The following is a 56,324-nucleotide window of genomic DNA, read 5'->3' on the forward strand; positions in this document are numbered from 1 at the left end:
GGAAGGGGGGAAACAGAATTACGCGTAGGCCGTGACCGGCCCGCGGCGATAGGCGTTGCCGCCTTCGCCGGTCAGCATCTGCAGCCGCCGGCGCGTATTGGCCGCCATCAGGTTGACATAGATGCGGCAGGTTTCGTTGAGCCGGTTGGCCTCGTCGGCCAGCTCGCGCAGCTCGGGGCCGGCGGGGCCGTCGCCCAGATCGCGCAACGTTTCGATCGCGGTGAGCTTCTCGCTCGTCGCGCGTTCCAGCCCGGCGATATCGTTCGCCTTCAGCGCCCCGATTTCGGCGTGGAGCGTGTCGATCACGCGGATCAGCGCGTCACGCCGGGTCACGAGACATCCAATCGTAGCGCAGCGCGATCATCCGGTCGGCGAGCGTCGCGGGCGAGATCGGGAAGGTGCCGTTGGCCAGCGCTTCCTTGATCAGCTCGACGCGGTTGGAATCGACCGGCGGCTTGGATGCAAGCTGCCCCGCCAGCGTCTGCGGCTGTTCGGCCGCCGCCGGCGGCGTATCGACGCGATTGACCGCACTCGTCTGCGACACGCGCGTAACGGGCGCGACCTGACGGTCGCCGCTCGTGACTGGCCCTGTGCCGATCGAATCCACCATGTCCGCACCTTTCCGGTTCCGCTGACATGGCGGTAAACGGCAGGCGGTAGGGAAGTTTTAGCATTTTTTTATTGGTCGCCCCAGCCGGGCAGCGTCGCGCGCCCGGCCTCGACCGCCACCGCCTGTACCGGCATGCGGCCGTCGGCAACCTTGACCATCAGCCGCTCGCCCGCCGCGGCATCGCCCAGCGCCACCCCGTCGCGGGTGATCGAGAAGCCGTCCGCGCCCGCTTCGATCGTCAACGGGTCGCCGCGGCGGATCACCTTCTCGGCGTTGCGCGCGGCGGCGGGGAGGGCGGCGGCGGGCGCGGCAGCGGCGCGTGCCGGCATCACCACGGGCACGAAGACGCGCCAGTCGGGGCCGGTGCAGGTGACGACGACCGCGTCATGCGCCTCGGTGCGCCACGCCATCGAGACCATCGGGCAGGCGGCCAGCCGCAGCCGCGGGTCGACCACCGCGCGTGCGCCGCCCTCCTGGCCGATCGCGCGCCCGGTAAAGGCGGCGACCCCGCGATCGAGCGCGGCGATATCCTGAAAGGCGACGGTGGCGAGCAACGCGAGAGCGATCATCGGGATTTCCCTTCGCCCGCAAAGGCGAGCGTGACGGTGACCTGGCGCGGGCCGGGCCGGTTGGTGGTCGAAACGAGGATGCGGCCGGGCGCGACCGTGCCGAGCGCGGCGGCGACCGCGCGGGCGCGATCGGTGGCGAGCACGATGCCGCTGCCGCTCGCGCGGTCGACGTCGGCGGCGCTGCCGTCGACCGCGCCGGTGACGGTGAGCATCACGCGGGGGTCGCGCACCGCGTCCTTCGCCCAGGCGACCAACGCGTCGGGCGCCGCCGGCAGCGCGGCGGACCCCGGGGCGAAATCGCGCAGGGCATTGGCGGCGAGCGGCATGGCCGCCGGCGCAGGCGCGAACGCAGCGCGCGGCGCGCCGCCGAAGCCCTGCCGCAGCCCGTCGGCCAGCACATGCGGGTCGAGCTTCTGGTTGGCCTGGAGCAGCACGAAAAAGCCGACCAGCAGCAAGGCGAGATCGGCGAGCGTGATCAGCCACAGCGGCCGGGTCGGCGGCGCGGCGGGAAAATCGTCGAGCGCGGCGTCGCTGCTCATGCGACATCCTCGCGCACGGGAGAAAAGCTGACCGGGCGGCACGCGCGCGGCGCCTCGCGCGCGGCGAGCTCGGCGACCGGCGCCTCGATCCGCGCGCGTTCGCTTGCTTCGATCCGCCCCGCGGCGCGCAGCCGCGCGGCGATCGGCAGCGCGACGAGATTGGCGAGCAGCGCGCCGTACAGCGTCGCGAGCAACGCCACCGCCATCGCCTGCCCGATCGCGCGCGGGTCGCTCATCTGGGTGAACATCGCGACCAGCCCGACCAGCGTGCCGACCATCCCCATCGCGGGAGCGGCCTCGGCCATCGCGCTCCACGCATCGGCGGCGGCGGCGTGACGCTCGGCGCGCGCGCGGCGGCGGCGGCGCAGCTCCTCGGCGACCGCCTCGGCGCCCTCGCCGTCGACGATCATCGTGATCGCGGTGGCGAGATCGGCGTCGGCGATCACCGAGCGATCGAGCGCGACCGCGCCGTGGCGCTGCGCGATGCGCGAGAGACTGGCGATCTGCTCCAGCAAGGGATCGGCCGAAAAGCGGCGGCGCGGCAACGTTGCCAGCGCGCGCAACGCCCGCCCGAGATCGTCGGCCCGCGTGCGCAGCATCGCGGCGACCGCGGTGCCGCCGATGACGATCACCGCCGCATAGGGATCGAAGAACATGCCGGGAGTCATGCTGCGCGTCTACGCAAGGCGTGTGCCAATTGCCGTCATCCCGCCGTCATGCCGTAGTTGATTCGGTATGACGGTGGGCGGGAAAAGTGGGATCTCCCCACCTCCGTTCGCCCTGAGCTTGTCGAAGGGCGGCCCCAACTCTCGGGCGGCAGGACGCCCTTCGACAAGCTCAGGGCGAACAGATCATATTTTCCGCGTTGCCCCAGATGCTACCGGCAAACTTGCCGGCCGACCGGCAACATCTTGCCGCCTCGGGCTGCCGCCGGAGGTCGAATCCCTTCCAGCCGGCAATTGGCACGGCCTTTGCTGATCTCTTCCGCGCACATTCCCGTGCAGGAGACCCGGCCCGATGGCCAACGATACGTTGTTCGGCGTTCACGGCACAGCACTCGAGGTGCGCTCGCAGCGGATGGGGTTGCTCGCGTCGAACATCGCCAACGCGTCGACGCCCGGCTTCAAGGCGCGCGACGTCGATTTCCATCAGGCGCTGTCCGCGGTCGAGCAGGGCGGTGCGAGCGGGTTCGACAATAGCGTCAAATATCGCACCCCGCTGCAGCCCTCGATGGACGGCAACACCGTCGATCTGAGCCAGGAGCAGACCGCCTTCGCCGAAAACGCCGTCCAATATCAGACGACCCTGGCGTTCCTGAACGGGCGCATCGCGACGCTCACGCGCGCGCTGAAGGGAGAATGAGCATGGCGACCAACGCGCCGATGACGATTTTCCAGGTCGCGGGCCGCGCGATGTCCGCGCAGCTCGTGCGGATGAACACCACCGCGTCGAACCTCGCCAACGCCGGCGGCACCGCCGGATCGGAGGATGCCGCCTATCGCTCGATCAAGCCGGTGTTCCGCACCAGCTACGATCAGGCGACCGGGTTGTCGACGGTCGATGCGGTGCAGGTCGTCACCGCGGGCGGCACCCCGACCAAGCGCTACGATCCGAGCAATCCGATCGCCGACAAGGACGGCAATATCTACGAAGCCTCGGTCGACGAGACCCGCGAGCTGGTCGACATGATGGAGACCGCGCGCAGCTACCAGAACAATGTCGAGGTGATGAACACCGCCAAGACGCTGATCCTCGATACGCTCAAGATGGGGCGCTGATCCATGACCACCACCAACAGCAGCTATGATTCGACGCTCGCCTCGCTCGGCATCCCGCGGTACGGCGCGACGTCGAACACGACGAGCAATGCGCAGTCGAACACCGGCAAGACCTCGCTCAACCAGGGCGATTTCCTGCGGCTGATGACCGCGCAGATGCAGAACCAGGACCCGTTCTCGCCGGTCGACAATACGCAGATGGTCGCGCAGATGGCGCAATTCTCGTCGCTCGCCGGGATCACCGACATGTCGACGACGCTCAAGGCAATCGCCGACAAGCTCGGCGCGACCAGCACCGCCGACGCGGTGAGCTATATCGGCAAGACCGTCCTCGTCCCCGGCACCACCGCCTATGGCCGCACCTCGGGCGGGATCGCCGGCGCGGTCGAACTCGGCGGCGATGCCACCAACGTCAACGTCACCATCTCGGATTCGAACGGGCAGGTGCTCAAGACGATGAAGCTCGGCGCGCATGCCAAGGGCAGCATGACCTATGATTGGGATGGAAAGACCGATCAGGGCCAGGATGCCGGCAGCGGGCCGTTCACCGTTTCGGTGACCGCGCAGAACAATGGCGCGACCGTTTCGTCCACCGGCCTCGTCTGGGCGCCGGTCCAGTCGGTGTCGACCGCCAGCGGCAGCGCCGTCCTCAACCTTCCCGGCATCGGCGACGTCGCCGCCGCCAATGTTCGCCAGATCGGCTGAGTCCAACAGGAGCACTATCCATGGCCTTCTACACTTCGCTTAGCGGCCTCCAGGCCTCGCAGACCGACATGGCGACGATCAGCCACAATCTGGCCAACGTCGCCACCAACGGCTTCAAGAAGTCGCGCACCGAATTCGCCGACGTCATCGCCAGCAACCTCACCTCCTCGCCGACCTCGGCGGTCGGGTCGGGCGTCTTGGTCAAGGGCAACATCCAGCAGTTCAGCCAGGGCAATCTCGTCCAGTCGGCGAACGGGCTCGACCTCGCGATCTCGGGCGACGGCTTCTTCGCGGTGAAGCCCAATCCCGATGCGGCGCAGGTCGATTACACCCGCAACGGCGCGTTCAGCGTCAACGCCGACAACGAAGTGGTCGATTCGAACGGCGGCCGGCTGCAGGTCTATCCGGTCGACGGATCGGGCGCGGTGGTCGCGACCGGGATCGAATCGACCGTGTCGCTCCGCCTCCCCGCGACCAGCGGCACCGCGGTGCCGACCACCGCGGTCAATTATTCGCTCAACCTGTCGTCGAGCGCGGGGCTGCCGAGCGGCGGCGCGTTCAGCCGCTTCGATCCGTCGACCTATAACAATTCGACCTCGACCACCGTTTACGACACCAGCGGCAACCCGCTGACCATGACGACCTATTTCCGGCGCGAGACGACCCCGGACGCGGCCGGCAACACCAATTGGTCGGCCTATAGCTTCATCGGCGATCAGGCGGTGACGGTGGGCGGCGCGGATCACACCACGCTGACCTTCAACAGCAGCGGCCAGCTCACCGCGGGCGGCAGCTCGACCTCCGATCCGGTCACCCCGTCGGGTTCGACCGGTGCGCAGACGATCACGCTCAGCTACGGCAGCGCGACGACCCAGCTCGCCTCGCCGTTCAACGTCGCCACGCGCAGCCAGAACGGCGCCGCGATCGGGCAGCTTCAGGGGGTCACCGTCGACGCCAAGGGGCTGGTCAAGGCGAGCTATTCGAACGGCGACGTGCAGAATCTCGGGATGGTCGCGATCGCCAATTTCAGCAATCCGGCGGGGTTGCGCCAGCTCGGGTCGGGCTATTGGGCGCAGACCGGGCTGTCGGGGGCGCCGGTCGCGGGGCAGGCCGGCAGCAACGGCGCCGGCTCGCTGATGAGCGGCACGCTCGAACAGTCGAACGTCGACATCACCGAGGAACTGGTCAACCTGATCGCCGCGCAGCGCAACTTCCAGGCCAATTCCAAGGCGCTCGATACCGACAATCAGATCTCGCAGACGATCATCAACCTGCGTTCGTGATCCAGCGAAACGCGGCGGAGGCGTAAATGGACAAACTGGTCTATACGGCGGCGACGGGGCTGCGCGCGCACATGCAGGCGCAGGCGGCGATCGCCAACAATATAGCCAACGCCTCCACCACCGGCTTTCGCGCCGATCGCGTGGTGTTCGATCAGATCCAGCTCACCGGGGGCGGCGCGACGCTGATGGCGCGCGCGCCGACCACCTCGGAGATCACCGACGCCGATCGGCAGCAGGGCACGATGATGGCCACCGGGCGCCCGCTCGACGTCGCGGTCGATGGCCGCAACGACTGGATCGCGGTGCAGGCGCCCGACGGCGGCGAGGCCTATACGCGGCGCGGCGACTTTTCGGTCTCGCCGTCGGGCACCTTGCAGACCGGCGACGGCTTTCTCGTGATGGGCCAGTCCGGCCCGATCACGATCCCGCCCTATAGCGGGCTGTCGATCGGCTCGGACGGGTCGATCTCGATCATCCCGCAAGGCGATACCACGGGCAAGCCGCAGGTGATCGACAAGATCAAGCTCGTCTCGGACAATGGCGCCGACACCGTGAAGGGGCTGGACAATCTGCTCCACGTCCGCGGCGGCGGGTCCCTGCCCGAGAACCTCGACGGCAAGGTGATCGCCGGGACGCTCGAGGGTTCGAACGTCAACATGACGCAGGCGCTGGTCGACATGATCGAGAACCAGCGCAGCTACGAAGTGCAGGCCAGCCTGCTCAAGAATGCCAAGGATATGGACGAAGGCGCATCCTCGGTGATGCGGCTTCCTGCCTGAGGGGGATTGAACGATGACCACCGCCGCCATGCATATCGCGCGCACCGGGCTCGACGCCCAGGACATGCGCATGCGCGTGATCTCGAACAACCTGGCCAACGTCAACACCACCGCGTTCAAGCGCGATCGCGCCGCCTTCGCGACGTTGAGCTATCAGGTGGTGACCGCGCCGGGCGCGCAATCGACCCAGTCGACGCAATATGCCACGGGCTTGAACCTCGGCACCGGCGTGCGCGTCCAGGGCACCGCGCGGATCGATACCGCGGGGTCGCTCAACACCACCGGCAACGCGCTCGATCTCGCGATCGATGGCGACGGTTATTTCCAGGTGCAGATGCCGTCGGGCGAGCTGGGCTATACCCGCGCGGGCAATTTCTCGCGCTCGCCCGAAGGCATGCTGATCACCAGCGACGGCTATCAGGTGATGCCGGGGATCACGATCCCGCAGGGTGCCACCTCGATCACGATCGGCACCGACGGCACCGTCTCCGCGACGCTGCCCGGCAAGACCGAGGCGCAGACCTTGGGCCAGTTGCAGGTCGCGAGCTTCCCCAATGCCGCCGGGCTGCAGAGCGCGGGCGACAATTATGTCATGGAAACCGCCGCTTCCGGCCCGGTCAACCTCGGCGTGCCGGGGCAGGACGGGCGCGGCTCGGTGCGGCAGGGGATGCTCGAAGCGTCCAACGTCAATGTCGTCGAGGAACTGGTCGACATGATCGAGACGCAGCGCGCCTATGAGGTCAATTCGAAGATGATCTCGGCGACCGACGACATGCTCAAATACGTCAACCAGAACATCTGATGCCGGGATCGATGATGGCCATGCGTATCTCCCTCTCCGTCGCGCTCGGCGCCGCGCTGATCGCCTCGCCGGCGGCCGCGGGGCTGTTCGGCAAGAAGAAGCCGGCGGAGGATTTCTCCGCGGTGCGGCTCGCCCCGGTGGCGCAGACCCCGGCCGCCGCGCCCGAGGCGAATGGCGCGATCTTCCAGGCGGCGACCGGCTATGCCGCGCTCCACGAAGGCTGGCGCGCGCGCCGCGTGGGCGATCCGCTGACGATCGTGCTGGTCGAGCGCACCGCCGCCTCCAAATCGGCCTCGTCGAAGCTCGATTCGGGCGGCGGCTTCGGCATCACCCCGCCGAGCACCGGGCCGCTGTCGCTGTTCAGCCCGACCGACGCCTCGGCCAGCGGGACGCGCAACTTCAAGGGCACCGGCACCACCGATCAGGCCAATTCGCTGTCGGGCGAAATGTCGGTGACGGTGGCGCAGGTGTTCCCCAACGGCACGATGCTGGTGCAGGGGCAGAAGCGCGTCACGCTCAATCGCGGCGACGAATTCGTCCAGATCAAGGGGATCGTGCGCACCGCCGATGTCGATCTCGACAATCGCGTGCTGTCGACCCGCGTGGCCGACGCGCAGATCGCTTATACCGGCAAGGGCGATGTCGCCCGCGCCAGCCGCCAGGGCTGGCTGAGCCGCTTCTTCCAGGTGGTGAGCCCGTTCTGATGACCAGCATCGCGCTTCCTTTTCCGTCCGCCGGGCGGCCGCGCCGGGTGAACCGCGCGCGCTGGTGGCTGGCGCTGATCGCGATCCTCGTCGCGATCCTCGCGGGCCATCCGGCCGGCGCCGATCGGATCAAGGATCTCGGCACCTTCCAGGGCATCCGATCGAACCAGCTGACCGGTTACGGCATCGTCGTCGGGCTGCCCGGCACGGGCGACGACAATCTCGAATATACCATGCAGTCGGTGAAGGCGGTCGCCTCGCGTTTCGGGCTGCAGCTGCCGCCGAACGTCAGCCAGGGGCTCAAGAACGCCGCGGTGGTGATGGTGACCGCGGAATTGCCCGCCTTCGCCAAGCCCGGCCAGCGGATCGACATCACCGTCGCCTCGCTCGGCAAGGCCAAGTCGCTGCGCGGCGGCGCTTTGGTGCTCACCCCGTTGCTCGGTGCCGACGGCCAGATCTATGCGATGGCGCAGGGCAATCTTGCGGTCGGCGGGCTCGGCGCCGAGGGCCGGGACGGGTCGCAGATCGTCGTCAACGTCCCCTCCACCGGGCGCATCCCGGAGGGCGCGACGGTCGAACGCGCGGTCGCCACCGGGTTCGATCAGACGCCGTATCTCACCTTCAACCTCGCGCGTGCCGATTTCACCACCGCGCAGAATGTCGCGGCGGCGATCAACAGCCGGCTGGGCGGGGGCAGCGCCGAGGCGAAGGATGCGGTGTCGATCGCGGTCAAGGCGCCGGTCGGCGCCGACGTGCGCGCGACGCTCATGTCGACGATCGAGAATCTCAGCGTGGTCACCGCCGAGCCGCCGGCAAAAGTAATTGTTAATGCCCGGACGGGAACGGTCGTTATTAATTCTGCGGTCCGGGTGGGTCCGGCCGCGGTGACGCACGGCAAGCTGACCGTGCGCATCGACGAGAACCAGCGGGTCAGGCAGCCTGGTCCGTTCAGCCAGGGCCAGACCGCGCTCGAGCAGAAATCGAACGTGTCGGTCGATGAGGAGCGCCGCCCGATGTTCCTGCTCGCGCCGGGACCCAAGCTCGCCGACGTGGTGAAGGCGGTCAATGCGATCGGCGCCTCGCCGGCCGATCTGGTCGCGATCCTCGAGGCGCTCAAGGAAGCGGGCGCGCTCAAGGCGGAGCTGATCGTGCTATGACCGCGGATGTCGCCGGCAGCGTCGCCAAGATGCAGATCACGGGCGCGACCGGGCTCGATACCGGGTTGTCGCGCGCCGCGTCGAAGGAGAATCTGGCCAAGGCGGGCAAGCAGTTCGAAACGGTGTTCACCGGCATGATGCTCAAGTCGATGCGCCAGGCGAAGCTCGCCGACCCGCTGTTCGACAGTAAGGCGCTCGACACCTTCCGCGACATGCAGGACCAGAAATTCGTTCAGGCGATGGCCGATCACGCGCCGCTCGGGATCGGCAGGGCGATGACCGATTTCCTCGCTAGGTCGCAACCAGCCCTTAACACCGAGCCGGCTAAGTCGGACTGATGGCGGACCTGCTTTCCATCGGCGCTTCGGGCGTCAAGACCTATCAGACGGCGCTGGCGACGGTTTCGGAGAATATCGCCAACGTCGGCAACGGCGCTTATGCGCGCCGCTCGACCAATGTGACCGAGCTGGCGCCGGTGCAGGGGGTGCTCAGCGCCGCGGCGGCGATGACCGGCTATGGCTCGATCGCCACCGGGATCAACCGCGCGTCGGACATGTTCAAATCCGCCGCGGTGCGCGATTCGGGCGCCGATCTCGCGCGGACCCAGGCGGGGACGGTGTGGCTCAACAGCATCCAGTCCGCGCTGACCGGCAGCGATCTTTCGACCAGCCTGACCAATTTCTTCAATGCGGCGCAAAGCGTCGCCGCCGATCCCGCCTCGCCGACGCCGCGCGCGGCGATGCTCGAAAGCGCCACCACCGTCGCCAACGCCTTTACCGCGACCGGCAATGCGCTGGCGCAGGTGACCGCCGACATGGACGCGAGCGCCGATCAGGCGACCGCCAGCCTGACCTCGCTTTCGGCGGCGCTGGCCAAGGTCAATGACGGGCTGAGCCGCTCGGCGCCGAATACCGCGCAGGCGGCGAGCCTCGCCGACCAGCGCGATTCGCTGCTCGATCAGATGAGCGCGATCGTCGACGTCCATGTCACGCTCGACGCCGCCGGCCGCGCGACGGTCACCGCGGGGGGCAGCAACGGGCCGACGCTGGTTTCGGGCAATGACGCCGCGTCGGTCACCTATGTCCGCAACGGATCGGGCGCGGTGTCGTTCGCGGTGCAGATGGGCGGCAATTATTCGGTGCTGACGCCGAACGGCGGCGCGCTCGGCGGGATCGCCGACGGCGCGCAGCGCATCGCCGACACGCGTGACCAGCTCAACACGCTGGCGACCAATTTCGTCAACGGCGTCAACAGCGTCCAGGCGCAGGGCCGCGATCTCAACAACAATGCCGGCCAGCCGCTGTTCAGCGTCGGCGCCGCGCCGACCGACGTGTCGCTGACGCTCGCCGATCCCAGCGGGATCGCCGCCGCAGCGGTCGGCGGGGGGACGCGCGACAACAGCAATATCCTCGCGCTCGGCACGCTGCGCACCAGCGGCGGGTTCGAAACCAAGGTGACGACGCTCGTCGCCGCCAATGCCGCCGCGCTGCAGAACCGCAATGCCGTCGCCGCGGCGCAGAGCGCAATCCACGACGGCGCGGTCAGCGCGCGCGATGCCGTATCGGGGGTCGATCTCGATACCGAAGCGGTCGATCTGATGCGCTTCCAGCAGGCCTATTCCGCCTCGAGCCGCGTCATTCAGGCGGCGCGGGACACCTTTCAGTCGATCCTGGAAATCCGCTGATGACGATCGCTCCTTCCACCAGCCTGTTCTATGATCGCGCGTCGTCGACGATGCGCTCGCTCAGCGCGCAGGCCGACCGGCTCAACCAGCAGATCACCGCGCAGTCGAACATCCTCGCGCCGTCCGACGATAGCGTGGCATGGCAGCGGCTGCAGGGCCTGTCGCAGGCGGACGCCAATGGCGCGGCCTATGCCGCCAATGTCACGGTCGCCAAAACCGTGCTGCAACAGGCGGACGGCGCGCTCGGCACGATCGGCGACCAGCTCCAGCAGGTGAAGACCCTCGTCGTCCAGGCGCGCAACGGCACCTTGCCCGCCAGCGGCAAGGTGGCGATCGCCAACCAGCTCGGCGACATATTGTCGCAGATCGTCTCCACCGCCAATGTGGCCGACACGCGCGGCGGCCCGCTGTTCGGCGGCAATAGCGGCGGGCAGGCGGTAACGCAGAATGCCGACGGCTCGCTCAGCTTCACCACCGGCGAGGGCGCGTCGATCCCGATCGGCGACGGCCAGTCGGTCCAGCCAAGCAGCAATGCCGCGGGCTTCCTCAAGACCGGCACCAGCGATCTGGGCAGCGCGATCACCGCGATCATGGCCGCGCTCAACGCGGGGACGGATATTCCCGCCGCGGCGGCGGATACGGTGCAGCAGGTATCGGATCAGGTGGCGACGGCGCAGGCGTCGATCGGCGCGCGCGCCGCACGGGTCGATATCGTCTCCAACCAGCTGACCGACGCCAAGGCCGATCGCTCGGCGACGCGCGACCAGGTCGACGGCTTCGATTATGCGACCGCGATCACCCAGCTGCAGAAAACCATGACCTCGCTGCAGGCGACCCAGGCGAGCTTCTCCAAGCTCTCCAGCCTGTCGCTGTTCGATTATCTGCGATGAGCCGCGGGTGAAGGGGCGTGGTTAACCAGATGGCGACGAACGCGCGCTAACCACGAATGTCATGAGGATCAGTTTCGTTTCCCGGGGGGTATGCTGAATGTTTCCGGCCATCGGCCTCGTCGTCCTCGTCGTCATGGTGTTCGGCGGCTTCGCCTTCACCGGCGGCGCGCTTGGGCCGGTATTCGAGGCGATTCCGCACGAGCTCATCATCATCGGCGGCGCCGCCGCTGGTGCGTTGGTCATCGGCAATTCCAGCAAGGAATTGAAGGCGATGGGCACCGGGCTCGGCAAGGTGTTCAAGGGCCCGAAATATAAGAAGCAGGATTATCTCGACGTCATCTTCCTCGTCTCGAAGCTGATGAAGATGCTCAGGATGGAAGGGCCGATCGCGCTCGAGCCGCATGTCGAGGATCCCAAATCCTCCGCGATCTTCGCCGAATATCCGCGGCTGCTCGCCGATGCCACGCTCGTCAACCTGATCGCCGATACGCTGCGGCTGGTCGTCGTCTCCTCGGGCACGCTCGACGTGCATGCGGTGGAAGACGTGATGGACAATGCGATCAAGACCCACCACCACGAGGTCGAAGGGCCGCAGCACACGCTGACCAGCCTCGCCGACGCCTTGCCCGCGCTCGGCATCGTCGCGGCGGTGCTCGGCATCGTCAAGACGATGGGGTCGATCGACAAGCCGCCGTCGATCCTCGGCGCGATGATCGGCTCGGCGCTGGTCGGCACCTTCATGGGTGTGCTGCTCGCTTATGGCATCGTCAGCCCGCTCGCCAACCGGCTGAAGCAGGTGATCGAGGCCGATGCGGCGATCTATCATGTGGTGAAGCAGATCATCATCGCCTCGCTCCACGGCCATCCGCAGCCTCTGGTGATCGAGGCGGCGCGCTCGGGCATCGCGCACAAGAACCAGCCCGGCTTCGCCGAGGTGTTCGACGGTCTGAGGGGCCGGTAAATGGCCGCGCGCGCGCCGCACGGCACCAACCAGCCGCCGAAGATCATCTACAAGAAGGTCTATATCGAAGGGCATGGCGGGCATCACGGCGGCGCGTGGAAGGTCGCCTATGCCGATTTCGTCACCGCGATGATGGCCTTCTTCCTGCTCCTGTGGCTGCTCGGCGCGACGACCGAGAAGCAGCGCAAGGGCATCGCCGATTATTTCGCGCCGACCCTGCTCGATACCAAGTCGCTCGGCGTCGGCGGATCGGGGATCCTCGGCGGCAAATCGATCCTCAGCAAGGAGCAGACCGGCCCCGATGTCGGCAATTCGCGGCTGCCGACGGTCGCCGCGAAGATCCAGAGCGAATCGGGCGGGCGGCAGGAGGGCGCGGGCAAGAAGGGATCGCTGCGCAGCCCCGACGCGATCGCGGCGGAGGATCGGCGCAACTTCGCCGAATTGAAGCGCAAGGTGATGGAACGGATCGCCTCGCGCGCCGATCTCGCAAAATTGTCGCGGCATATCCGCTTCGTGATGACCCCGGACGGGATGCGGATCGATCTCATCGACGACGCCAATTATTCGATGTTTGCGCTCGGCACGACGGTGCTCGAACCCGCGGCGTCCGAGCTGATCGGGATGGTCGGTGACAGCATCGCCAAGACGAGCAACCCGATCATGATCCGCGGGCACACCGATTCGGTGCCCTATGGCGATCCGCGCGCGATGAACAATTGGACGCTCGCCACCGGCCGCGCCGAGGCGACCCGCCGCCGGCTGGCGCAGGCGAACATCCCCGAGGCACGCTTCAACCGCATCGAGGGCGTGGCGGACCGCGAACCGATGATCGCCGACAACCCTGCCGATCCGCGTAACCGCCGCGTCGCGATCACGTTGCTCTATCGCGAGGGCACGTTCGGACGCTGACAGCGGACCGGGTGATCTGTTTCCGTTCGCTCTGAGCTTGTCGAAGGGCTGCACTTCTTTCCTCGGAAGAAAAGTGCAGGGCTTCGACAGGCTCAGCCCGAACGGGGATGGGTGATCGCGCCTTAACCCAGCACCCGCCGATCCTTCCGCCCCCCATCTGGCAATCGCCGCGAAACCCGTTATCCGGCTCCGCAACAGCGAAGGAGTCACGTGATGCAAGCGGTTGGTGTGATCGGTGCGGGGCAGATGGGGGCGGGGATCGCCCAGGTTTCCGCGCAGGCAGGCTATCGCGTGCTGCTCGCCGATGTCGACAAGGCGCGGGCCGAGGCAGGCAAGGCGGGGATCGCCAGGCGGCTCGCGCGCGATGTCGAAAAGGGCAAGATCGACGCCGCCACGCGCGATCAGTTGCTCGATCGGATCGAGCCGGTCGACAGCGTCGCCGCAATGGCGCCGGCGGGGCTGGTGGTCGAAGCCGCGACCGAGCGCGAGGAAATCAAGCGCGCGATCTTCGCCGAGGTCGGCAAGGTGCTCGCCGCCGATGCGGTGCTCGCGTCGAACACCTCGTCGATCCCGATCACCCGGCTGGCGCAGGCCGCGCCCGATGCGTCGCGCTTCATCGGGGTGCATTTCTTCAACCCGGTGCCGGTGATGGGGCTGATCGAGGTGATCCGCGGGCTCGCCACCACCGATGCGACGGTCAAGCGGGTCGAGGATTATGCCGTCGCGCTCGGCAAGCAGGTGGTCCACGCCAATGACGCGCCGGGGTTCATCGTCAACCGCGTGCTGATGCCGATGCTCAACGAGGCGTGCTTCGCGTTGGGCGAGGGGGTCGCGACGATCCGCGACATCGATCTCGCCTGTCAGCTCGGGCTCAACCACCCGATGGGGCCGCTGACCCTCGCCGATTTCATCGGGCTCGATACCTGCCTGGAGATCACCCGCGTGCTCCACGAGGGCACCGGCGACCCGAAATTCCGCCCCGCGCCGTTGCTGGTGAAATATGTCGAGGCCGGCTGGTACGGCCGCAAGACCGGGCGCGGCTTCTACGATTATTCGGGCGAGGTCCCCGTCCCGACGCGGTGAGCCTCTTAAGCCCCTCCCCTGAAAGGGAGGGGCTTTAAGGTCAGAAAACCGCGCGCACCAATTGCCGGAACGCGTCCGCCCGGTGGCTGATCGCGTGTTTGCGGGCCTGATCCATCTCGCCGAACGTCTCGGTTTCGCCGTTGGGGAGGAACATCGGGTCGTAGCCGAAGCCCTTGTCGCCGCGCGGCGGCCAGACGAGCGTGCCGTCGACCCGGCCTTCGAACCATTCGACATGCCCGTCGGGCCACGCCAGCGCCAGCGCGCAGACGAAATGCGCGTCGCGCGGCGGCGCGTCGAGCCGCGCGAGATTGTCCTCAATGCGGCGCATCGCCTCGTTGAAATCCTTGCTTTCCCCCGCCCAGCGCGCGGAGAAGATCCCCGGATCGCCGCCCAGCGCATCGACGCACAGCCCCGAATCGTCGGCCAGCGCCGGGAGCCCCGAAAGGTCCGCCGCGGCGCGCGCCTTCAACTCGGCATTGGCGACGAAGGTCGTGCCGGTCTCGTCGGGCTCGGGCAGGTCGAGCGCCTTGGCCGAGACGACCTCCAGCCCGTGGCCGTCGAGCAGTTCGGCGATTTCGCGCACCTTGCCGGGGTTGTGGCTGGCGATCACCAGCTTGCCCGGCGCGAGCTTGCGGATCGCCTGCGGCTCGTCGCCCTCGCCGCTCACGCCACCGCCCTCGCCTGCGCCGCGAAGATCTCGGTGCAGCCGATCCGCGCGAGGCGGAGCAGGCGCAGCAGCGCTTCCTCGTCATAGGTGGCGTGCTCGGCGGTGGCCTGTGCCTCGGCGATATGGCCGTTTTCGAGCAGCACGAAATTGGCGTCGGCGTCGGCGTTCGAATCCTCGTCATAATCGAGATCGAGCACCGGATTGCCCTGGAAGATCCCGCAGCTCACCGCCGCGACCTTCTGGCCGATCGGATCGCGCTCCAGCTTGCCCGCGGCGATGAGGCCGTTGACCGCGAGCCGCAGCGCGACCCACGCGCCCGAGATCGAGGCGGTGCGGGTGCCGCCGTCGGCCTGGATCACGTCGCAATCGAGCGTGATCTGCCGCTCGCCGAGCGCGGAAAGATCGGTGACGGCGCGCAGGCTGCGGCCGATCAGCCGCTGGATTTCCTGGGTGCGGCCCGATTGCTTGCCCTTCGCCGCCTCGCGGCTGCCGCGGGTGTGGGTGGCGCGGGGCAGCATGCCATATTCGGCGGTGACCCAGCCCTGGCCCTTGCCGCGCAGGAACGGGGGCACGCGCTCTTCGACGCTGGCGGTGACGATCACCTTGGTATCGCCGAACCCGATCAGCACCGATCCTTCGGCATGACGGGTGAAGCGGGGTTCGATGACGATCGCGCGCATCTGATCGGGGGTGCGGCCGCTGGGGCGCATCGGGGAAATCTCCTTTGGGTTTGGCCCGGCCCTAGGGGGTGCGCTCCCCACTGGCAAGGAACGAGCGGCGTAAGGCGCGCGTCAGCAAAATGCGCGACACCATTCGGCAACGCTGGCGTTGAGAATGTCGGCGCGGGAGGCAGGAGTGATTGTCATGACACGGATTTCGAAAACCCTTCCGCTCACCGTGCTGGTCGCGGTGGGAATGCTCGCGGGCTGCACCACCACCGGCACGGGCGTTGGCGATTCGCGCGTCCCGGGCCTGTCGGCGACGTTCAACTGGCGCGCGCAGAGTGCGCGCAGCGGGCAGATGACCGCACAGCTTTCGAACGGCGCGACCTATACCGGCACCTTCTTCCAGATCACCAGCGAGACGCGGGTCGACGAGCTTGGCCCGTTATGGGCCGGCTGGGGCCCGGTCGGCCCGTATCGCGGCTGGCGCGGCGGCTGGGGTGGCCGGTGGGGCGGCGGCTGGGGCGGCTGGGGCTATTGGGGGCCGACGCAGGATTTCGTGACGCATTATTCGGGCAAGGTGCTCGCCAATCTGACCGGCCCCAGCGGGCGGATGCGTTGCCGCTTCACGCTGATCCGCCCGTCGAGCGGGATGAGCGGCGGCGGCGAGGGCCAGTGCCAGGTGCCCGGCGGCGGGACGATCGACGCGACCTTCGCGCCGAATTGATCGGGGTTTGGCGGCGGCAGGGGATAGGCCGGACCACCTATCCCCGTTCGCCCTGAGCCGGTCGAAGGGCGGCCCTGACTCACGGCGGGCGGGACGCCCTTCGACAAGCTCAGGCCGTCAATGATGGCGAGCGGTGAGAGGGCGGAGCAGGGAGCGCGCCGATGCGTCTGCTGATCGTGGAGGACAATGAGGAACTGGCCGAGGCGATGGCCGCGGCGTTCCAGCGGCGCGAGATACGGTGCGACCTCGCCGGCAATGCGCGCGACGCCGAGCAATTGATCGCCACGACCGATTATGCCGCGGTGATCCTCGATCTCGGCCTGCCCGACGAGGACGGGCTGAGCCTGTTGCGCCGGCTGCGCGGGCAGCGCCGCAACGTGCCGGTGATCGTGCTCAGTGCGCGCGGCGAGGGCGAGATGCGCGTGCTCGGGCTGGAAAGCGGCGCCGACGATTATCTGGTCAAGCCGTTCCTGTTCGCCGAGCTTCACGCGCGGCTCGCGGCGGTGCTGCGGCGGCAGGGGGGCTATGTCGAGGATGTGCTGCGCGCGGGGCAGGTGACGCTCGATATCTCGACCCGCGAGGTGCGGGTGGCGGGCGCGCCGCTCAGCCTGTCGGTGCGCGAGATCGAGCTGCTCGAGCTGCTGATGCGGCGCGCCGGGCATGTCGTGCCCAAGCGCGTGCTGGCCGATCAATTGTTCGGCGCGGGGGAGGCGCTTGGGTCGAACGCGGTCGACGTCTATGTGCATCGCGTGCGCCGCAAGCTGGAGGATCATGCCGAGGTGAGTGTCCAGACGGTGCGCGGAATCGGTTATATGCTCTCCGCCACATGACGTTCCGCCTTCCCCGTTCGCTGTTCGGCAAGCTGCTCGCGGGCCAGATCGTCATCGTCGTGGTGGTGGCGGTCGCGCTGCCGCTGCTCCTGTCGCACATGCTCCACGATACCGCCGACGCGTTCATCGCGGCGCGGCTCGAGCGCGAGGCGACCGGCTTCGCGCATGGCAGCGGGGCGACCGACCAGCCGCTGCCGCGCGAGCACGGCAACCGCTTCTTCGCGCTGTTCGACGCGCAGGGAAAGGCGCTCCAGGCGCGCCCGGCGGTGTTGCCGTTCGACCTTTCCGATCTGCCGCACGGCGCGGACCGGAGATTCACCACCTGGGGGCGCTATGACGTCCTCACCCGCCCGGTCGCGCTCCCCGCGGGGGGCAATGGCTGGGTGGTGGTGGCGCAGGATCGCACCCATCCCGAGGAGATCGTCGACGATGTGGTGCGCTCGTTCCTGCGCCGCTTCGCCTGGGTGATCGCGGCGGCGCTGCTCGGTTCGCTGCTGCTGTCGTTCATCGTGCTGCGGCATGTGACGGGGATGTTCCGCGATGCGGCGGCGGATGCCGATGCGATCGGGCTCCCGCGGCTCGATGGGCGGATCGACGAGGCGCGGATGCCGAGCGAGGCGATGCCGCTGGTCCACGCCACCAACCGCGCGCTCGACCGGCTGGAGGCGGGATATCGCGCGCAGGGCGATTTCATCGGCAATGTCGCGCACGAGCTGCGCACCCCGCTCGCGCTGATCTCGCTCCGGCTCGAACAATTGCCCGAATCGCCGCAGCGCGATCAGATCGGCGGTGCGGTGGCGCAGGCCAATCACGTCATCCGCCAGCTGATCGATCTCGCCGCGATCGATCGGCTGCACCCGCAATTGGGGATGGTCGATCCCGTCGCGCTGGCGCGCGATGCGGTCGAGGCGATGGTGCCGATCGTCTACCGCTCTGGGCACAGCATCGCCTTCGAGGAGCCCGATCAGGCGCCGCCGCGGGTGCGCGGCGTAGCCGAATTGCTGCTGATCGCGGTCACCAATTTGATCGACAATGCGGTGCGCCACACCCCGGCGGGATCGGCGATCACCGTCTCCGCGGCGGCCGACGGCAGCCTGACGGTGGAGGATGACGGCCCGGGGCTCGCGGTCGACGCGCGCGATCCCGCCGCGCGCCGCTTCCGCCGCGGCGATACCGCGCGCAGCGACAGCGCCGGGCTGGGGCTGTCGATCGTCGAGCGTATCCTCGGGGTATGCGGCGGGGCGCTGGAGACCGGACGCAGCACGAGCGGCGGCGCACTGCTGCGGCTGCGGCTGGATGCGACGCCTTTGACCTGAAAAGCCCCTGCCCTTCAGGGGAGGGGTTGGGGTGGGGGAGTCACGAGCGACGGTCTCGGTGAGACACTCCCCACCCCCAAACCCCTCCCCTGAAGGGGAGCGGCGAAAAGGGGACTTCAATCACGACACGTAATGCATTGCGTCGTTGTTGCTTCTGCCCCGGCGTCCCCGTTGCCGTTTGACCGCCCCGCTCCTAGACCCGCCGGATGATTTCCGACCCCTCCGCCGTCAGCGTCACCGAATTGTTCACGATCGGGATCGGCCCGTCGAGCTCGCACACCGTCGGGCCGATGCGCGCCGCCAAGGCGTTCGCGCGCGAGATGGTCGACGCGGGGCTGGTGCCGGTCCGCGTGCAATGCGAATTGTTCGGGTCGCTCTCGCTCACCGGGCGCGGGCACCATAGCGACCGCGCGGTGCTGCTCGGGCTTTCGGGGGAGACGCCCGAGGCGGTCGATCCGGCGGCGGTCGAGGGGCTGATCGCGGCGATCGGCGCGAACGGGCGGCTGGCGCTCGACGGGCGGGTCGCAATCGACTTCGATATCGAGCGCGACCTGCTGTTCCGCCCGGGCTTCTTGCCCGGCCACCCCAATGCGATGGCCTTCACCGCGACGCTCGCCGACGGCAGCGAGGTGATCCGGCGCTATTATTCGATCGGCGGCGGGGTGATCCGGCAGGAGGGCGCCGAGCCCGAACGCGCCAACCGCCAGCCGCGCTATCCGTTCGGCTCGGCGGCGGAATTGCTCGCGACCGGCGCGACGGAGGATCTGTCGATCGCCGCGATCGTCCGCGCCAACGAGCGCGCGTGGCGCGAGGATGCCGAGACCGACGGTTTCCTCGATCGCGTGCGCGACGCGATGACCGCCTCGATCGAGCGCGGCTGTGCGGCGACCGGCGAATTGCCCGGCGGGCTCAAGGTCAAGCGCCGCGCGCGCGCGATCCGCGAGAAACTGCTCGAACGCGGCCCGCGCAGCGACCCTAGCCTGGTGTTCGAATGGGTCAGCCTGTGGGCGCTCGCGGTCAACGAGGAGAATGCGGCGGGCGGGCGCGTCGTCACCGCGCCGACCAATGGCGCGGCGGGGGTGATCCCGGCGGTGCTGCGCTATTACGAAACCTTCGTCCACGGCGCGACGCGCGACGGGGTGCGCACCCTGCTGCTCACCGCGGCGGCGATCGGGATGCTGTACAAGAAACGCGCGTCGATCTCGGCGGCGGAAATGGGGTGCCAGGGCGAGGTCGGGGTGGCCTGTTCGATGGCGGCCGGCGGGCTGGTCGCGGCGCTCGGCGGGAGCAATGCGCAGATCGAGAATGCCGCCGAGATCGGGATGGAGCATAACCTCGGGCTCACCTGCGATCCGATCGGCGGGCTGGTGCAGATCCCGTGCATCGAGCGCAACACGATGGGCGCGATCAAGGCGATCAACGCCGCCTATCTCGCGCTCCACGGCGACGGGCGGCATATCGTCAGCCTCGATCAGGTGATCGAAACGATGCGCCAGACGGGGAAGGACATGCGCTCGAAATATAAGGAGACGAGTCTGGGGGGACTCGCGGTCAACGTGGTGGAATGCTGAGCCTGCGCTGAACGGCAAGCGGCGCGGCAAAGCCGCGCCGTCGGACGGCGGGTGCGAACACCCGCCGCCGGCCGGGCTTGTCCGTCTCGTGGATAGCGCGGCTATCCGCGTGCGGCCTACGCCGCGAACTGATTCATCGTATTGTGCGCCCCGCCGGCCTTCAGCGCGGCCTCGCCGGCGAAATATTCCTTGTGATCGTCGCCGATGTCGCTGCCCGACATATTCTGGTGCTTCACGCAGGCGATCCCCTGGCGGATCTCCTGCCGCTGGACGCCCTTGACGTAGCCCAGCATCGCCGCCTCGCCGAAATATTCCTTGGCGAGATTGTCGGTGCTCAGCGCCGCGGTGTGATAGGTCGGCAGCGTGATGAGGTGGTGGAAGATCCCCGCCCGCGCGCTGGCGTCCTTCTGGAAGGTACGGATACGCTCGTCGGCCTCGCGCGCCAGCTCGGTCTCGTCGTAATCGGCGCTCATCAGCCGCGCACGGTCATAGCCCGAGATATCCTTCCCTTCCGCCGCCCAGCGGTCATAGACCTGCTGGCGGAAGTTGAGCGTCCAGTTGAAGCTCGGCGAATTGTTGTAGACCAGCTTGGCATTGGGCACCGCCTCGCGGATGCGATCGACCATCGACGCGATCTGCTCGATGTGCGGCTTCTCGGTCTCGATCCACAACAGGTCGGCGCCGTTCTGCAGCGAGGTGATGCAATCGAGCACGCAGCGGTCGGCCCCGGTCCCTTCGCGGAACTGATAGAGGTTCGACGCCAGCCGCTTCGGGCGCATCAGCTTCCCGTCGCGTTCGATCACGACATCGCCGCGTAGCGACGCGAGATCGGTCACCTCCTCGCAATCGAGGAAGGCGTTATATTGATCGCCGAGATCGCCCGGCTCGCGGCTGTAGGCGATCTGCTTGGTGAGCCCGGCGCCGAGCGAATCGGTGCGGGTGACGATGATGCCGTCCTCGACGCCCAGTTCGAGGAAGGCATAGCGGCAGGCGCGGACCTTCTGGAGGAAATCCTCGTGCGGCACGGTGACCTTGCCGTCCTGATGCCCGCATTGCTTTTCGTCGGAAACCTGATTCTCGATCTGCAGCGCGCAGGCGCCCGCCTCGATCATCTTCTTGGCGAGGAGATAGGTCGCCTCGGCATTGCCGAACCCGGCATCGATATCGGCGATGATCGGCACGACATGCGTCTCGAAATTGTCGATCGCATTGGCGAGCCGCTGCACCTCCACCTCGTTGCCGGCCTCGCGCGCCTTGTCGAGATCGCGGAACATCAGGCTCAGCTCGCGCGCATCGGCTTGCTTGAGGAAGGTGTAGAGCTCCTCGATCAGCGCGGGGACGCTGGTCTTTTCGTGCATCGACTGATCGGGCAGCGGGCCGAATTCGCTGCGCAGCGCGGCGACCATCCACCCCGAAAGGTAGAGATACTTGCCCTTGGTCGAGCCGAAATGCTTCTTGATCGAGATCAGCTTCTGCTGCCCGATGAAGCCGTGCCAGCAGCCGAGCGACTGGGTATAGGCGGCCGGATCGGCGTCATAAGCCGCCATGTCGCGGCGCATGATCGCGGCGGTGTAACGCGCGATGTCGAGCCCGGTGCGGAACCGGTTCTGAAGCTGCATCCGCGCAACCGCTTCGGCGTCGATCCCGTCCCATGTGCCGTTGAAGCTTTTGATCAGCTTGTCGGCGCCGGCGATTTGCTCCTGATAGGTCACGGATATTGCTCCTTCGATAATCGGGCCGCGGGATGGAAATGTCCGCCGACGCGTGAAGCGCCGGCGGACACCTTCCTCCCCAGGAAGTCGTGCGTCAGCCGAGCCGGCCGAGGCGGTGGTAGAGATTGGAGAATTTCGCCGAGCGGGGATCGTCCGCGATCGTCCGCACATAATGCGCGACCGCTTCCTTCATCAGCCCGAAGTCCTCGGTGGAGAACACGGCGCGGCTGCGCTGCGGTTCCTTGGTCATTACGTGGCTCCTGATTGCGTTCCGGCGTCGCCGCCTGATGGAAGTGTGATAATCGACGAAAACGCGCAGTGAGAGCCGGAAACACACTGAATTCGTGTCGCCACGTCGCGGAAAGCGCGTTAATAGCGGTCATATTGTAAAGTAATTTACAGGATCGACGGCAATGGCGCGGGACAAACTGCTTGCTGGCCATGCGGTGCGCCGGCTTCGGCGCCGCACCGGGCTGACCCAGGCGGCAATGGCGGAAATGCTGGAGATTTCGCCGAGCTATCTCAATCTGATCGAGCGCAACCAGCGCGCGCTGCCGGCGGCATTGCTGGTGCGGATGGCCGAGCAATTCGATTTCGACCCGCGCGCGCTCGCGGCGGGCGAGCCGGGCGGCGGGGCGGCGGCGATCCGGCGGCGACTCGCCGATCCGTTGTTCGCCGATCTGGAGATCGACCGGCATGAGGTGGAGGAATGGCTCGCCGCTGCGCCCGGCGGGGCGGAGGCGTTCGCGCGCGCCTTCGATCGCGCCGGCGGGGGCGGGGAGGCGCCGGCGGACGCGAGGCGCGACGATGCGATGGCCGCGGCACGGCGCGAGATCGACCGCTGGCGCAACCATTTCCCCGATCTCGACGCGGCGGCCGAGGCGCTGGCCGACGACCTTCGGCTGGTCGGCGCCGATCTCTACGCCGGGCTGGTCGAGCGGTTGCGCGTCAAGCACGGGCTGTCGATCCGCATCCTGCCGATCGAGGTGATGCCCGATCTGTTGCGCCGGCTCGATCTCCACGCGCGGCAATTGCAGTTGAGCGAGACGCTCGACGCGCCGGCGCGCTGCTTCGCGCTCGCCGCGCAGCTCGCGCAACTCGAGGCGCGGACCGAGATCGACGCGCTCGCGCGCGGCGCCGCGTTCGCCGATCGCAGCGCGGAACGGCTGTTCCGCCGCCACCTCGCGGGCTATTTCGCCGCCGCGGTGATGATGCCCTATGCGCGCTTCCTGCGCGCGTGCGAGGCGAGCGGCTATGACGTGAGCGTGCTCGAACGCCGTTTCGGCGCGAGCTTCGAACAGGTCGCGCACCGGCTCACCACGCTCCAGCGCGTCGGCGCGCGCGGGCTCGCCTTCTTCATGATCCGCATCGACCGCGCCGGGCAGGTCTCGAAGCGTTACGCCGGGGCGAGCGGCGGCGTGCTGGTCGAGGCGCGCGGGCGCTGCCCGTTATGGCGCCTCCACCACGCCTTCGACCGGCCGGGGGCGCTGGCGGTGCAACTGGTCGAGCTGGAGGACGGCGCGCGCTGGTTCACCCAGGCGCGCACCACCGGCGCGCCGGGCGGACGCCCCGATGCCGCGCCGCATGAGGTGGTGGCGGAATTCGCGGTCGGCCTGGGTGTCGCGGCGGAGCAGGCGGGGGGGCTGGCGGCGGCGCGCGGGCTGGATCTGGCCGGCGCCGCGACCCCGATCGGGCTCGGCTGCCGCGCCTGTCTGCGCGCGGCCTGCGCGCAACGCTCGGCGGCGCCCGACGGGCGCGCGCTGCTGGTCAACGATCGCGAACGCGGGCTGTCGGCGCTGAGCTTTGCGGGGGAGGAATGAATTCCCTCCCGTTCGGGCTGAGCTTGTCGAAGCCCTGCCCTTCTCTTCCAACGAAGAAAGTGCAGCCCTTCGACAAGCTCAGGGCGAAGGGAGGGGCTAGGGCGCCGCCCACCCCAATCCGAGCGCCTTCTGGATCGCGACATAATCGGCGGTCATCGCGGCGGTGCTCTGGCTCAGCGTCTGTTGCGCCGAGGTGCGCTGGCGTTCGGCGTCGAGCACGTCGATCATCGTCGCGGTGCCGGCGTCGAAGCGCTGGCGCATCAGCTTCGCGCTGCGCTCCGCGGTGGCGAGCGAGCGCGCCGCATTGGCCACCGTCTGCCGCCGCGCGGCATAGCGCGACAGCGAATCCTCGGCATCCTTGAGCGCATTGAGCACCGCGCCGCGATATTGCGCCGCCGCCTCGTCGCGCGCGCCCTCGGCCTGCCCGACACGCGCGGCGTTGCGCCCGAAGTCGAGGAAATTCCACGATAGCTGCGGCGCGGCCAAAGCCGAGATCTTGTCGAGATCGAAGATATCGCCCGGCTTGCTCCCGCCGATCCCGATCAGCCCCATGAAGCTGATGCGCGGGAATTTGGCCGCCTCGGCGGCGCCGATCTTGGCGGTCGCGGCCGCGAGCTGGCGTTCGGCGGCGCGGATATCGGGGCGGCGCTGGAGCAAGGCGGCGGGATCGCCCACCGCGACCTCGGCCGGCGGCAGCGGCACCGCGCGCGCCGGCGAGAGCAACGTGTCGAGCGCCCCCGGTGCCTCGCCCGCCAGCGTCGCGAGCGCGTTGAGATAGGCGTCGCGCTCGGCGTTGAGCGGCAGGATCGCGGCGTCGCTCTGCTCGACCAGCCCGCGCAGCCGCTCGACATCGAGCGCGGAGGCGGTGCCCGCGCCGTAGCGCTGCTCGGTCAGCCGCAGCAACTCGCGCTGCTGCGCCGCGGCCTCCTGCGCCAGCACGATGCGCTGCTGGCGATCGCGCAGATTGACGTAATTCTGCGCCACCTCGGCGGTCAGGCTGACCTGCGCGTCGGCGACATTGGCCTCCGCGGCGCCGATCGAGGCGCGCGCCGCCTCGATCTTGCGGCGCTGCCCGCCGAACAGGTCGATCTCCCAGCTCGCGTCGAACCCGAGATTGTAGAAATCGAGGCTGGTCGATCCGCCGCCCCCGCCGCCGCTGCTCTGCCCGAGGTTGATCCCCGGGAGCTGGGCGTGGAGATAGGTCGCCTGCGCATTGCCGCTCGGCAATTCGTTGGCGCGTTCGAGCCGGAGCGAGGCGCGCGCCTGTTTGAGCCGCGCTTCGGCGATCTGGACGTTGGGATTGGCGGCGAGCGCGCGGCGTTCGAGCTCGTCGAGCGTCGCGTCGCCGAGCCCGGTCCACCACAAGGCGACGGTCGGCGCGGCGGGCGCGGTGGCGTCGGCGACGCGGACGAAATTGGCGGGCGGCTTGGCCGCGCCGGCCGACGCCGGCCCGGCATAATTCGGCCCGACGGTGCAGGCGGCGAGCGCCGCGAGCGGCAGGAGCGCGAGGGCGTTACGCATGACCAAAAGCCTCAATGCATCGCGAGCGGCTGCCCCTTGGGCAGCGGCCGCAGGAACATGACGAGCGGGATGACGCAGATGATGCCGATCCCGAGCAGCCAGAAGATATCGTTGAAGGTCATCACCAAAGCGTCGCGCTGGATCGTCCCGGTGAGCGAGCGCAGCGCCGCGTCGGGGCCGCCGAGCATCTGGCCGAGCCCGCCGAGATAATCCTGTACCAGCCCCGAATTGGCGGGCAGCGCCTCTTCGGCGCGGCGGCTGTGCAGCCAAAGACGCTGGTCCTGGATCGTCGCGATCGCGGCGAGCGCGAACGACCCGCCGAGGTTGCGGGTCGCGCTGAACAGCCCGGCGGCGTCGCCCGCTTCGCGCGGCGGGACCGAGGTGATCGCCGCCTGGTTGAGAAACAGGAAGCCGAGGATCGAGCCGATCCCGCGCAGCAATTGCGAATCGACGAATTGCGCGCCGGTCGCCTGCGCGGTCAGCGTCGTATCGAGCAGGCAGCTCCCCGCCATGATCGCCAGCCCCGCCGCGACCGCGAAACGGATGTCGAAATAACGGATCATCAACGGGGTGAAGGGCATCATGATCAGCGAGGGGATGCCCGACAGCAGCACCACCTTGCCCGATTGCAGCGCATTATAATCGGCGATCGCAGCGAGGAATTGCGGGATCACATAAGCGGTGCCGTAGAGCACCATCCCGACGACGAACCCCATCAGCGCGACCGCGCCGAACTGGCGATCGAGCAGCAATTTCAATTTGATCACCGGCCGTCTGGCGAAAACCTGCCCGGCGAACAGCAGCAGGAAACCGACGGCGGACAGCACCGTCAGCCACACGATCTCGCTGCTCTGGAACCATTGTTCGCGCTGCCCCTCTTCGAGCACGACGGTGATCCCGCCGAGCCCGAGCGCGAGCCCGGCGATCCCCAGCCAGTCGGCGTTGCGCAGCTCGGCGAACTGCGGCTTCTGATGCGGCATCGTCAGCAGCAGCAACGTGACGAGCAGGATGCCGACCGGCAGGTTGAGGAAGAAGGCATAATGCCAGCTGACATTCTCGGTCAGCCAGCCGCCGATCAGCGGCCCCTGCACCGGCCCGAGGATCGCGGTGACCCCGAACAAGGCGTTGCCGATCGGCTGCTGCGCGCGCGGCAGCCGGGTGGCGATGATCGTCATCGCGGTGGGAATCAGCGCGCCGCCGGTGAAGCCCTGCCCGACGCGGCCGATGATCATCATCGTCAGGTTGGTCGAAACCCCGCACAGCATCGAGAAAGCGGTGAACAGGCTCGCCGCGATGAGCAGGAATGTGCGCAGCCCGAGCAAGCGTTCGAGCCACGCCGACAGCGGGATGATGACGATTTCGGCGACGAGATAGGCGGTGGCGATCCACGTCCCCTCGGTGCCGCTCGCGCCGATCTCGCCCTGGATCGTCGGCAGCGCCGAATTGACGATCGATACGTCGAGCGTCGCCATCATCGCGCCGAGGCTGCCCGCGATCACCGCGAGCCACGCCGACGCATCGGCGCGCGGCACGGTGCCGGCGGGGGCCGCGGCCCCGGCGGCGGCGGCGGCGCTCACTGGCCGATCCGCTCGTTATGCTGTTGCTGCTCGCGCCGGATGCGGTCCGCCGCGCCCTTCGCGCCGCGCGTATCGACGCTGACCTCGACCGACATGCCGGGGACGAGCAACGCGCGGGTCTCCGGCCCGGGGCTGATCGCGATCCGCACCGGCACGCGCTGGACGATCTTGGTGAAATTGCCGGTGGCGTTCTGCGGCGGCAGCACCGAGAATTGCGCGCCGGTGCCCGGCGAGACGCTGGCGACGCGGCCGGGGATCTCGACCCCGGGCAGCGCGTCGACCGATACCGACACCGGCTGGCCGGGGCGCATCAGCCCGAGCTGGGTCTCCTTGAAATTGGCGGTGATATAGAGGTCCTTGACCGGCACCAGCGTCATCAGCCGGGTCGCCGCCTGGACATATTGGCCTTGCCGCACCGTCTTGCTGCCGACGCGCCCGTCGATCGCCGCGCGGATCAAGGTCGCGCCAAGATTGGTCTCGGCCGCAGCCAGTTGCGCCCGCGCCCCCTCACCCTGCGCGCGCGCCTGCTTGACCTGTGCGTTGAGCGTGCCGATGCGGCGTTCGGCGCTGACCAGCGCGGCCTGCGCTGCGGCGACCTTGGCATCGGCCTGGGTCGCCTGGTTGCGCAATTGCGAGAGCCGCTCGCGGGTCTCCGCGCCGCTCGCAGCGAGCGGCTGATAGCGCGCCACCTCGCTATGCGCATAAGCCGCGTCGGTGCGCGCGGCGGCGAGATCGGCGCGCGCGCGGGTGATCGCGGCCTGCTGCTCGCCGATCTGCGCCTGTACCCCGGTCGCGTTGGCTTCGGCGACGTCGATCTGCGCCTGGCTCTGCGCCGCCTGCGCGTGATAATCGCGCGCGTCGATCTGGACCAGCGGATCGCCCGCCTTCACCGGCTGGTTCTCCGCGACGAACACCTTGTCGACATAGCCCGCGACCTTGGGCGAGACGGTGACGCCATCGGCCTGGACATAAGCGTCGTTGGTCGATTGCTGGTATTTTCCGTAGCTTTCGTAACGCACGAACCCCGCGATGCCGGCGACCACCGCGATCACCGCGACGATCAGCAGCACGCGGCGGACGCGCGGGTTCTTCAGCGGCGAGGGGCGCGGTTCGGGCGATTCGCTAGCGGCAGGAGGGGGCGTCTGGTCGGCCATAGGTCATTCCCGAAACGGAGATTGCGCGCCTAGATGCTCGCAGTTGCAGCATAATGCAAGACCATGTATTGAGGTTCCTCATGAACTGCGACGATCAACTCATCCAGGGCCTTGCGCGCGTCTATCTCCACCTCCAGCGGCGGGTGAATCGCGAGCTGGCGCAGGAGGGCGGGTCGCTCGCGCGGCTCAAATTGCTGCTTTTCGTCCAGAAGCGCGAGGGCGCCGCGCGCGCGGCGGATATCGCCGATATGTTCGACCTCGCGCCGCGCACCGTGACCGAGGGGCTCGACGCGCTCGAACGCGACGGGCTGATCGTGCGTACCGCCGATTCCGACGACCGCCGGGTCAAGCGGATTGCGGTGACCCCGGCGGGGGAGGGGGTGATCGCCGCCAGCCAGCCGCTGCGCGCGCAATTGCTCGCCGAGACCTTCGCGGTCCTCACCGCGGAGGAGCGGGCCCAGCTCAGCGCGCTGCTCGGCAAGCTCGCAGCGTCGCTTGACGAGGGATAGTTCAGCCCGTCACTCGTCCCCCCGGCCTTGAGCCGGGGTGACGGCGTGCGGGGGCCTCTTGCAAGGCGGGCTTGCACCCTCGCTTACCTGTGATATTCTCCTGAACGGCTGCAGCGTGCCCCAGAGCATGCGCGGCCGGCAGGAGATGGATGATGGAAAGACTCCAGCCCGAGGTATGTGCCTGCAATGTGGGCCTGCTGGCCTGCGCGAGCGGCCTCGCTCTGGCGATTTTCGGCGTCGCTTTCGCGCTGCTGGGCTGATCGCCCGGCGCATTATCGGCCACTATTTGCCGCGGCCAACGCCCGGACGGGCGTTGCTGCAGTCTTCATCGCGCTGTCATTTATCGTGTCTTTTTCGAGGGATCGGTCCAATCGCGCGGCGATGTTCCTGATCCGTACGCGAAAGATGAAGTGAAAATGAATTCAATGCGTCATCGCGTGTCACCGAAGTGTCACCGGACTGCCCATAACCGATCATAGAGGGCTTCCCCGCGGGCCGATGCAGCCCGGATAGGGGATTTGTCACAATGTCGATTGTTTCGCAGGCGCGTCTGCGTCTTCTCGCTGGTGCTGCGCTGATCGCGCTGCCCGCCGTCGCTCATGCCGCGCCGGCGCCCGCCGCCGACGCCGCCGCCGCGCCGGCCGAGGCGCCCGCCGATACCGCTGCCGATGCGAACGGCGGGCTGCAGGATGTCGTCGTCACCGCCACCAAGCGCGAGACCAATTTGCAGAAGACGCCGATCGCGATCTCGGTGGTCGATCCGCAGGTGATGAAGGACCGCCACGTCCAGAGCCTGCTCGATCTCGCCGACGGCGGGGTTCCGTCGCTGCGCATCGCGACCTTCGAGGCGCGCCAGTCCGCGCTCACCGTCGGCATCCGCGGCATCGTGCCGTTCGACGCCAACCAGACCGCGCGCGACCAGGGCGTCGGCGTCTATATCGACGGCGTCTATCTCGGCCGCCAGCAGGGGCTCAACGCCGCGCTGTTCGACGTCGAGCGGATCGAGGTGCTGCGCGGGCCGCAGGGCACCCTGTTCGGCCGCAATACCGAGGGCGGCGCGGTGAGCATCGTCACCCGCGCGCCGACCGGCGAATTCGGCGGCCGCGTTTCGGCCGGGGTCGGCAATTACGGCGGCTATAACGGCGAATTGCACCTCAACCTGCCAGCGATCGCCAATATCTCGTTCAAGATCGACGGGCTCGTCCAGCATCAGGACGCGCTGGTGAAGAACCCGCTGCCGGGCAATTACGGCTGGGGCTATTACAACCGCTACGGCGGCCGCATCACCGCGTTGTGGAAGCCGGTCGACGGGCTGTCGGTCGAGCTGTCCTACGATCGCGCGCGTGACGAGAACACGCCCTTCTACAGCCAGCTGGTCAATTACAACCCGAAGAACCTGCCGGTCGCGACGCTGGCGCAGATCAACGCCAACAACGGCAAGCTGCCCGCCGGGATGATCGCGCCGCTCTCGCCGCTGGTGAAGGTGAGCGGCGACAAGCGGATGGACGTCGCCGATATCGGCGTGCCGCAGCAGCTCAGCGTCGACAAGACCGACGGTTTCGCGGCGACGATCCGCTACAAGGCCTCGCCCGATATCGAGCTGCGCTCGATCACCGCATGGCGCGGCGTGACGACCGACCAGTGGGACAATTCGGGCGGCGCGCACCGCACCGTGTTCCTGCCCAATGCCAAGTTCAGCCGCTACAGCCTGTCGTGGCTCCACCAGCGCCAGTTCAGCCAGGAGCTGCAGGCGGTCGGCAGCCTGCCCAACCTCGATTACGCGGCCGGGCTCTATTATTTCACCGAGCGCGCGCAGGAAGAGGCGGCGACCCCGTCGACCAACCAGTGGAACGCCGACGGCACCGGCTATACCGTGCTCAGCCCGGTCGTCACCGGCCCGATCGCCTCGGGCAATCAGGGCTGGGCGCCCGACAATTGGTTCCGCCAGCGCGGCAGCTGGGCGCGCGCGCGCAGCTACGCCGCCTTCGCGCAGGCCACCTACACCCCCGAAGGGCTGGACATGTTCCACCTGACGGTCGGCGGCCGCTACACCAAGGACAAGCGCTACGGCCGGCTCTATCTCGTCTCGGGTGCGGCGACGCCGTGGGAATTCCGCTTCGACAAGAGCCGGTTCGATCCGATGGTCACGCTGGCGGTGGACGCGGCGCAGGGGGTCAACCTCTACGCCAAATATTCGACCGGCTATCGTGCCGGCGGCGCCAACGACCGGTCGAGCAACTTCGGCGCGTTCGGGCCGGAATCGGTCAAGGCCTATGAAGTCGGCGCCAAGATGGATCTGCTCGACCATCGCGTCCGCCTCAACCTCGCCGGCTATATCATGGACCGTTCGGGCACCCAGATCGACTTCGACCACGTCGATACCAACCCGTTCCTGCCGGGCACCAGCACCCCGAACCCGACCTTCAACCTCCATACCGAGGATACCGCCAACGCGCCGGGCAATTCCAAGATCCGCGGCGTCGAGGCCGAGCTGACGGTCAAGCCGGTCGACGGGCTGACGATGGGCGCGTCCTACGCCTATACCTACACCCATATCCCGCCGACGCCGAACCCGCAGGATGCGGGCAAGCTGACCCAGGTGTTCGTGGTGTTCACCCCGCGCAACGCGGCGTCGGGCTTCGTCGATTATGAAATGCCGGTCGGCGGCGGCGACACCAAGATCCGGCTGCACCTCGACGCCAATTATGCGAGCAGCATGTACAGCTTCCAGAACGAGGCGACCAAGACCCAGCCGAGCTTCGTCGTCAACGGCCGGATCGCGCTGACCGATATCCAGCTCAACGATCACGGGCAGAAGTTCACGCTCGCGGTGTGGAGCCGCAACCTGTTCAACGAGACGCACATCTATCGTCGCTCGTCGGCCAATGCCGCGGTGCTCGGCGATTACGCCAATTTCAACCCGCCGCGGACCTTCGGCGTGGAGGGCAGCGTCAACTTCTGACCGTTTCGGTCAAAAGCGGGATCGGGCGGGGAGGCGATGCTTCCCCGCCCTTTTTTGTTCGACTCGGTTGCGGGTCCAACTCTCTCTCCTCCGTTCGGGCTGAGCTTGTCGAAGCCCTGCGCTTTTCTTCGCAAGGAAGAAGGACAGCCCTTCGACAAGCTCAGGGCGAACGGATCTTCTTCGAACTTCTAGCCGCCTGCGATCGGCAGCCGGATCGTCACCCGCAGCCCGGGGGCGGCGTCTTCGAGCGACAGGGTGCCGCGATGCAGCCGCGCCACCGCATCGACCAGCGGCAGCCCCAGGCCGTGCCCGGCGTTGTGGCGGCTCGGTTCGAGCCGGCCGAAGCGGCGCAGCGCGAGCGCACGGTCGCCCGGCGCGATGCCGGGGCCGTTGTCGCGCACCATGATCTCCGCGGCGGCCCCCGCCCCGGTCTCCGCGCGCGTCACCGCCAGCGTGATCGTCACGCCGGGCGGGGTGTAGCGCAGCGCATTCTCGATCAGGTTGATCAGCGCCTGGCTGAGCAATTGGCGATCGCCCTCGATCCGCACCGGGGCGCAGCGGCCGAGCACCAGCTCGTGCCCCGATTCGGCGGCGACCGCGGTCATCATCTCGCCGATCTCGCCGACCAGCGCGCCGAGATCGAGCGACGCGAAGCCGGCGCGGCGATCGCCGCCCTCCACCTCGGCGATGCGCAGCGTCGCGGCGAACATCGCGAGCAGCGCGTCGCACTGGTCCATCGCCTCGCCGATCTCGTCGGCGAGGCCCGCCGCATCGGGGCGCGCGGCGATCAGCGCGAGCCGGCCGCGCAGCCGCGCGAGCGGGGTGCGCATGTCGTGCGCGATATCGTTGCTGACGTTGCTGATCTGTCGCATCAGCTCGGCGATGCGATCGAGCATATGGTTGAAGGTCGCGGCCTGTTCGGCGAAGGCGCCGCCGGCGGGATCGACCGTGATGCGGCGCTGCATGTCGCCGTCGATGATCGCGCGCGCGGTTTCGCGCACCTCGCCGATCCGCCGGCTGACCAGCGCGCCGAACAGCGCCGTCCCCGCCAGCACGATCAGCACGATCGACCCGAACCCGAGCATATAGAGCCGGCGGCGCGCCTTGTTCTCGCGGTCGATCGGTTCGGTCTCGGCGATCGTCGTCAGCGTCAGCCCGCCGCCGGCGTCGCGGACCAGCGCGCGCCCCGCGGAAAGCCCGGTGATGCGGTCGCGTCGCCCGAGCGTCGAATAACCCAGTGCGAGCGGGCGGGCGAGGCGGACGTTGCCGCCCAGCCAATGCCCGCCCGCATCGGTCAGCATGAAGCCGACATTGCCGGTGTCGCGCTCGTCGGTGATCACGTTGATCCGCCCGATAATCGCTGCGACGTCGCCGGGGCGGGTCTGCGACAGCACCGCGTCGCTCAGCGCGTCGATCCGCTCGTCCACCAGTTCGACGATCGCGCGCTGCGTCGCGCGATAGGTGGCGAACCCGGTCAGCGCGACCGCGAGGAAGAAGACCAGCAGGAAGGCGAGCGTCAACGATCGCAGCGACCGCGGTGCCGGCATTTTCTAAAGTCCGTTTTGCGGGCCGGTGCCGCGCGAAATGACCCGACGGGGCATTTCCAAAAAAGCTCTCAATCTCGGAGCATGTAACCGACGCCGCGCACCGTGACGATCGGATCGTCCTCGCCGTCGGCCATCAGCTTGCGCCGCAGCGCGCGGATCTGGACGTCGACGATGTTGGTGGTCGGTTCGAAATCATAGCCCCAGACGCGCTCGATCAGCATCGCGCGGGTCAGCACCGTGCCGGCGTTGCGCGCCAGCTCGGCGAGCAATTGCAGCTCCAGCTTGACCAGGTCGAGCGGGCGTTCGCCGCGCCACGCGCGGAACCGCGTCGGGCTGACGGTGATGTCGCCGACGCAGATCGTGTCGCCGGTGCCGCCGCCGGTGCTGGTCCACTGCCGCCCGCGCACCAGCGCCTTGAGCCGCGCTTCCAGCTCCGCCGCGGGGGTCGGCTTGACGACATAATCGTCGGCGCCGGCCTCCAGCCCCTCGACCTTTTCGGCCGAGCGGCCGAGCGCGCTCAGCATCACCACGGGGAGCGTCTTGCCGCTCTCGCGCAGCCGCCGCAGGATCGCGGTGCCGTCCATATGCGGGAGCATCCGATCGAGGATCGCGGCGTCGAACGGTTCGCGATCGATCGCCTGCAATGCCGTCATGCCGTCGGGCGCCACCGTCACCGCATGATCCAGCGCGCGCAATTCCTCGGCCAGCGTCGCGGCATAGCCATCGTCGTCTTCCACCAGCAGCAGGTTCATGGCCACACCTCATCCAACAATCATTTACCGACATATGGCGGTAGCGGCCGCGGACCAAGTGAACGTTCTGTCATTGACAGCCGCGCCGCTTTCGCGTGGTGGGGCGGGAAGGATAGAGCGAGGATGCGATGAGCGAGCATTACGACGTGCTGATCGTTGGGGGGGGCCACGGCGGCGCGCAGGCGGCGGTGGCGCTCCGGCAGCGCAAGTTCGCCGGCACGATCGCGATCGTCGGTGATGAGCCCGAGCTTCCCTATGAGCGCCCGCCGCTGTCGAAGGACTATCTGTCGCGCGAGAAGGAGTTCGAGCGCATCCTGATCCGCCCCGCGGCCTTCTGGGCGGACAAGGAGGTGGCGATGCTGCTCGGCCGGCGCGTCGTCTCGGTTGACGCGGCGGCGCATCGGGTGACCACCGACGACGGCGCGACGATCGATTACGGCAAACTGATCTGGGCGACCGGCGGCAGCCCGCGGCGGCTGACCTGCGACGGCCACGACCTCACCGGGGTCCATGCGGTGCGCACCCGCGCCGATGTCGACCGGCTGATGGGCGAGCTCGAGGCGACGCGCCGCGTGGTGGTGATCGGCGGCGGCTATATCGGGCTTGAGGCGGCGGCGGTGCTCGCCAAGCTCGGCAAGCAGGTGACGGTGCTCGAGGCGCTGCCGCGCGTGCTGGCGCGCGTCGCGGGCGAGCCCTTGTCGCGCTTCTACGAGGCGGAGCATCGCGCGCATGGCGTCGAGGTGCGGCTCGGCGCGATGGTCGCCGGGCTGGAGGAGCGCGACGGCGCGGTGTCGGGGGTCAGGCTCGCCGACGGGGAAATCCTGCCGTGCGAAATGGTTATCGTCGGGATCGGCATCGTCCCCGCGGTCGAGCCGCTGATCGCGGCGGGCGCGGCCGGGGGCAACGGGGTCGATGTCGATGCGCATTGCCGCACCAGCCTCGCCGACATCTATGCGATCGGCGATTGCGCCGCGCATGAGAGCGGCTTCGCGGGGGGCGCGCGGATCCGGCTCGAATCGGTCCAGAACGCCAATGATCAGGCGATGACGGTGGCCAAATCGATCACCGGCGAGCCGCAGGCTTATGACGCGGTGCCGTGGTTCTGGTCGAACCAATATGACCTCCGCCTCCAGACGGTCGGGCTGTCGACCGGGCATGACGAGGTGGTGGTGCGCGGCGATATCGCGGCGCGGTCGTTCAGCGTGATCTATCTCAAGGCGGGGCGGGTGATCGCGCTCGATTGCGTCAACGCGACCAAGGATTATGTCCAGGGGCGCGCATTGGTGGTGGGCGGCGCGGCGATCGCGCCGGAACGACTTGCCGACGCGAGCGTCCCGCTCAAGGAGATTAGCGCGGCTTAGAGCCGATCGATATTCGGCTTAACAGCGCGCACGCGGTCTTGCCTTTTGCCGTCACGCCGGCCTTTGATCCGGCATCCCGATGCTACAATCCAACAGGAGCCTGCCAGCATGAAAACCCGCGCCGCCGTCGCGTTCGAGGCGAAGAAGCCGCTGGAGATCGTCGAACTCGATCTCGAAGGCCCCAAGGCGGGCGAGGTGCTGGTCGAGATCATGGCGACCGGCATCTGCCACACCGACGCCTATACGCTCGACGGGTTCGATTCGGAGGGGCTGTTCCCCTCGATCCTCGGGCATGAAGGCTGCGGCATCGTCCGCGAGGTGGGGCCGGGGGTGACCAGCGTCGCGCCCGACGATCACGTCATTCCGCTCTACACGCCGGAGTGCCGCCAGTGTAAATCGTGCCTCAGCCAGAAGACCAATTTGTGCACCGCGATCCGCGCGACGCAGGGCAAGGGGCTGATGCCCGACGGCACCAGCCGGTTCAGCTACAAGGGCCAGACCATCTATCACTACATGGGCTGCTCGACCTTCTCGAACTTCACCGTGCTGCCCGAGATCGCGGTGGCGAAGATCCGCACCGACGCGCCGTTCGACACCAGCTGCTATATCGGTTGCGGGGTCACCACCGGGGTCGGCGCGGTGGTCAACACCGCCAAGGTTGAGCCGGGCGCGACCGTCATCGTCTTCGGGCTCGGCGGGATCGGCTTGAACGTGATCCAGGGCGCCAAGTTCGCCGGCGCGGCGCGGATCATCGGCGTCGATATCAACCCCGATCGCGAGGCATGGGGCCGCAAGTTCGGGATGACCGATTTCGTCAATCCGAAGGATGTCGGCGATATCGTCCAGCATCTCATCGCGATGACCGACGGCGGCGGCGATTATACCTTCGATTGCACCGGCAACACCGTGGTGATGCGCCAGGCGCTCGAATCGGCGCACCGCGGCTGGGGCGAATCGATCGTCATCGGGGTCGCCGAATCGGGCAAGGAAATCGCGACGCGGCCGTTCCAGCTCGTCACCGGGCGGGTGTGGAAGGGCACCGCATTCGGCGGCGCGCGCGGCCGCACCGACGTGCCCAAGATCGTCGACTGGTATATGAACGGGCTGATCCAGATCGATCCGATGATCACCCACCGGCTGTCGCTGGAGGAGATCAACAAGGGCTTCGACCTGATGCACGCGGGCGAGAGCATCCGTTCGGTCGTGGTCTATTGATGGAAACGGTCTCGACCAATCACGCGTTCGGCGGGGTGCAGGGCGTCTACCGCCACGCCTCCGCCGCGACCGGCACCGAGATGACCTTCGCGGTCTATGTCCCGCCGCATGCGCCGGGGGCGAAGCTGCCGGTGGTATGGTATCTCTCGGGGCTGACCTGCACCCACGCCAATGCCACCGAAAAGGGCGAATATCGCCGCGCGGCGGCGGAGCTGGGGCTGATCGTCGTGACGCCCGATACCAGCCCGCGGGGCGAAGGCGTGCCTGATGATCCCGACGGTGCCTATGATTTCGGGCTCGGCGCGGGCTTCTATGTCGACGCGACCGAGGCGCCCTGGGCGACGCATTATCGCATGTGGTCCTATATCACCGACGAATTGCCCGCGCTGGTCGCGGCGCATTTCCCGGTCGATATCGCGCGCCAGTCGATCACCGGGCATTCGATGGGTGGCCACGGCGCGCTGACGATCGGGCTCAGCTTCCCCGATCGCTATCGTGCGGTTTCGGCCTTTGCGCCGATCGTCGCGCCGTCGCAGGTGCCGTGGGGCGAGAAGGCGCTCGGCGGCTATCTCGGCGCGGACCGTGCGGCGTGGCGCAGGCACGATGCGGTGGCGCTGATCGAGGATGGCGCGCGGGTGCCGGCGCTGCTGGTCGATCAGGGCGAGGCGGATCAGTTCCTTGCGGGACAGCTCCGGCCCGAGCTGCTTGCGGCGGCGTGCGAGAAGGCGGGGATTCCGCTGACGCTGCGGATGCAATCGGGATATGATCACAGCTATTATTTCATCTCCACCTTCATGGCCGATCATCTCGCCTGGCATGCTAAGCGCTTGAAATAACAGGGCCCCGTCATCCCGGCCTTGAGCCGGAATCCATCGTGCCGCACGCTCCTTGGCTAGAGCCTCTCGCCCTGCGCCTGCCCATCGATGGACCCCGGCTCAAGGCCGGGGTGACGGAGAGGATTCCGCCTGTCACTCGTGTGAACTTTGTGAACTTAGCTGGTCGTCTCGCCTGCGTCCTCGGGCGCGGCGCCCTCAGGCGGCGCGACGTTGCGATGCACCCGTACCCCGGCGACGAGCGACGAATGCGCCGCGCCCGGCGTGGTCACCGCCGCCGCGGGCGTGAGCTTCGCCGCGATCGCCGATTGGTCGCGGTGGATCGTCACCGACCCGACGGTCTCGCTGGCGCTGTCGCCGGCGTCGCCGCTGCGGTGCACCGTCACGCCGTTGCTAGCCCCTGCGAGCGTCATGCCGACTTCGGGCTCGAACCCGTCGTAGCGCTGGCGGAAGGCGAGCGCATTTTCCATCGCGTCGCGCCAGCGGTAGAAGATATGCGAGCCGACCATGCCGATTCGCGTCAGGCTCGGTGCCCACCATGGCGACACGTAATTGGCGTGATAATGCGTCGCCGACCCGACCGGGGCATAGACCTCGCCCGCCAGCGCCGCGAGCGCCACCGCGCGCGCCCGCGCCCAGGCGACTGGCTCGCGCGGGCGCATCAGCGATCCGTCGCAGGTGAAGGTGAACTGGCAACCGGTGCTGCGATCCGATCCCTGATAGACCACGCCGCACACGCTCTTGGGAAAGGCGCGGTCGCGGACGCGGTTGAGCACCACCTGCGCCACCGCGCGCTCGCCGTCGACCGGCTCGGAGCGCGCTTCGTAATAGACCGCCTGGGTCAGGCAATCGAGCGCGCGCGCGGCATCGTCGGGGGCCTGGATCCCGGTGTCGAACGCGGGCGCGGCGTTATAGACCGCGGGTCGCGCGATCCGCGCCAGCGCGGTTTCCTCGATCAGGTCGGTCGGCACGTCGAGCTCGAGCCGCTCGAGCAATTCGCGCGGATCCTTCACCGGGCGCTGCGGCGCGCTGGCCGCGGCCAATGCGGCATAGCTCGGCGCCCGCTGCTGCGGCACGCACGAGGTTGCCAGCGCGAGGGCCGGCACGGCAAGAAGAATCGCTTTCAGCATCGCCCCCGACCGAAACAGCGGTCGATCACGGGGTAAATCAGAGCGGCTAAGAGGCGGTTAACGGCGGCGGCGCTTGTCGCGCGACCGTTATTGCCGCACACCGTGAAACCAGGCGGAAGAAGGGGTGGGGATGCAGGAAAAGCGCGCGCTGGGGGTGTGGGCGGCGCTGGCGCTGGTCGTCGGCAATATGATCGGATCGGGCATCTATCTGCTCCCCGCGACGCTCGCCCCGCTGGGCACCAATGCGATGATCGGCTGGGTGGTGACGATCGCCGGGGCGATGTGTCTCGCCTTCGTCTTCGCCCGGCTCGCAGCGCTGATCCCGGCGGCGGGCGGGCCTTATGCCTTTGCCAATGCCGCATTCGGCCCGGCGACCGGCTTTGCGGTGGCGTGGAGCTATTGGGTGTTGGTGTGGGCCGGCAACGGCGCGATCGCGGTTGCCGTCGTCAGCGCGCTGAGCCTGCCCTTTCCGGTGCTCGGCAGCGGTGTCCCCGCGGTGGTCGCGACGCTGGCGCTGGTGTGGGGGCTGGTCGCGGTCAATATCCACGGCGTCGGGCTCGCCGGGCGGGTGCAGGTGGTCACCGCGGCGCTCAAGCTCGTGCCCCTCGCCGGGGTGATCGCGCTCGCCGTCTGGCTGCTGCTGCGCGACGGCGGGCATGCGCTTGCCGCCAACCCCCCGGTCCCGCTCGGCGCTAGCGCGGTCGCCGGGGCGGCGGCGCTGACCTTCTGGGGGTTTCTCGGGGTCGAATCCGCGACCGTCCCCGCCGACAAGGTCGAGGATGCCGCGCGCGTCGTGCCTCTGGTGACGATCGTCGGCACCGCGTTGACTGGCGTCGTTTATGTCGCGGTCGCCGCGGCGATCGCGCTGATGATGCCGCGCGCCGAAATCGCCGCCTCGCCCGCGCCGGTCGCCGCTTTCCTCGGGCGCACCTTCGGCGAGGGGATCGGCGATGTCGTGGCACTGTTCGCCGCGATCAGCGCGTTCGGCGCGCTCAACGGCTTCATCCTGTTGCAGGGCGAGATGCCCTGGGCGATGGCGCGCGGCGGGGTGTTCCCGGCGTGGTTCGGTAAGGAAAGCGCGGCGGGCACGCCGGCGCGCGCGCACCTCGTGTCGGGGGTGCTGGTGACGGTGGTGACCTTGCTCAACTATACCGGCAAGACCGGCGATCTGTTCGCCGAGGTCGCCTCGATCAGCCTGGCGGCGGGGATGCTCGCCTATCTCGCCAGCGCGCTCGCCGCGCTCAAATTGCTGCGCGGCGATATTGCGGTGACGGTCGCGGCGGTGATCGCGGCGGGGTTCGTGGTGTGGATGACCTATGGCCTCGGGCTCAAGGCCGATCTGTGGGGGCTGGCGCTGCTCGCGCTCGGGCTGCCGGTCTATTGGTGGGTGCGGCGCGGATAGGGATCGGACGGCCCCAGCCGCCGCGCCGCCAGTGCGAGAACGCCGGCGACGACCGAGGCCAGCGCGATGCTGAACGCGCCGGTGCGCGGATAGAGCAACGCGCCGGCCACCGCCCCGGCGAGCAGCCCGACCCACAAGCGCAGATACGCCGCCCAGCCGTTGGCATCATCGCCCAGCAACGCGGCGGCGATGCGCTGGCCGAGCTTGACCAACGTACCGGTCATATAGGTCACGCCGACCGAAACCTCGCCGTCGCGCAGGAAGACATTGTTGGCCGCGCCCATCGCCGCGGCCATCGCCAACGCCGCCCAGCCGCCGGCGACGATGCGATCGAGCATCGCCGCCACTGCGAGCAGGATGGCCATCAGCGACAGCACCGCGGCCTTGCGCGCCGGCCCGGCCTTCGCCGCGGCCAAGGCGCCGCCGATCACCCCGGCGAGGAAAGCCGCGATCAGCCCGGCGGCGACCAGCGCGACGGTCGAGCCGCCGGCCAGCCCGACCGCGAGCCGGGTGGTGTTGCCGCTCATGAACGAGACGAACAGCCCGCCGAGCTTCACGAACCCGATCGCGTCGACATAGCCCGCCAGCGCCGCGAGCGCGGTGGCGAGCGATTGTCGGCCGCGATCGTAGCGCAGCATGTCAGATCGGCAGGAACCGCCCGACCAGCGAGCGATCGCGCAATATCTCGTGCGCGGCATTGTGCCCCGGCGCGCCGGTGACACCGCCGCCCGGGTGGGTGCCCGATCCGCACATGTAGAGCCCCTTCACCGGCGAGCGATAATCGCCGTGGCCGAGCACGGGGCGCGCCGCCCACAATTGATCGAGGCTCATATGGCCGTGGAAGATGTCGCCGCCGATCAGCCCGAACTTGCGCTCCAGATCGAGCGGCGAATGGATCTGCCGCGCGATCACGCTCGCCTTGAAATTGGGGGCATGATCGTTGACCGTGTCGATGATCAGGTCGGCGACCTCCTCGCGCACGTCGTCCCACGTCCGCCCGCCCGAGAGCACCGGCGAGAATTGCTGGCAGAACAGGCTGGCGACATGCTGGCCCGGCGGGGCGAGCGTGTCGTCGACCGTGGTCGGGATCTTCATCTCGACGATCGGCTTCTTCGACCAGCCGAACTTCTTCGCATCGTCGAACGCCTCGTCCATATAATCCATCCCGGGAGCGATGATGATCCCGGCGGTGTGATGCTCGGCCTTCTCCTTGCCGCGCAGCACGGAGAAATCGGGCAGTTCGGACAAAGCGACGTTCATCCGAAACGTCCCCGAGCCGACCTTGTAATTGTCCATCCGGCGCTGGAAATCGGCCGGCAGGTCGCTGCCGTCGACCATCCGGCGATAGAGCAGCGCCGGGCCGACATTGGCGGCGACGATCGGCGCGGCGATCTCCTCGCCGCTCTCCAGCCGCACCCCGACCGCCTTGCCGCCGCTGATCAGCACGCGATCGACCGGGGCTTCGAGCGTGATCTCGACCCCGGCGTCCTCGCACGCGCGCGCCATCGCCTGGGTGATCGCGCCCATCCCGCCGACCGAATGGCCCCAGGCGCCGAGCTTGCCGTTGACCTCGCCGAACACGTGGTGGAGCAGCACATAGGCCGAGCCGGGGGTCGAGACGCCCGCGAAATTGCCGACCACCGCGTCGAACGCAAAGGCCGATTTGACGTGATCGTCCTCATACCAGCCGTCGAGGAAATCGCGCGCCGATTTGGTGAATACGTCGAGCAGGTCGCGCTGCGCTTCGATCCCCATCTTGGCGAGCGGCCAACCCTGCGACGCGCCCGACATCAAGGCGCGCAGGCCGCCCCCGACGTTGGGCGGCACCTTGAGCGCGAGATCGCGCAGCACCTGCGCGACCTTTTCGAGCGCGGCGTCATAATGCGGATAGGCCTCGGCATCGCGCGTGTTGAAGCGCGCGAATTCGGCCTGGGTGCGCGCGGCGCCGCCGCCGAGCTTGAGGTAATTGTCCGCGAACGGGAAGAAGTTGCTGATCGTCCGCTCGATGATGCGGAAGCCGCGCTCGTGCAGCTTCATGTCCGCGATCACCTTGGGGCGGAGCAGGCTGACGGTGTAGCTCGCGGTCGAATTGCGGAAGCCGGGGTGGAATTCCTCGGTCACCGCCGCGCCGCCGACCACGTCGCGCCGTTCGAGCACGCGGACCTTGAGCCCGGCGCGCGCGAGATAGAAAGCGCAGACGAGGCCGTTATGCCCGCCGCCGATGATGATCGCGTCGTATTTCTTCGTCATACCCCGTCCCCAGACCTTTACCTTGTATCCGTTCGCCCCGAACCTTCCACCCCGTCATTCCCGCGAAGGCGGGAATCCATTCACGCTGAGCGATGCGATAGAGCCGCGGCGACGGCGGCAATGGATTCCCGCCTGCGCGGGAATGACGGGGGTGTCTTCAAACCCCGCGCGGCCGGCGCGACCAGCCGGGGGGCGGCGCGCGATGCTGCCGCGCCTCCGGGATGCGATCGCGGATCTTCGCCGCGAAGCTGCGCAGGCAGACCTCGCTCGCGCCGATCGGCCCGACGGTATAGCTTTGCGAGGCCATGCCCTGCTGCACCCGCTCGATCAGCCAGGTGTCTTCGGCATTGACCACGCGGTTGATCCGCCAATTGGCGTAGCGCACCAATTTCATCTCGCGGCGATCGTCGGGCAGCGCGAAGGCCATCTCGCGCAGCACGCAGGTCGTCGGCGAGGTCGGCAGCCATTGCATGAAATCGATCTGATCGGCGTAGATGTCGAACGCCATATTGGGCCAGAGCTTGTAATAGACCCATTGCCGCTGCTTCGCCTCGGGCAGGTGATCGACCCGCGGCAGATGCTTCTGGTAGAAGCGCTCCCACATATTGTCCGACGGGCGATCGACCAGCCCGCCCGACATCTTGTCGACCCAGCCCGCCGCCTCGATCGCATAGCTCTTGCCGAACAGCCGCGAGAGCCCGTCGTGCGCGACCGGGATGTGGAGATTGTCCGAATAATTGTCGCCGACATTCTTCCAGTTGACCGCGCGGTCGCGCAGCCGCACGTCGCTGATCGTGCGCATCTCCTCGAAGCGATAGGGCGCGATCTCGGCGTCATAGGGCGCCATCATCTCGGCGACGGAGGGGCCGCCGTCATCCTCCAGCCGGACGAAGACGAACCCGCGCCACATCGACACCTCGACCGGGACCAGCCCGTTGTCCTCCAGCCGCAGCGCGGGATAGTCGCGCTTCATCGGCACCCCCGAAAGCCGCCCGTCGAGCTCATAAGCCCAGGCGTGATACGGGCAGACGAGCTTCTTGGCGCATCCCGCATCGCCCTCAAGGATGCGCATCGCGCGGTGGCGGCAGACATTGTGGAAACCGCGGATCGCGCCATCCTCGCCGCGCAGCACGACGAGCTGCTCGCCGAGGTAGCCGATCGTCCGCCAGTCCCCCGCGCGGGCGAGATCGCTTTCGTGGCACACGATCTGCCACGACGGGCGGATCACCCGCGCCATCTCCACCTCGTAGAATTCGGGGTCGGTGTAGATCCAGCCCGGTAGCGAGAAATCGGCATCGGCGTCGATGATGGGCTGGGCGAGGGTGGCCATGTCGCACGACTCCGATCGGTTGCTTGTTGCACGATCGTATAGCAAGCAACCTGCGCGCACAATCCCCGTTCGTGACGCCGCATTTCGTGGTAGCGACCCGTCCTGTGAACAAACCCGCTTTCACCCGTACCGACGCCGAGGAGCGTCGCCGGCTGCTGATCGCCGCGGCGACGCGGGTGCTCGCGCGCGACGGGGCGAGCGGCGCCTCGGTGCGCGCGATCGCGCAGGAGGCGAAGGTGTCGCCGGGGCTCGTCACGCATCATTTCGGCGGGATCGATGCGCTGATCGCGGCGACCTATGCCGATGTCAGCGCGGCGGTGACCGCGGCGCTCGACGCGGCGGTGGCCGGGGCGGGGGACGACCCGCGCGCGCGGCTGTCGGCCTATGTCGCGGCGAGCTTCGCCCCGCCGATCGCCGACCGCGCCTTGCTCGCGACCTGGGTGGCATTCTGGGGGCTGGTGATCGCGCGCGACGACGTGGCGCGGCTCCACGACGAGCAATATGCGCATTTCCGCGGCGGGATCGAAGGATTGCTCGCCGATTGCGGCGTCCCGCCCGCCGCCTGCCGGCGCAGCGCGATCGCGATCACCGCGCTGGTCGACGGGCTGTGGCTCGAACTGTGCCTCTCGCCCGAAGTGTTCGACGCGGCCGAGGCGCGCGCGATCGCCGAGGCCCAGATCGCGGCGTTATTGGATCATCAGGCTCAGGGCGAACGGGGAGAGGTCCAGCGCGACTAGCGACGCTCCCGACGCCACCATAGCGAGACGCCGGCGGTCGCCGCGCCGACGATCGCCATCGCCATATCCTTCTGGCTGTCCCACGGATCGCCCTGCTGCCCGTTGTAATCGGCGGCGAGATCGGGCGAGACGGTCATCGTCAGCAGCCATTCGAAGATCTCGTAGAGCGCGCTGATCGCGCCCACGAACAGAAACGCCATCCAGATCGCCGCTTTCGGGCTCATGCCGGCATGACGTCGCACGAGTTCCGCGAACGGCCCGACCCACAGCAGCCCGAACGAGAAATGGACCAGGCGATCGAATTCGTTGCGCGCCACGCCGAAGGTCCGCGAAATGTCATGCCCGGTCAGCGCGCGCGCCCAATCGTCATAGGGGACGTTGGAGTAGGTATAGCGCCCCGCCAGCGTGTGGAGCAGGAAGAAGGCGGTCAGCGCGAGCACCGACCGGTCCGTCAGAGGAAAGCGATCGAGCAGCACCGGCGCCGCCAGCAGCAGGATCACCGTCGGGATATGCTGCAGCGGCGCGATCTCGGGGAACGGCTGGCGGATATTGGCGGCGACCACCGCGAGCGCGAGCGCGCCGAGCATCGCCAGCTGCCGCGCGGGGAGCCGGCGGAGCCTGGCGAGATACGATGTGCCGCGCGTCTCAGGCAGCGGCACGCACCGCCTCGCACACGCGGTCGACGATCGCCTCGACCTGCGCGCGATCGTCGCCCTCGGCCATCACGCGGATCACCGGCTCGGTCCCCGACGCGCGGATGACGAGCCGCCCGCGGCCTTCCAGCTCGGCTTCGGCCTCGGCGATCGCCGCCTTGACCGATGCGGTATCGAGCGGCTTGGCGCCGCGCTCGAAGCGGACGTTCTTGAGCAATTGCGGCAAGGGATCGAAGCGGTGGAGCACCTCGCTCGCCGGCGCGCCCGCGCGCTGCACCTCGGCGAGGATCTGCAGCGCCGCGACCAGCCCGTCGCCGGTCGTCCCGTAATCGGCGAGGATGATATGCCCCGATTGTTCGCCGCCGACATTATAGCCGCGCGCGCGCATCGCCTCGAGCACGTAACGGTCGCCGACCCCGGTGCGCACCAGCCCGAGCCCCTGCGCGGCGAGATGGCGTTCGAGCCCGAGGTTGGACATGATCGTCGCGACCAGCCCGCCCCCGGCGAGCTCCCCGCGCCGCGCATAGCCGGTGGCGATCGTCGCCATCAGCTGGTCGCCGTCGACCACCGCGCCGGTCTCGTCGACCACGATCAGCCGATCGGCATCGCCGTCGAGCGCAATGCCGATCGCGGCGCCGCTCGCCACCACGGTTTCGGAAAGGGTCTGCGGCGCGGTCGAGCCGACCCCGTCGTTGATGTTGCGGCCATTGGGGGTGACGCCGATCGCCACCACCTCGGCGCCCAGCTCCCACAAGGCCGCGGGGGCGACCTGATAGGCGGCGCCATTGGCGCAATCGACCACCACTTTCAGCCCGTCGAGCCTAAGGTCGGAGGGGAAGGTCGATTTGGCGAAATGGATATAGCGCCCCTGCGCGTCGTCGATCCGCCGCGCGCGGCCGATCTGGTGCGACGGCGCGAGCGCCACCGCGCCGCTTTCGGCGCCGTCGATCAGCGATTCGATCTCGAGTTCGGCCTCGTCGGACAATTTATAGCCGTCGGGGCCGAACAATTTGATCCCGTTGTCGGCGAACGGATTGTGGCTGGCGGAGATCATCACGCCGAGGTCGGCGCGCATCGACTGGGTGAGCATCGCCACCGCCGGGGTGGGCATCGGACCGGTCATCACCACGTCCATCCCGACGCTGGTGAAGCCGGCGACCAGCGCCGATTCGAGCATATAGCCCGAGAGCCGCGTATCCTTGCCGATCAGCACGCGATGGCGGTGGTCGCCGCGCTGGAAATAGGTGCCCGCGGCCATCCCGACCTTCATCGCCATCGCCGCGGTCATCGGGGTGATGTTGGTGAGGCCGCGGATCCCGTCGGTGCCGAAATATTTTCTTGCCATCGCCTGTTCCAGGCTCCCCTATCGGTTCCCTAAGCGCGGCTTAGGAGCCAAAGTCGGTCACGACAATGTCGTGAGGGCGTTTGGGCCTGGCGCCGTAGATAAGAAAGCGCGATCCAAAGGAGCAGCATGTCGCCGTCAACCCGTATCCTGCTGGCGCTGGTTGCCGGCCTCGTCATCGGCATCATGCTCGCGGGGTTCGCGCCGCAAACGGTTGATCCGGCGGTGTCGATCGCGCGGCCGCTGGGCCAGGCGTGGCTCAACGGGCTGCAGATGACGATCGTGCCGCTGGTGTTCGCGCTGCTCGTCACCGGGGTCGCGGCGACCGCCGAGGCGGCGCAGGCCGGGCGCCTCGCGGCGCGCGCGGTCGGGCTGTATCTCGTCGTCATGGCCTGTTCGGCGATCGCGGCTGCCTTCCTGACGCCGCTGTTCCTCGATATCGCGCCGCTTCCGGCCGAATCCGCCGCCGCGCTGCGCGCCGCGCTCGCCGGGACGGAGACGATGCCGGCGGCGCCCGCGATCGGCGATTTCCTCGCCGGGATCGTCCCCGCCAATGTCCTCAAGGCCTCGGCGGACAGCAATTTCCTGTCGATGATCGTCTTCGCGCTGATCTTCGCCTTTGCGATCATGCGGATCGATGAGGATCTGCGCGTGCTGCTGACGCGCTTCTTCTCGGCGGTGCGCGATGCGATGCTGGTGGTGATCGGCTGGGTGTTGTGGATCGGCCCGGTCGGGGTGTTCGCGCTGGCGTTCGTCGTCGGGGCGAAGGCGGGCGGCGGCGCGTTCCACGCGCTGATCCATTATATCCTGATCGTCTCGGCGGTGGGGCTGGTCGTCTCGCTCGTCGCCTATCCGCTGGCGGTGATCGGCGGGCGCCTGCGGCTCGGCCATTATGTCCGCGCGGGATTGCCGACCCAGGCGGTGGCGATCTCGACCCAATCCTCGCTCGCCTCGCTCCCCGCGATGCTGGCGGGCGCGCGCGCGATGGGGGTCCCGGTGGCGACCGCCGGGGTGACCTTGCCGCTCGCGGTCGCGATCCTGCGCGCGACCGGCCCGGCGATGAACTTCGCGGTGGCGATCTATGTCGCCAAATGGTTCGGCGTCCCGCTCAACGCCGCGACGCTGGCGGCGGGCGCGCTGGTCGCGATGCTCACCTCGCTCGGGTCGGTCAGCTTGCCGGGGACGGTGAGCTTCGTCGGCGCGATCTCCCCGGTGTGCGCGACGATCGGCGCGCCGGTCGCGCCGCTCGGGCTGCTCGTTGCGGTCGAGACGATGCCCGATATCGTCCGCACCCTCGGCAATGTCATGTGGGATCTCGCCACCACCGTCACGCTCGCGCGCGGGCAGCGGGTGAGCGAGGACGAGGCCGATACGATCGTGGAACAAATATAGCGCCGAGGCGCTTATTGACAGCGGTGTGAGCAATCCTTATTGACATATCTGTCAGTAAGGAGCGATTCGATGGCCGCTACCCTTCCTCCCTTTCCCGGCACGACCGGTCGGCGCGATTGGCGCACCGCGTTCGAGGCGATCCGCAAATTGCTCGCCAACGGCGACGATACGGTGCAGGTGTTCCGCATCATGCGCGCGCTCAACGTCGGATCGACCGAGCGCGGTTATGCGCGGTTCCTCGCGACGCCCGAGGGCGGGCGGATGGCCTATGAGCGCGTCGAACTGGCGACGATCTTCGCCCAGCCCGGCTTCGCCGATCAATTCGCCCCCGGCACCGTCGGCGCCGCCTATCGCGATTTCCTCGTTTCGACCGGCTATTCCGCCGACGGCCTCGCCGCGGTCAGCCGCGAGGGCAGCGAGATCGAGGACATCGTCCATCCTTATGCCTGGTTCGGCCGCCGCGTCCGCGACACCCACGACATCTGGCACATCATGACCGGCTATAAGGCCGACGAAAGCCTCGGCGAGGCCGCGCTGGTCGCGTTCAGCTATGCGCAGGTCGGCGGGCTCGGCTGGGCGTTCATCGGCGCGGCGGCGGCGCTCAAGAGCCTGCGCGTCACCAAGAGCACCCTGTTCGCCAAGGCGGTGTGGGAAGGCTATCGCCACGGCCGCAAGGCGCAATGGCTGCAGGGCGAGGATTATCTCAAGCTGATGCACGAGCCGCTCGACGCGGCGCGCGCGCGGCTCGGCATCCGTCAGCCGGTCGCCTATCTCAAGGCGCAGCGCGAGCTGGGGCCGGAGCTCGCCTCCTATCTCAGCGAGCGCCGTCAGGCGACCGCCGAGGCCGGCGAGCCGCAGCGACTGGCGGCCTGATCCGCGAACCCTCCCGCTCCCTCGGGAGAGGCGATGGAGGGGGGGCTACGGCGCGCTTATTCCCTTTCGGCGCGCTGCCCCTCCATCGATCGTTCGCGGTTTTGCATCCACGTCACCCCGCTCTCGTGCCGGGGTGACGAGCGATTTGTGGTCTGGTCACCGCTGCTTCCCCGCCGTCGGATCAAACTCTATGGCGGGCGCAATGCTCGACCGGCTCGTCCTCACCGATTTCCGCAATCATGCCGCGTTGACGCTCGTGCCGGCGCCCGGGTTCGTCGTGCTGACCGGCGCCAATGGCGCCGGCAAGACCAATGTGCTCGAGGCGGTGTCGCTGCTCGCGCCCGGCCGCGGGCTGCGCCGCGCGCCGCTCGGGGAGATGGCGCGGCAGGGCGGGGCGGGCGGGTTCGGCGTCGCGGCGACGCTGGCCGACGGGACCGAGATCGCCACCGGTGCGCTGGCGAGCGCCCCCGAGCGGCGCGTCGTGCGGATCAACGGCGCACCCGCGCCGGGAAACGCGCTGGCCGAGCGGCTGGCGATCCTGTGGCTGACCCCGGCGATGGACCGGCTGTTCGTCGAGCCCGCCTCGGGGCGTCGTCAGTTCCTCGACCGGCTCGCGCTCGCGCTGCATCCCGGCCACGCCACACATGCCGCGCGCTATGACGCCGCGATGCGCAGCCGCAATCGCCTGCTCGCCGATGAGCGGCCCGACCCAGAATGGCTCGGCGCGCTCGAACGGCGGATGGCCGAACACGGCGCCGCGCTCGATGCGGCGCGGCGCGAGACGGTGGAGGCGCTCGCCGCACGGCTCGCGGCGCAGCCGGCGGGCGATTTCCCGCGCGCCGCCTTGTCGCTGGAGGGCTGGGCGGGCGACGCGGCGCAGCTCGCGCGCCAGCTCCGCGAAGGTCGCACGCGCGATGCCGCCGCCGGGCGCACGTTGGCGGGGCCGCATCGCATCGATCTGGCGGTGCTGCATCTCGAAAAGGACCGCGCCGCCGCGCTCGCCTCGACCGGCGAGCAAAAGGCGCTGCTGCTCGGCATCGTGCTCGCGCATGCCGATCTCGTCGCGGCGCGCACCGGTGCGGCGCCGCTGCTGTTGCTCGACGAAGTGGCGGCGCATCTCGATCCCGGCCGCCGCGCCGCTTTGTTCGCGCGGCTCGCCGGGCGCGGGCAGGTGTGGATGACCGGCACCGAACCTGCGCTCTTCGCCGATATCGACGCCGACGCGACGCGGATCGCGTTAACGGCCTAGCGCGCCCGCACAAACGTCCGTTCGCCTCTGAGCTTGTCGAAGGGCTGCACTTCTTTCGGCGGAATAGAAGCGCAGGGCTTCGACAGGCTCGGCCCGAACGGGAGAGGTCGGTCCGGTGTAACACACGATGCCCGCAGGGCTTTACCCCGCCGGCCACGCCGCTACGCTGTGCCGATGGAGCGGGTGGAAAGGATCGCCGCGGCCCACCCGAACGAGTGGCGCGGCGGCTGGCGGGTGATCGCTGCGGCGATGATCGGCAACGGCTTCGGGCCGGGCATGTACCAGAATCTGTCGAGCCTGTTCGTGCCCGGGATGACCGCGGCATTCGGCTGGACCCGTGGCGATATCGCCACCGCCGCCGGCATCGGGCTGATCGGCGCGCTCGGCGTGCCGGCGATCGGGCGGCTCGCGGACCGGCTCGGCGCCCGCCCGGTGATCGTCGGCGCGACCTTGCTGCTCGCCGCGACGCTGGCCGGTTTCGCGACGCTCGGCGGTGCCTTGTGGATCTATCAATTGCTGGTCCTATGCCTTGCGCTCAGCGTCGCGGGGACGAGCGCGGTGGTCTATGGCCGGCTGATCGCAGCGCGGTTCGTCACGCATCGCGGGATCGCGCTGGGGGTCGCGACCTCGGGGCTGTCGCTCTCGACGCTGGTGCTGTCGCCGCTTGTCGCCGGGGTGATCGCGCGGCACGGCTGGCGCGTCGGCTTCGCTGTGCTCGTCGCGCTGGTGCTGGCGGTGGCGTTGCCCGCGGTGCTGCTGCTGTTGCGCGGCGTCGTCGTCGCGCCGGTCCACCGTGCCGGCGAGGCTGAGGATATCGCGCCCGAAACGCTGCTCGCCGGGATGAGCGCGCGCGAGGCGCGGCGCGACGCGCGTTTCTGGCGGCTCGGGCTGGCGGTGGCGCTGGTCAGCCTCGCCAGCGTCGGGCTGATCACCCAGCTCGCGCCGTTCGGTACCGACCGCGGGCTCGGGCTCGAACAGGCAGCGTTGCTCGTCACCGCGTTCGGCGCGAGCCAGATCGTCGGGCGGCTGGCGATGGGGCTGCTGGTCGATCGTTTTCCGGCACGGCTGATCGCTGCCGGCTTCGCCGCAATCTCGGCGGCGGCCTTCGCCGGGTTGCTGCTGCCGGGATCGGGCGTGGCGGGGCTGGCAGCCTTGGTGTTCGCGGCGCTGCTGATGAACGGCGCGGAGAACGATCTGCTGCCGTTCCTCACCGCGCGGCTGTTCGGGCTCCGCGCCTATGGCGAAACCTATGGCGCGCTGCTGACGATGTCGCTGTTCGGCACCGCATCGGGGATCGTGATGTTCGGCCGGCTTTACGACGCCACCGGCAATTATGCCTGGCCGCTGTCGATCGCCGCCGGCGCGCTGGCGCTCGCCGCGCTGCTGTTCCTGACGCTGACCGAGCGACGCGGGGGCGAAGCGCTATAATCGCGTGCCATTTCGCTTTCGTTGCAGCGCCGCAATGCCTATATGATTGGCATGGCAGAACCCCAGAATTCGGAATATGGCGCTTCCTCGATCAAGGTGCTGAAGGGCCTGGACGCGGTGCGCAAGCGCCCCGGCATGTATATCGGCGATACCGACGACGGATCGGGCCTCCACCATATGGTGTTCGAGGTCTCCGACAATGCGATCGACGAGGCGCTCGCCGGGCATTGCGATCGCATCGACATCATGCTCAACGCCGATGGATCGGTCTCGGTCACAGACAACGGCCGCGGCATCCCGACCGGTATCCACCCGGAAGAGGGCGTTTCGGCGGCCGAGGTCATCATGACCCAGCTCCACGCCGGGGGTAAGTTCGAGAATACCTCGGACGACAATGCCTATAAGGTTTCGGGCGGGCTCCACGGGGTCGGCGTCAGCGTGGTCAACGCGCTGAGCGAATGGCTCGATCTCACGATCTGGCGCGACGGCGAGGAGCATTATATGCGCTTCGCCCACGGCGATGCGGTCGCCCCGCTCAAGGTGGTCGGCAAGGCCGAAGGGAAGAAGGGGACGCGCGTCACCTTCCTGCCCTCGCCCGCGACGTTCAAGATCACCGAATTCGATTTCGAGAAGCTCGAGCATCGCTATCGCGAGCTCGCCTTCCTCAATTCGGGGGTCCGCCTGTTCCTCACCGATGCGCGGCACGAGGAGCCCAAGACGGTCGAGCTTTACTATGAGGGCGGGATCGCCGCTTTCGTGAAGTGGCTCGATCGCGCCAAGCAGCCGCTGATGCCCGATCCGATCGCGATCACCGGCCACCGTGACGATATCGGGATCGACGTCGCGCTGGAGTGGAACGACAGCTATTACGAAAACGTCCTCTGCTTCACCAACAACATCCCGCAGCGCGACGGCGGCACCCATCTCGCCGCATTCCGCTCGGCGCTGACCCGCACGCTCAACGGTTATGCCGAAAAGTCGGGCATCCTGAAGAAGGAGAAGGTCAACCTTACCGGCGACGATATGCGCGAGGGGCTGACCGCGATCGTCTCGGTCAAATTGCCCGATCCCAAATTCTCCTCGCAGACCAAGGACAAACTGGTCAGTTCCGAGGTGCGCCAGCCGCTCGAAAGCCTGATGGCGGACAAGATGGCCGAATGGCTGGAGGAAAATCCGGCGCATGCGCGGACGATCATCCAGAAGATCATCGACGCCGCCGCCGCGCGCGAAGCCGCGCGCAAGGCGCGCGAGGCGAGCCGCAAATCGGTGATGGGAGTCGCGAGCCTGCCGGGCAAGCTCGCCGACTGCCAGGAGAAGGATCCGGCCAAGTCCGAATTGTTCATCGTCGAGGGCGATTCGGCCGGCGGCTCGGCCAAGCAGGGCCGCGACCGGCATTTCCAGGCGATCCTCCCGCTGCGCGGCAAGATCCTCAACGTCGAGCGCGCGCGGTTCGATCGCATGCTCTCCTCGCGCGAGATCGGCACGCTGATCCAGGCGATGGGCACCGGGATCGGGCGCGACGAATTCAACGCCGAGAAACTGCGCTACCACAAGATCGTCATCATGACCGACGCCGACGTCGACGGCGCGCATATCCGCACGCTTCTGCTGACCTTCTTCTACCGCCAGGTGCCCGAACTGATCGAGCGCGGGCATCTCTATATCGCGCAGCCGCCGCTCTATAAGGCGACGCGCGGCCGGTCCGAGGTCTATCTCAAGGACGAAAAGGCGCTCGACGATTATCTCGTCGATGCCGGCGTCAACGCAATGGTGTTCGAAACCGCGGGCGGCGCGCGCTCGGGGCAGGATCTCGCGGCGCTGCTCGATCATGCGCGGCGGATGCGCACGCTGATGCGCTATGTCCCGCGGCGCTACGATCCGGTGATCATCGAGGCGCTCGCGCTGGCCGGCGCGCTCGATCCCGAGCTGAGCCGCGCCGGACGCGAGGCGACCGTCGCGGAGGTTTCGCGGCGGCTCGACGCAGGCGATCGCGAGGCGACCTGGTCGGCGCGGTTGACCGAGGACGGCGGGATCCATTTCGAGCGGCTGTGGCGCGGGGTGACCGACCATCATGTCGTCGAGGCGGCGTTCATCGCTTCGGCCGAGGCGCGCAAGCTCCACACGCTGGCTGCCGAACAGGCCGAAACCTTCGCGGCGGCGGGCAAGCTCGTTCCCAACAAGGGCGCGCCGCAGGCCGAGGAAACCACCTCCGGCGACGAGGAAGAGGGCGAGCAGGCGGCAGCGACCGTGGGGATCGGCAAGGGCGAGACGCTCGTCGCGCGGCCGTCGCAACTGCTCGAGGCGGTGCTCGCAGCGGGACGCAAGGGGCTTGCGATCCAGCGCTACAAGGGGCTGGGCGAAATGAACCCCGAGCAATTGTGGGAAACCACGCTCGATCCGTCGAACCGCTCGATGCTCAAGGTGGCGATCGATCAGGCCGATGTCGCCGACGAGATCTTCACCCGGCTGATGGGCGACGTGGTCGAGCCGCGCCGCGAGTTCATCCAGGAGAATGCGCTGTCGGTGGCGAACCTCGACGTTTGATTCGACGGCCTACCCACCCCGTTCGGGCTGAGCCTGTCGAAGCCCTGCACTTTTCTTCCGAAGAAAGTGCAGCCCTTCGACAAGCTCAGGGCGAACGGCGGTGCGTTAACGCAGCGCGATCTCCTTGCCGCCCTTCACCACTCCGACGACATGCTCCAGCGCGCGGATATCGGTGAGCGGATCGCCTTCGACCGCGATCATATCGGCATAATGGCCGGGCGACAGCGCGCCGACGTCGGCGCTTTTGCCGAGCAGCGCCGCCGACACCACCGTGGCGGACTGGATCGCCTGCATCGGCGTCATGCCGTAGCGCACCATATAGGCGAATTGCCGCGCGTTGAGCCCGTGGGGATAGACCCCGGCATCGGTGCCGAACGATAATTTCACCCCGAGTTTCACCGCTTTGGCGAAACCCTGTCGTTGCGCCTCGGTCGTCTCGCGGTTCTTGCGGAGATATTCCGCCGGCCAGCCCGCCTTGGTCCCCTCGGCGTCGATCCAATCGCCGTCGAAGATGTCCATATCGAGCCACACCCCGGCGTCGCGCGCCATTTTGAGCCCTTCGTCGTCGATCAGGCTGGCATGCTCGATCGAGCGCGCGCCGGCGCGGATCGCGGCCTTCACCCCCTCGGCGCCGTGCGCATGGGCGATGCAATAGCTGCCGTGGCGTTTCGCCGCGTCGCACGCCGCCTTCATCTCCTCGGGAGTCAGTTCGAGCGCGCCGGGGGTCGAGCCGACCGCGAGCACCGCGCCGGTGGCGATCATCTTGATGAAATCGGCGCCGCGGCCGAACAGCATGTCGACCGCGTTGCGCGCGTCGTCGGCGTTGCGGACGTAACCCAGCTTCATATCGTCTGGCACCGGCACGTCGGGTGCCGCGCCGGTCACCGCGCCCCCGCCATTGGGGATCGTGATATAGGCGCCCGCCACCACCATCCGCGGCCCCTCCACGTCACCAGCCTCGATCGCGTCGCGCAGGGCGACGTCGGAAAGCCCGCGGAACACCCCGACGTCGCGGACAGTGGTGAACCCCGCCTGCAGCGTCTCGCGTGCGCGCCGCGCGCCCTTCAGGATCGTCGCGGTGGCGCTGTGGTGGAGCGCCTCGGCCGGGTCGCTGCTGTCGGCCCAGCCGTCGGCGACATGCGTGTGGCAATCGATCAGCCCGGGAAGCACGGTCAGCTTCGACCAGTCGATCAGCACCGCGGTCGCCGGCGGCGGGGTCCACGGCTGTACCGCGGTGACGCGCCCGTCGGTGATTTCGATGCGCTGGTTGGTCAGCACGCGGCCGCTTTCGGGATCGATCAGCCGCCCGGCCAGCACGTAGCGCGTTTCCGCCTGGGCGCCAGACGCCGCCGCCAGCGCCAACGCCAATCCGATCAGTCTCATGCTAGCTTCCCCCTTCGCGGCTGCGCGTTCCTTGCTTGTCGCGATTTCCCAGTCGGCAGGTGATTTCACCCGCCTCGAAATCGCTCTATGCCAGCTTCATGCTAGAGATGCGCCCCGATTGCGAACGCTGCGGCGTCGATTTGCCGGCGGATGAGGGCGGTGCCTTCATCTGCTCGTTCGAATGCACCTTCTGCGCCGAATGCGCCGACCAGCTCGACGAGGTCTGCCCCAATTGCGGCGGCGAATTGCTCGACCGGCCGGCGCGGGTCGGCGCGGCGCTGAAGAAATTCCCGGGCGCGACCGAACGCCGTTTCAAAGGGTGACCGCGATGACGCCGCGTGTGCTGATCGTCGCCGGCTCCGATTCGGGCGGCGGCGCGGGGATCCAGGCCGATATCCGCACGGTGACGATGCTCGGCGGTCATGCGATGACCGCGATCGCCGCGATCACTGCGCAAAATACCCTGGGGGTGCAGGCGATCCACGCCGTCCCGCCCGAAATGGTCGTCGCGCAGATGAAAAGCGTGATCGACGATATCGGGGTCGATGCGGTGAAGATCGGGATGATCGGCGCGGCCGAGACCGCCGCGGCGGTGGCGGAGGTGCTCGAAGCGCTGCCGGGCGTGCCGATCGTGTTCGACCCGGTGATGGTTGCGACCTCGGGGGCGGTATTGGCCGACGCGGCGACGGTCGACGCGTTCGAACGGCTGATGCGGGTCGCGACGCTCGTTACCCCCAATCTGCCCGAGGCGGCGGCGCTCGGCGGGGTGGAAGCGATCCGCGCGCACGGTGCTGCGGTGCTGCTCAAGGGCGGGCATGATGCGGGCGATGTGATCGCCGACACGCTGATCGCCGCGGACGGCACGCGCCAAACCTGGCAGGCGGTGCGAATCGAGACGGTCCACACCCACGGCACCGGCTGCACCCTTGCCAGCGCGATCGCCACCGGCGTGGCGCGCGGGCTGCCGTTGGCCGAGGCGGTGGCGCGCGCGCAGTTGTTCGTGCGGATCGCGCTGCGCGAGGCGCCCGGCTTCGGCGCGGGGCACGGCCCGATGGGGCATCATCGAGTACGGCTCGACAATGATCTCGGCGCGCCGACCCCCAATCAGATTACCTTGCCCGCGACCGATCATGCCGCGAGCTTCGCTTTCTATCGCGCGCTTGGTCTCACGCCGATCGTCGACAGCGACGCACGTTATGCGCGATTCGAAAGCGCTGGCGGCACGACCTTGTCGATCGAGGCGGCGGCTGAAGTCGGGGGGCGGCCGATCGTGTTCCTAGAGGTGACCGATCTCGACGCCGCGGTCGCCGTTGCCCGCGCGCAGGGCATCGAGGTGGCGGACCCGGTCGATCAATCGTGGGGGTGGCGCGAGGCGCGGCTCGCCGATCCGGCGGGCAATGCGCTCTGCCTTTATAGCGCTGG

The 56,324-nt window shown here is 68.3% G+C and carries 54 protein-coding genes (1 of these 54 cut by a window edge); 33 read left to right on the forward strand and 21 right to left on the reverse strand.

Annotation, left to right across the window (positions count from 1 at the left end; translation table 11 throughout):
• Positions 1-18: 18 nt before the first annotated feature.
• The 5 genes from NED98_RS14000 to NED98_RS14020 form a co-directional block, all read right to left on the reverse strand.
• The gene (locus tag NED98_RS14000; RefSeq protein ID WP_265270572.1) at positions 19-333 is read right to left on the reverse strand and encodes a flagellar protein FlgN; all 315 of its coding nucleotides are present in this window, start codon (positions 331-333) and stop codon (positions 19-21) included.
• On the reverse strand, positions 320-610 hold the full coding sequence (gene flgM / locus NED98_RS14005; RefSeq protein ID WP_179512786.1) for a flagellar biosynthesis anti-sigma factor FlgM: 291 nt from the start codon (positions 608-610) through the stop codon (positions 320-322). The genes NED98_RS14000 and flgM overlap by 14 nt, the downstream gene beginning before the upstream one ends.
• Before the next feature lie 68 nt (positions 611-678).
• Entirely contained in the window at positions 679-1,179 is a 501-nt protein-coding gene (locus NED98_RS14010) for a flagella basal body P-ring formation protein FlgA (RefSeq protein WP_265313441.1), read from the reverse strand.
• Entirely contained in the window at positions 1,176-1,718 is a 543-nt protein-coding gene (locus NED98_RS14015; RefSeq protein ID WP_265313442.1) for a flagellar motor protein MotB, read from the reverse strand. The genes NED98_RS14010 and NED98_RS14015 overlap by 4 nt, the downstream gene beginning before the upstream one ends.
• Complete coding sequence (locus tag NED98_RS14020) at positions 1,715-2,386, reverse strand: motility protein A (RefSeq protein WP_265313443.1); 672 nt, start codon at positions 2,384-2,386, stop codon at positions 1,715-1,717. Before NED98_RS14020 ends, NED98_RS14015 begins: the two co-directional genes overlap by 4 nt.
• Before the next feature lie 349 nt (positions 2,387-2,735).
• Here NED98_RS14020 and NED98_RS14025 point away from each other — a divergent pair, with 349 nt between their 5' ends.
• From NED98_RS14025 to NED98_RS14090, 14 genes are all read left to right on the forward strand, one after another.
• Positions 2,736-3,080 (forward strand): flagellar basal body rod protein FlgB, encoded by a 345-nt coding sequence (locus NED98_RS14025; protein WP_265270577.1) that lies wholly within the window; start codon positions 2,736-2,738, stop codon positions 3,078-3,080.
• A complete protein-coding gene (flgC, locus tag NED98_RS14030) occupies positions 3,077-3,496 on the forward strand; it encodes a flagellar basal body rod protein FlgC (protein WP_432423326.1) in 420 nt (139 codons plus the stop codon). The genes NED98_RS14025 and flgC overlap by 4 nt, the downstream gene beginning before the upstream one ends.
• A 3-nt stretch (positions 3,497-3,499) precedes the next feature.
• Positions 3,500-4,201, forward strand: coding sequence for a flagellar hook assembly protein FlgD (locus tag NED98_RS14035; protein ID WP_265270580.1), 702 nt, complete (start codon positions 3,500-3,502; stop codon positions 4,199-4,201).
• Positions 4,202-4,221: 20 nt separating this feature from the next.
• Entirely contained in the window at positions 4,222-5,484 is a 1,263-nt protein-coding gene (locus NED98_RS14040; RefSeq protein ID WP_265270582.1) for a flagellar hook protein FlgE, read from the forward strand.
• A 26-nt stretch (positions 5,485-5,510) separates the two neighbouring features.
• Entirely contained in the window at positions 5,511-6,263 is a 753-nt protein-coding gene (locus tag NED98_RS14045; protein WP_265270584.1) for a flagellar basal body rod protein FlgF, read from the forward strand.
• 13 nt (positions 6,264-6,276) lie between these two features.
• Positions 6,277-7,065 carry a flagellar basal-body rod protein FlgG gene (gene flgG / locus NED98_RS14050; RefSeq protein WP_179512778.1) on the forward strand — a complete coding sequence of 263 codons (789 nt, stop codon included), beginning with the start codon at positions 6,277-6,279 and terminating at the stop codon, positions 7,063-7,065.
• A gap of 14 nt (positions 7,066-7,079) precedes the next feature.
• Complete coding sequence (locus NED98_RS14055) at positions 7,080-7,769, forward strand: flagellar basal body L-ring protein FlgH (protein ID WP_432423327.1); 690 nt, start codon at positions 7,080-7,082, stop codon at positions 7,767-7,769.
• Positions 7,769-8,926, forward strand: coding sequence for a flagellar basal body P-ring protein FlgI (locus NED98_RS14060; protein ID WP_265313444.1), 1,158 nt, complete (start codon positions 7,769-7,771; stop codon positions 8,924-8,926). The genes NED98_RS14055 and NED98_RS14060 overlap by 1 nt, the downstream gene beginning before the upstream one ends.
• On the forward strand, positions 8,923-9,264 hold the full coding sequence (locus NED98_RS14065; RefSeq protein WP_265313445.1) for a rod-binding protein: 342 nt from the start codon (positions 8,923-8,925) through the stop codon (positions 9,262-9,264). Before NED98_RS14060 ends, NED98_RS14065 begins: the two co-directional genes overlap by 4 nt.
• Positions 9,264-10,610 carry a flagellar hook-associated protein FlgK gene (flgK, locus tag NED98_RS14070; RefSeq protein ID WP_265313446.1) on the forward strand — a complete coding sequence of 449 codons (1,347 nt, stop codon included), beginning with the start codon at positions 9,264-9,266 and terminating at the stop codon, positions 10,608-10,610. Before NED98_RS14065 ends, flgK begins: the two co-directional genes overlap by 1 nt.
• Positions 10,610-11,500 (forward strand): flagellin N-terminal helical domain-containing protein, encoded by an 891-nt coding sequence (locus NED98_RS14075; protein WP_265270593.1) that lies wholly within the window; start codon positions 10,610-10,612, stop codon positions 11,498-11,500. Before flgK ends, NED98_RS14075 begins: the two co-directional genes overlap by 1 nt.
• A gap of 97 nt (positions 11,501-11,597) precedes the next feature.
• Positions 11,598-12,461 (forward strand): flagellar motor stator protein MotA, encoded by an 864-nt coding sequence (motA, locus tag NED98_RS14080; protein ID WP_265270595.1) that lies wholly within the window; start codon positions 11,598-11,600, stop codon positions 12,459-12,461.
• Positions 12,462-13,370, forward strand: coding sequence for a flagellar motor protein MotB (locus tag NED98_RS14085; protein ID WP_179512771.1), 909 nt, complete (start codon positions 12,462-12,464; stop codon positions 13,368-13,370). It begins immediately after the preceding gene.
• A gap of 213 nt (positions 13,371-13,583) precedes the next feature.
• Positions 13,584-14,453, forward strand: a complete 870-nt coding sequence (locus NED98_RS14090) for a 3-hydroxybutyryl-CoA dehydrogenase (RefSeq protein ID WP_179512770.1) — start codon at positions 13,584-13,586, stop codon at positions 14,451-14,453.
• A 40-nt stretch (positions 14,454-14,493) separates the two neighbouring features.
• On the opposite strand, the gene rdgB is transcribed toward NED98_RS14090, so the two are convergent.
• Positions 14,494-15,120 carry an RdgB/HAM1 family non-canonical purine NTP pyrophosphatase gene (gene rdgB, locus NED98_RS14095; protein ID WP_265313447.1) on the reverse strand — a complete coding sequence of 209 codons (627 nt, stop codon included), beginning with the start codon at positions 15,118-15,120 and terminating at the stop codon, positions 14,494-14,496.
• Positions 15,117-15,830, reverse strand: coding sequence for a ribonuclease PH (gene rph / locus NED98_RS14100; protein WP_179512768.1), 714 nt, complete (start codon positions 15,828-15,830; stop codon positions 15,117-15,119). The genes rdgB and rph overlap by 4 nt, the downstream gene beginning before the upstream one ends.
• A 154-nt stretch (positions 15,831-15,984) precedes the next feature.
• Between rph and NED98_RS14105 the strand changes: the two genes are divergently transcribed.
• From NED98_RS14105 to NED98_RS14120, 4 genes are all read left to right on the forward strand, one after another.
• Entirely contained in the window at positions 15,985-16,509 is a 525-nt protein-coding gene (locus tag NED98_RS14105) for a hypothetical protein (RefSeq protein WP_265313448.1), read from the forward strand.
• A gap of 161 nt (positions 16,510-16,670) precedes the next feature.
• Entirely contained in the window at positions 16,671-17,339 is a 669-nt protein-coding gene (locus NED98_RS14110; RefSeq protein WP_265313449.1) for a response regulator, read from the forward strand.
• Positions 17,336-18,655, forward strand: coding sequence for a sensor histidine kinase (locus NED98_RS14115; RefSeq protein WP_265270607.1), 1,320 nt, complete (start codon positions 17,336-17,338; stop codon positions 18,653-18,655). The genes NED98_RS14110 and NED98_RS14115 overlap by 4 nt, the downstream gene beginning before the upstream one ends.
• 206 nt (positions 18,656-18,861) lie before the next feature.
• On the forward strand, positions 18,862-20,226 hold the full coding sequence (locus NED98_RS14120) for an L-serine ammonia-lyase (protein WP_265313450.1): 1,365 nt from the start codon (positions 18,862-18,864) through the stop codon (positions 20,224-20,226).
• A 116-nt stretch (positions 20,227-20,342) separates the two neighbouring features.
• Here NED98_RS14120 and NED98_RS14125 read toward each other — a convergent pair whose 3' ends face one another.
• Entirely contained in the window at positions 20,343-21,938 is a 1,596-nt protein-coding gene (locus NED98_RS14125; protein WP_265313451.1) for an isocitrate lyase, read from the reverse strand.
• Between the two features lie 94 nt (positions 21,939-22,032).
• The gene (locus tag NED98_RS14130; protein WP_179512762.1) at positions 22,033-22,188 is read right to left on the reverse strand and encodes a hypothetical protein; all 156 of its coding nucleotides are present in this window, start codon (positions 22,186-22,188) and stop codon (positions 22,033-22,035) included.
• A 163-nt stretch (positions 22,189-22,351) separates the two neighbouring features.
• Between NED98_RS14130 and NED98_RS14135 the strand changes: the two genes are divergently transcribed.
• Positions 22,352-23,758, forward strand: coding sequence for a helix-turn-helix domain-containing protein (locus tag NED98_RS14135; RefSeq protein WP_265313452.1), 1,407 nt, complete (start codon positions 22,352-22,354; stop codon positions 23,756-23,758).
• Positions 23,759-23,854: 96 nt separating this feature from the next.
• Here the strand turns inward: NED98_RS14135 and NED98_RS14140 are convergent, their stop codons facing one another.
• From NED98_RS14140 to NED98_RS14150, 3 genes are read right to left on the reverse strand one after another with little or no spacing between them, the layout of a single operon-like run.
• Positions 23,855-25,279, reverse strand: coding sequence for an efflux transporter outer membrane subunit (locus tag NED98_RS14140; RefSeq protein ID WP_265313453.1), 1,425 nt, complete (start codon positions 25,277-25,279; stop codon positions 23,855-23,857).
• An 11-nt stretch (positions 25,280-25,290) separates the two neighbouring features.
• Entirely contained in the window at positions 25,291-26,856 is a 1,566-nt protein-coding gene (locus NED98_RS14145) for an MDR family MFS transporter (RefSeq protein WP_265313454.1), read from the reverse strand.
• Positions 26,853-28,010: an HlyD family secretion protein gene (locus tag NED98_RS14150; protein WP_265313455.1), complete on the reverse strand. Its 1,158-nt coding sequence runs from the start codon at positions 28,008-28,010 to the stop codon at positions 26,853-26,855. The genes NED98_RS14145 and NED98_RS14150 overlap by 4 nt, the downstream gene beginning before the upstream one ends.
• Before the next feature lie 80 nt (positions 28,011-28,090).
• On the opposite strand from NED98_RS14150, the gene NED98_RS14155 reads away from it, so the two are divergent.
• Together NED98_RS14155 and NED98_RS14160 are read left to right on the forward strand one after the other, a co-directional pair.
• On the forward strand, positions 28,091-28,519 hold the full coding sequence (locus NED98_RS14155) for a MarR family winged helix-turn-helix transcriptional regulator (protein ID WP_265313456.1): 429 nt from the start codon (positions 28,091-28,093) through the stop codon (positions 28,517-28,519).
• A 526-nt stretch (positions 28,520-29,045) separates the two neighbouring features.
• Positions 29,046-31,481 carry a TonB-dependent receptor gene (locus NED98_RS14160; protein ID WP_265313457.1) on the forward strand — a complete coding sequence of 812 codons (2,436 nt, stop codon included), beginning with the start codon at positions 29,046-29,048 and terminating at the stop codon, positions 31,479-31,481.
• A gap of 188 nt (positions 31,482-31,669) precedes the next feature.
• Here NED98_RS14160 and NED98_RS14165 read toward each other — a convergent pair whose 3' ends face one another.
• Together NED98_RS14165 and NED98_RS14170 are read right to left on the reverse strand one after the other, a co-directional pair.
• Positions 31,670-33,028, reverse strand: coding sequence for a sensor histidine kinase (locus tag NED98_RS14165; RefSeq protein WP_265270625.1), 1,359 nt, complete (start codon positions 33,026-33,028; stop codon positions 31,670-31,672).
• A 68-nt stretch (positions 33,029-33,096) separates the two neighbouring features.
• The gene (locus tag NED98_RS14170; RefSeq protein WP_179512754.1) at positions 33,097-33,780 is read right to left on the reverse strand and encodes a response regulator transcription factor; all 684 of its coding nucleotides are present in this window, start codon (positions 33,778-33,780) and stop codon (positions 33,097-33,099) included.
• A gap of 128 nt (positions 33,781-33,908) precedes the next feature.
• Between NED98_RS14170 and NED98_RS14175 the strand changes: the two genes are divergently transcribed.
• The 3 genes from NED98_RS14175 to fghA all read left to right on the forward strand — a co-directional run bounded on the left by NED98_RS14175 (position 33,909) and on the right by fghA (position 37,192).
• Positions 33,909-35,141 carry an NAD(P)/FAD-dependent oxidoreductase gene (locus NED98_RS14175; RefSeq protein WP_265313458.1) on the forward strand — a complete coding sequence of 411 codons (1,233 nt, stop codon included), beginning with the start codon at positions 33,909-33,911 and terminating at the stop codon, positions 35,139-35,141.
• Positions 35,142-35,249: 108 nt separating this feature from the next.
• Complete coding sequence (locus NED98_RS14180) at positions 35,250-36,356, forward strand: S-(hydroxymethyl)glutathione dehydrogenase/class III alcohol dehydrogenase (protein ID WP_265313459.1); 1,107 nt, start codon at positions 35,250-35,252, stop codon at positions 36,354-36,356.
• Entirely contained in the window at positions 36,356-37,192 is an 837-nt protein-coding gene (fghA, locus tag NED98_RS14185) for an S-formylglutathione hydrolase (protein ID WP_265313460.1), read from the forward strand. Before NED98_RS14180 ends, fghA begins: the two co-directional genes overlap by 1 nt.
• Before the next feature lie 155 nt (positions 37,193-37,347).
• On the opposite strand, the gene NED98_RS14190 is transcribed toward fghA, so the two are convergent.
• On the reverse strand, positions 37,348-38,319 hold the full coding sequence (locus tag NED98_RS14190; RefSeq protein ID WP_265270635.1) for a cell wall hydrolase: 972 nt from the start codon (positions 38,317-38,319) through the stop codon (positions 37,348-37,350).
• A gap of 130 nt (positions 38,320-38,449) precedes the next feature.
• Here NED98_RS14190 and NED98_RS14195 point away from each other — a divergent pair, with 130 nt between their 5' ends.
• Positions 38,450-39,721 carry an amino acid permease gene (locus tag NED98_RS14195; RefSeq protein WP_265313461.1) on the forward strand — a complete coding sequence of 424 codons (1,272 nt, stop codon included), beginning with the start codon at positions 38,450-38,452 and terminating at the stop codon, positions 39,719-39,721.
• On the opposite strand, the gene NED98_RS14200 is transcribed toward NED98_RS14195, so the two are convergent.
• From NED98_RS14200 to NED98_RS14210, 3 genes are all read right to left on the reverse strand, one after another.
• Positions 39,697-40,359, reverse strand: a complete 663-nt coding sequence (locus NED98_RS14200; RefSeq protein ID WP_265270638.1) for a YoaK family protein — start codon at positions 40,357-40,359, stop codon at positions 39,697-39,699. The two genes, NED98_RS14195 and NED98_RS14200, sit on opposite strands and share 25 nt — an antisense overlap.
• Position 40,360: 1 nt before the next feature.
• The gene (locus tag NED98_RS14205; RefSeq protein WP_265313462.1) at positions 40,361-41,971 is read right to left on the reverse strand and encodes a phytoene desaturase family protein; all 1,611 of its coding nucleotides are present in this window, start codon (positions 41,969-41,971) and stop codon (positions 40,361-40,363) included.
• Between the two features lie 157 nt (positions 41,972-42,128).
• A complete protein-coding gene (locus NED98_RS14210; protein ID WP_265270642.1) occupies positions 42,129-43,301 on the reverse strand; it encodes an aromatic ring-hydroxylating oxygenase subunit alpha in 1,173 nt (390 codons plus the stop codon).
• A gap of 104 nt (positions 43,302-43,405) precedes the next feature.
• Here NED98_RS14210 and NED98_RS14215 point away from each other — a divergent pair, with 104 nt between their 5' ends.
• Entirely contained in the window at positions 43,406-44,038 is a 633-nt protein-coding gene (locus NED98_RS14215; RefSeq protein WP_265313463.1) for a TetR family transcriptional regulator C-terminal domain-containing protein, read from the forward strand.
• Here the strand turns inward: NED98_RS14215 and NED98_RS14220 are convergent.
• Positions 44,035-44,697: a DUF2238 domain-containing protein gene (locus NED98_RS14220; protein ID WP_265313464.1), complete on the reverse strand. Its 663-nt coding sequence runs from the start codon at positions 44,695-44,697 to the stop codon at positions 44,035-44,037. The two genes, NED98_RS14215 and NED98_RS14220, sit on opposite strands and share 4 nt — an antisense overlap.
• Positions 44,684-46,036 carry a phosphoglucosamine mutase gene (glmM, locus tag NED98_RS14225; protein ID WP_265313465.1) on the reverse strand — a complete coding sequence of 451 codons (1,353 nt, stop codon included), beginning with the start codon at positions 46,034-46,036 and terminating at the stop codon, positions 44,684-44,686. The genes NED98_RS14220 and glmM overlap by 14 nt, the downstream gene beginning before the upstream one ends.
• Positions 46,037-46,162: 126 nt before the next feature.
• Between glmM and NED98_RS14230 the strand changes: the two genes are divergently transcribed.
• The 5 genes from NED98_RS14230 to gyrB all read left to right on the forward strand — a co-directional run bounded on the left by NED98_RS14230 (position 46,163) and on the right by gyrB (position 53,519).
• Positions 46,163-47,425 carry a dicarboxylate/amino acid:cation symporter gene (locus tag NED98_RS14230; RefSeq protein ID WP_265313466.1) on the forward strand — a complete coding sequence of 421 codons (1,263 nt, stop codon included), beginning with the start codon at positions 46,163-46,165 and terminating at the stop codon, positions 47,423-47,425.
• A 69-nt stretch (positions 47,426-47,494) separates the two neighbouring features.
• Positions 47,495-48,298: a Coq4 family protein gene (locus NED98_RS14235; protein WP_265270653.1), complete on the forward strand. Its 804-nt coding sequence runs from the start codon at positions 47,495-47,497 to the stop codon at positions 48,296-48,298.
• A gap of 202 nt (positions 48,299-48,500) precedes the next feature.
• Positions 48,501-49,547 carry a DNA replication/repair protein RecF gene (recF, locus tag NED98_RS14240; RefSeq protein WP_265313483.1) on the forward strand — a complete coding sequence of 349 codons (1,047 nt, stop codon included), beginning with the start codon at positions 48,501-48,503 and terminating at the stop codon, positions 49,545-49,547.
• A gap of 183 nt (positions 49,548-49,730) precedes the next feature.
• On the forward strand, positions 49,731-50,975 hold the full coding sequence (locus NED98_RS14245) for an MFS transporter (protein WP_265313467.1): 1,245 nt from the start codon (positions 49,731-49,733) through the stop codon (positions 50,973-50,975).
• A 51-nt stretch (positions 50,976-51,026) separates the two neighbouring features.
• The gene (gene gyrB, locus NED98_RS14250) at positions 51,027-53,519 is read left to right on the forward strand and encodes a DNA topoisomerase (ATP-hydrolyzing) subunit B (RefSeq protein WP_265270657.1); all 2,493 of its coding nucleotides are present in this window, start codon (positions 51,027-51,029) and stop codon (positions 53,517-53,519) included.
• 105 nt (positions 53,520-53,624) lie between these two features.
• On the opposite strand, the gene NED98_RS14255 is transcribed toward gyrB, so the two are convergent.
• Entirely contained in the window at positions 53,625-54,902 is a 1,278-nt protein-coding gene (locus NED98_RS14255) for a Xaa-Pro dipeptidase (RefSeq protein WP_265313468.1), read from the reverse strand.
• Between the two features lie 98 nt (positions 54,903-55,000).
• Here NED98_RS14255 and NED98_RS14260 point away from each other — a divergent pair, with 98 nt between their 5' ends.
• Positions 55,001-55,225 (forward strand): DUF1272 domain-containing protein, encoded by a 225-nt coding sequence (locus NED98_RS14260; protein ID WP_265313484.1) that lies wholly within the window; start codon positions 55,001-55,003, stop codon positions 55,223-55,225.
• 5 nt (positions 55,226-55,230) lie between these two features.
• Positions 55,231-56,324, forward strand: partial view of a bifunctional hydroxymethylpyrimidine kinase/phosphomethylpyrimidine kinase gene (gene thiD, locus NED98_RS14265; RefSeq protein ID WP_265313469.1) — the 5' portion only. 46 nt of this gene lie beyond the right edge of the window; only the first 1,094 of its 1,140 coding nucleotides appear in the window; the start codon lies at positions 55,231-55,233; its stop codon lies off the right edge, out of view.

The sequence above is a fragment of the Sphingomonas lycopersici genome (assembly GCF_026130605.1).
GTDB lineage: Bacteria > Pseudomonadota > Alphaproteobacteria > Sphingomonadales > Sphingomonadaceae > Sphingomonas > Sphingomonas lycopersici.

Bases quoted from the DNA above. Each gene is read 5' to 3' on its own strand.
- fghA (WP_265313460.1), top strand. From the start codon at position 36,356: ATGGAAACGGTCTCGACCAATCACGCGTTCGGCGGGGTGCAGGGCGTC.
- NED98_RS14115 (WP_265270607.1), top strand. From the start codon at position 17,336: ATGACGTTCCGCCTTCCCCGTTCGCTGTTCGGCAAGCTGCTCGCGGGC.
- NED98_RS14015 (WP_265313442.1), bottom strand. From the start codon at position 1,718: ATGAGCAGCGACGCCGCGCTCGACGATTTTCCCGCCGCGCCGCCGACC.
- NED98_RS14260 (WP_265313484.1), top strand. From the start codon at position 55,001: ATGCTAGAGATGCGCCCCGATTGCGAACGCTGCGGCGTCGATTTGCCG.
- NED98_RS14140 (WP_265313453.1), bottom strand. From the start codon at position 25,279: ATGCGTAACGCCCTCGCGCTCCTGCCGCTCGCGGCGCTCGCCGCCTGC.
- gyrB (WP_265270657.1), top strand. From the start codon at position 51,027: ATGGCAGAACCCCAGAATTCGGAATATGGCGCTTCCTCGATCAAGGTG.
- NED98_RS14025 (WP_265270577.1), top strand. From the start codon at position 2,736: ATGGCCAACGATACGTTGTTCGGCGTTCACGGCACAGCACTCGAGGTG.
- NED98_RS14135 (WP_265313452.1), top strand. From the start codon at position 22,352: ATGGCGCGGGACAAACTGCTTGCTGGCCATGCGGTGCGCCGGCTTCGG.
- NED98_RS14085 (WP_179512771.1), top strand. From the start codon at position 12,462: ATGGCCGCGCGCGCGCCGCACGGCACCAACCAGCCGCCGAAGATCATC.
- NED98_RS14210 (WP_265270642.1), bottom strand. From the start codon at position 43,301: ATGGCCACCCTCGCCCAGCCCATCATCGACGCCGATGCCGATTTCTCG.
- NED98_RS14035 (WP_265270580.1), top strand. From the start codon at position 3,500: ATGACCACCACCAACAGCAGCTATGATTCGACGCTCGCCTCGCTCGGC.
- NED98_RS14205 (WP_265313462.1), bottom strand. From the start codon at position 41,971: ATGACGAAGAAATACGACGCGATCATCATCGGCGGCGGGCATAACGGC.
- NED98_RS14045 (WP_265270584.1), top strand. From the start codon at position 5,511: ATGGACAAACTGGTCTATACGGCGGCGACGGGGCTGCGCGCGCACATG.
- NED98_RS14130 (WP_179512762.1), bottom strand. From the start codon at position 22,188: ATGACCAAGGAACCGCAGCGCAGCCGCGCCGTGTTCTCCACCGAGGAC.
- NED98_RS14175 (WP_265313458.1), top strand. From the start codon at position 33,909: ATGAGCGAGCATTACGACGTGCTGATCGTTGGGGGGGGCCACGGCGGC.
- NED98_RS14010 (WP_265313441.1), bottom strand. From the start codon at position 1,179: ATGATCGCTCTCGCGTTGCTCGCCACCGTCGCCTTTCAGGATATCGCC.
- NED98_RS14200 (WP_265270638.1), bottom strand. From the start codon at position 40,359: ATGCTGCGCTACGATCGCGGCCGACAATCGCTCGCCACCGCGCTCGCG.
- glmM (WP_265313465.1), bottom strand. From the start codon at position 46,036: ATGGCAAGAAAATATTTCGGCACCGACGGGATCCGCGGCCTCACCAAC.
- recF (WP_265313483.1), top strand. From the start codon at position 48,501: ATGCTCGACCGGCTCGTCCTCACCGATTTCCGCAATCATGCCGCGTTG.
- NED98_RS14110 (WP_265313449.1), top strand. From the start codon at position 16,671: ATGCGTCTGCTGATCGTGGAGGACAATGAGGAACTGGCCGAGGCGATG.
- NED98_RS14195 (WP_265313461.1), top strand. From the start codon at position 38,450: ATGCAGGAAAAGCGCGCGCTGGGGGTGTGGGCGGCGCTGGCGCTGGTC.
- NED98_RS14170 (WP_179512754.1), bottom strand. From the start codon at position 33,780: ATGAACCTGCTGCTGGTGGAAGACGACGATGGCTATGCCGCGACGCTG.
- flgC (WP_432423326.1), top strand. From the start codon at position 3,077: ATGAGCATGGCGACCAACGCGCCGATGACGATTTTCCAGGTCGCGGGC.
- NED98_RS14075 (WP_265270593.1), top strand. From the start codon at position 10,610: ATGACGATCGCTCCTTCCACCAGCCTGTTCTATGATCGCGCGTCGTCG.
- rph (WP_179512768.1), bottom strand. From the start codon at position 15,830: ATGCGCCCCAGCGGCCGCACCCCCGATCAGATGCGCGCGATCGTCATC.
- motA (WP_265270595.1), top strand. From the start codon at position 11,598: ATGTTTCCGGCCATCGGCCTCGTCGTCCTCGTCGTCATGGTGTTCGGC.
- NED98_RS14165 (WP_265270625.1), bottom strand. From the start codon at position 33,028: ATGCCGGCACCGCGGTCGCTGCGATCGTTGACGCTCGCCTTCCTGCTG.
- NED98_RS14120 (WP_265313450.1), top strand. From the start codon at position 18,862: ATGATTTCCGACCCCTCCGCCGTCAGCGTCACCGAATTGTTCACGATC.
- NED98_RS14155 (WP_265313456.1), top strand. From the start codon at position 28,091: ATGAACTGCGACGATCAACTCATCCAGGGCCTTGCGCGCGTCTATCTC.
- NED98_RS14235 (WP_265270653.1), top strand. From the start codon at position 47,495: ATGGCCGCTACCCTTCCTCCCTTTCCCGGCACGACCGGTCGGCGCGAT.
- NED98_RS14105 (WP_265313448.1), top strand. From the start codon at position 15,985: ATGACACGGATTTCGAAAACCCTTCCGCTCACCGTGCTGGTCGCGGTG.
- flgM (WP_179512786.1), bottom strand. From the start codon at position 610: ATGGTGGATTCGATCGGCACAGGGCCAGTCACGAGCGGCGACCGTCAG.
- NED98_RS14060 (WP_265313444.1), top strand. From the start codon at position 7,769: ATGACCAGCATCGCGCTTCCTTTTCCGTCCGCCGGGCGGCCGCGCCGG.
- flgK (WP_265313446.1), top strand. From the start codon at position 9,264: ATGGCGGACCTGCTTTCCATCGGCGCTTCGGGCGTCAAGACCTATCAG.
- NED98_RS14230 (WP_265313466.1), top strand. From the start codon at position 46,163: ATGTCGCCGTCAACCCGTATCCTGCTGGCGCTGGTTGCCGGCCTCGTC.
- NED98_RS14065 (WP_265313445.1), top strand. From the start codon at position 8,923: ATGACCGCGGATGTCGCCGGCAGCGTCGCCAAGATGCAGATCACGGGC.
- flgG (WP_179512778.1), top strand. From the start codon at position 6,277: ATGACCACCGCCGCCATGCATATCGCGCGCACCGGGCTCGACGCCCAG.
- NED98_RS14180 (WP_265313459.1), top strand. From the start codon at position 35,250: ATGAAAACCCGCGCCGCCGTCGCGTTCGAGGCGAAGAAGCCGCTGGAG.
- NED98_RS14150 (WP_265313455.1), bottom strand. From the start codon at position 28,010: ATGGCCGACCAGACGCCCCCTCCTGCCGCTAGCGAATCGCCCGAACCG.
- NED98_RS14055 (WP_432423327.1), top strand. From the start codon at position 7,080: ATGGCCATGCGTATCTCCCTCTCCGTCGCGCTCGGCGCCGCGCTGATC.
- NED98_RS14020 (WP_265313443.1), bottom strand. From the start codon at position 2,386: ATGACTCCCGGCATGTTCTTCGATCCCTATGCGGCGGTGATCGTCATC.
- NED98_RS14190 (WP_265270635.1), bottom strand. From the start codon at position 38,319: ATGCTGAAAGCGATTCTTCTTGCCGTGCCGGCCCTCGCGCTGGCAACC.
- NED98_RS14040 (WP_265270582.1), top strand. From the start codon at position 4,222: ATGGCCTTCTACACTTCGCTTAGCGGCCTCCAGGCCTCGCAGACCGAC.
- NED98_RS14160 (WP_265313457.1), top strand. From the start codon at position 29,046: ATGTCGATTGTTTCGCAGGCGCGTCTGCGTCTTCTCGCTGGTGCTGCG.
- NED98_RS14255 (WP_265313468.1), bottom strand. From the start codon at position 54,902: ATGAGACTGATCGGATTGGCGTTGGCGCTGGCGGCGGCGTCTGGCGCC.
- NED98_RS14090 (WP_179512770.1), top strand. From the start codon at position 13,584: ATGCAAGCGGTTGGTGTGATCGGTGCGGGGCAGATGGGGGCGGGGATC.